The sequence below is a fragment of the Oligoflexus sp. genome, assembly GCF_035638955.1.
Classification (GTDB): Bacteria; Bdellovibrionota_B; Oligoflexia; order Oligoflexales; family Oligoflexaceae; genus Oligoflexus.
In genome coordinates this window covers 1-57,671 of the sequence record NZ_DASQYZ010000056.1, presented here as the reverse complement: position 1 = coordinate 57,671, position 57,671 = coordinate 1, and the positions used below count along the sequence as shown (strand labels likewise).

General features: G+C 53.1%; 43 protein-coding genes, 1 tRNA gene and 1 other RNA gene (1 of these 45 running past the window's edge). 13 read left to right on the top strand and 32 right to left on the bottom strand.

Features of this window, described 5'->3' with window-relative positions:
* Window positions 1-2,315: the 3' portion of an ATP-binding protein gene (locus VE954_RS05675; RefSeq protein WP_324950557.1), read on the top strand. The gene continues 430 nt to the left of window position 1, outside the view; the window shows 2,315 of its 2,745 coding nt (coding positions 431-2,745); the start codon falls outside the window, past its left edge; the stop codon is at window positions 2,313-2,315.
* Here the strand turns inward: VE954_RS05675 and VE954_RS05670 are convergent.
* The 12 genes from VE954_RS05670 to VE954_RS05615 all read right to left on the bottom strand — a co-directional run bounded on the left by VE954_RS05670 (window position 2,312) and on the right by VE954_RS05615 (window position 15,238).
* Window positions 2,312-3,130 (bottom strand): hypothetical protein, encoded by an 819-nt coding sequence (locus tag VE954_RS05670; RefSeq protein ID WP_324950554.1) that lies wholly within the window; start codon window positions 3,128-3,130, stop codon window positions 2,312-2,314. The genes VE954_RS05675 and VE954_RS05670 overlap by 4 nt on opposite strands.
* Before the next feature lie 40 nt (window positions 3,131-3,170).
* Entirely contained in the window at window positions 3,171-3,656 is a 486-nt protein-coding gene (locus VE954_RS05665; RefSeq protein ID WP_324950552.1) for a hypothetical protein, read from the bottom strand.
* A gap of 8 nt (window positions 3,657-3,664) precedes the next feature.
* Window positions 3,665-4,240, bottom strand: coding sequence for a GTPase domain-containing protein (locus VE954_RS05660; protein ID WP_324950550.1), 576 nt, complete (start codon window positions 4,238-4,240; stop codon window positions 3,665-3,667).
* A 23-nt stretch (window positions 4,241-4,263) separates the two neighbouring features.
* A complete protein-coding gene (gene dnaX / locus VE954_RS05655; RefSeq protein ID WP_324950547.1) occupies window positions 4,264-7,233 on the bottom strand; it encodes a DNA polymerase III subunit gamma/tau in 2,970 nt (989 codons plus the stop codon).
* 86 nt (window positions 7,234-7,319) lie between these two features.
* Window positions 7,320-7,416, bottom strand: an RNA gene (gene ffs / locus VE954_RS05650) — signal recognition particle sRNA small type.
* 22 nt (window positions 7,417-7,438) lie between these two features.
* A tRNA-Ser gene (locus VE954_RS05645) sits at window positions 7,439-7,528 on the bottom strand.
* A gap of 152 nt (window positions 7,529-7,680) precedes the next feature.
* Window positions 7,681-10,479 carry a 2-oxoglutarate dehydrogenase E1 component gene (locus VE954_RS05640; RefSeq protein WP_324950545.1) on the bottom strand — a complete coding sequence of 933 codons (2,799 nt, stop codon included), beginning with the start codon at window positions 10,477-10,479 and terminating at the stop codon, window positions 7,681-7,683.
* A gap of 30 nt (window positions 10,480-10,509) precedes the next feature.
* On the bottom strand, window positions 10,510-11,913 hold the full coding sequence (lpdA, locus tag VE954_RS05635) for a dihydrolipoyl dehydrogenase (protein WP_324950543.1): 1,404 nt from the start codon (window positions 11,911-11,913) through the stop codon (window positions 10,510-10,512).
* Window positions 11,914-11,918: 5 nt separating this feature from the next.
* Window positions 11,919-13,160 (bottom strand): 2-oxoglutarate dehydrogenase complex dihydrolipoyllysine-residue succinyltransferase, encoded by a 1,242-nt coding sequence (gene odhB / locus VE954_RS05630; RefSeq protein WP_324950541.1) that lies wholly within the window; start codon window positions 13,158-13,160, stop codon window positions 11,919-11,921.
* A 241-nt stretch (window positions 13,161-13,401) separates the two neighbouring features.
* A complete protein-coding gene (locus VE954_RS05625) occupies window positions 13,402-14,232 on the bottom strand; it encodes a hypothetical protein (RefSeq protein ID WP_324950539.1) in 831 nt (276 codons plus the stop codon).
* 9 nt (window positions 14,233-14,241) lie between these two features.
* Entirely contained in the window at window positions 14,242-14,586 is a 345-nt protein-coding gene (locus VE954_RS05620; RefSeq protein WP_324950537.1) for a hypothetical protein, read from the bottom strand.
* Between the two features lie 139 nt (window positions 14,587-14,725).
* Window positions 14,726-15,238: a polymer-forming cytoskeletal protein gene (locus VE954_RS05615; protein ID WP_324950535.1), complete on the bottom strand. Its 513-nt coding sequence runs from the start codon at window positions 15,236-15,238 to the stop codon at window positions 14,726-14,728.
* A gap of 77 nt (window positions 15,239-15,315) precedes the next feature.
* Here VE954_RS05615 and VE954_RS05610 point away from each other — a divergent pair, with 77 nt between their 5' ends.
* Window positions 15,316-16,023 carry a hypothetical protein gene (locus VE954_RS05610; protein WP_324950533.1) on the top strand — a complete coding sequence of 236 codons (708 nt, stop codon included), beginning with the start codon at window positions 15,316-15,318 and terminating at the stop codon, window positions 16,021-16,023.
* A 78-nt stretch (window positions 16,024-16,101) separates the two neighbouring features.
* Here VE954_RS05610 and VE954_RS05605 read toward each other — a convergent pair whose 3' ends face one another.
* From VE954_RS05605 to VE954_RS05575, 7 genes are all read right to left on the bottom strand, one after another.
* The gene (locus VE954_RS05605; RefSeq protein WP_324950532.1) at window positions 16,102-16,422 is read right to left on the bottom strand and encodes a hypothetical protein; all 321 of its coding nucleotides are present in this window, start codon (window positions 16,420-16,422) and stop codon (window positions 16,102-16,104) included.
* A gap of 86 nt (window positions 16,423-16,508) precedes the next feature.
* Window positions 16,509-16,901 (bottom strand): 30S ribosomal protein S9, encoded by a 393-nt coding sequence (rpsI, locus tag VE954_RS05600; RefSeq protein ID WP_324950530.1) that lies wholly within the window; start codon window positions 16,899-16,901, stop codon window positions 16,509-16,511.
* 13 nt (window positions 16,902-16,914) lie between these two features.
* Entirely contained in the window at window positions 16,915-17,355 is a 441-nt protein-coding gene (gene rplM, locus VE954_RS05595) for a 50S ribosomal protein L13 (protein WP_324950528.1), read from the bottom strand.
* A gap of 190 nt (window positions 17,356-17,545) precedes the next feature.
* Entirely contained in the window at window positions 17,546-18,931 is a 1,386-nt protein-coding gene (asnS, locus tag VE954_RS05590) for an asparagine--tRNA ligase (protein ID WP_324950526.1), read from the bottom strand.
* Window positions 18,932-18,966: 35 nt separating this feature from the next.
* Window positions 18,967-20,247 carry a glycosyltransferase family 1 protein gene (locus VE954_RS05585; RefSeq protein WP_324950524.1) on the bottom strand — a complete coding sequence of 427 codons (1,281 nt, stop codon included), beginning with the start codon at window positions 20,245-20,247 and terminating at the stop codon, window positions 18,967-18,969.
* Between the two features lie 2 nt (window positions 20,248-20,249).
* Entirely contained in the window at window positions 20,250-21,431 is a 1,182-nt protein-coding gene (locus tag VE954_RS05580) for a glycosyltransferase family 1 protein (protein WP_324950522.1), read from the bottom strand.
* 164 nt (window positions 21,432-21,595) lie between these two features.
* Window positions 21,596-22,255 carry a hypothetical protein gene (locus VE954_RS05575; protein ID WP_324950520.1) on the bottom strand — a complete coding sequence of 220 codons (660 nt, stop codon included), beginning with the start codon at window positions 22,253-22,255 and terminating at the stop codon, window positions 21,596-21,598.
* Between the two features lie 155 nt (window positions 22,256-22,410).
* On the opposite strand from VE954_RS05575, the gene VE954_RS05570 reads away from it, so the two are divergent.
* Both VE954_RS05570 and VE954_RS05565 read left to right on the top strand, forming a co-directional pair.
* On the top strand, window positions 22,411-23,193 hold the full coding sequence (locus tag VE954_RS05570; protein ID WP_324950518.1) for a glycerophosphodiester phosphodiesterase: 783 nt from the start codon (window positions 22,411-22,413) through the stop codon (window positions 23,191-23,193).
* Window positions 23,141-24,064, top strand: coding sequence for an alpha/beta hydrolase (locus tag VE954_RS05565; RefSeq protein WP_324950515.1), 924 nt, complete (start codon window positions 23,141-23,143; stop codon window positions 24,062-24,064). The genes VE954_RS05570 and VE954_RS05565 overlap by 53 nt, the downstream gene beginning before the upstream one ends.
* Here VE954_RS05565 and VE954_RS05560 read toward each other — a convergent pair.
* The 5 genes from VE954_RS05560 to VE954_RS05540 form a co-directional block, all read right to left on the bottom strand.
* Window positions 24,018-25,010 carry a nitronate monooxygenase gene (locus VE954_RS05560; protein ID WP_324950513.1) on the bottom strand — a complete coding sequence of 331 codons (993 nt, stop codon included), beginning with the start codon at window positions 25,008-25,010 and terminating at the stop codon, window positions 24,018-24,020. The two genes, VE954_RS05565 and VE954_RS05560, sit on opposite strands and share 47 nt — an antisense overlap.
* 85 nt (window positions 25,011-25,095) lie before the next feature.
* On the bottom strand, window positions 25,096-26,475 hold the full coding sequence (locus VE954_RS05555; RefSeq protein WP_324950511.1) for an L-serine ammonia-lyase: 1,380 nt from the start codon (window positions 26,473-26,475) through the stop codon (window positions 25,096-25,098).
* Window positions 26,476-26,563: 88 nt separating this feature from the next.
* A complete protein-coding gene (locus VE954_RS05550; RefSeq protein WP_324950509.1) occupies window positions 26,564-27,661 on the bottom strand; it encodes a 50S ribosomal protein L11 methyltransferase in 1,098 nt (365 codons plus the stop codon).
* Between the two features lie 145 nt (window positions 27,662-27,806).
* Complete coding sequence (locus tag VE954_RS05545; RefSeq protein WP_324950507.1) at window positions 27,807-29,579, bottom strand: glycoside hydrolase family 5 protein; 1,773 nt, start codon at window positions 29,577-29,579, stop codon at window positions 27,807-27,809.
* Window positions 29,580-29,716: 137 nt separating this feature from the next.
* Window positions 29,717-30,751 carry an aldo/keto reductase gene (locus VE954_RS05540; protein WP_324950505.1) on the bottom strand — a complete coding sequence of 345 codons (1,035 nt, stop codon included), beginning with the start codon at window positions 30,749-30,751 and terminating at the stop codon, window positions 29,717-29,719.
* Between the two features lie 162 nt (window positions 30,752-30,913).
* Here VE954_RS05540 and VE954_RS43720 point away from each other — a divergent pair, with 162 nt between their 5' ends.
* Window positions 30,914-31,348: a DUF4172 domain-containing protein gene (locus tag VE954_RS43720; protein ID WP_349263799.1), complete on the top strand. Its 435-nt coding sequence runs from the start codon at window positions 30,914-30,916 to the stop codon at window positions 31,346-31,348.
* Window positions 31,291-31,524 (top strand): Fic family protein, encoded by a 234-nt coding sequence (locus tag VE954_RS43715; RefSeq protein ID WP_349263798.1) that lies wholly within the window; start codon window positions 31,291-31,293, stop codon window positions 31,522-31,524. Before VE954_RS43720 ends, VE954_RS43715 begins: the two co-directional genes overlap by 58 nt.
* A gap of 336 nt (window positions 31,525-31,860) precedes the next feature.
* Here VE954_RS43715 and VE954_RS05535 read toward each other — a convergent pair whose 3' ends face one another.
* Together VE954_RS05535 and VE954_RS05530 are read right to left on the bottom strand one after the other, a co-directional pair.
* On the bottom strand, window positions 31,861-33,792 hold the full coding sequence (locus VE954_RS05535) for a glycoside hydrolase family 9 protein (RefSeq protein ID WP_324950503.1): 1,932 nt from the start codon (window positions 33,790-33,792) through the stop codon (window positions 31,861-31,863).
* Window positions 33,793-33,969: 177 nt separating this feature from the next.
* Window positions 33,970-35,433 (bottom strand): MEDS domain-containing protein, encoded by a 1,464-nt coding sequence (locus tag VE954_RS05530; RefSeq protein WP_324950501.1) that lies wholly within the window; start codon window positions 35,431-35,433, stop codon window positions 33,970-33,972.
* A 202-nt stretch (window positions 35,434-35,635) separates the two neighbouring features.
* On the opposite strand from VE954_RS05530, the gene VE954_RS05525 reads away from it, so the two are divergent.
* From VE954_RS05525 to VE954_RS05515, 3 genes are all read left to right on the top strand, one after another.
* Window positions 35,636-38,389 carry a PAS domain S-box protein gene (locus VE954_RS05525; protein WP_324950500.1) on the top strand — a complete coding sequence of 918 codons (2,754 nt, stop codon included), beginning with the start codon at window positions 35,636-35,638 and terminating at the stop codon, window positions 38,387-38,389.
* Window positions 38,390-38,631: 242 nt separating this feature from the next.
* Window positions 38,632-39,000 carry a DUF2493 domain-containing protein gene (locus VE954_RS05520; protein WP_324950498.1) on the top strand — a complete coding sequence of 123 codons (369 nt, stop codon included), beginning with the start codon at window positions 38,632-38,634 and terminating at the stop codon, window positions 38,998-39,000.
* A gap of 211 nt (window positions 39,001-39,211) precedes the next feature.
* Window positions 39,212-39,343 carry a hypothetical protein gene (locus VE954_RS05515; RefSeq protein WP_324950497.1) on the top strand — a complete coding sequence of 44 codons (132 nt, stop codon included), beginning with the start codon at window positions 39,212-39,214 and terminating at the stop codon, window positions 39,341-39,343.
* A gap of 76 nt (window positions 39,344-39,419) precedes the next feature.
* On the opposite strand, the gene VE954_RS05510 is transcribed toward VE954_RS05515, so the two are convergent.
* Complete coding sequence (locus tag VE954_RS05510; RefSeq protein WP_324950496.1) at window positions 39,420-39,851, bottom strand: HNH endonuclease; 432 nt, start codon at window positions 39,849-39,851, stop codon at window positions 39,420-39,422.
* 139 nt (window positions 39,852-39,990) lie between these two features.
* Here VE954_RS05510 and VE954_RS05505 point away from each other — a divergent pair, with 139 nt between their 5' ends.
* Window positions 39,991-42,456, top strand: a complete 2,466-nt coding sequence (locus tag VE954_RS05505) for an ATP-binding protein (protein WP_324950495.1) — start codon at window positions 39,991-39,993, stop codon at window positions 42,454-42,456.
* A gap of 80 nt (window positions 42,457-42,536) precedes the next feature.
* Here VE954_RS05505 and VE954_RS05500 read toward each other — a convergent pair whose 3' ends face one another.
* Window positions 42,537-42,797, bottom strand: coding sequence for a hypothetical protein (locus VE954_RS05500; protein WP_324950494.1), 261 nt, complete (start codon window positions 42,795-42,797; stop codon window positions 42,537-42,539).
* Window positions 42,798-43,336: 539 nt separating this feature from the next.
* Between VE954_RS05500 and VE954_RS05495 the strand changes: the two genes are divergently transcribed.
* Window positions 43,337-44,098, top strand: a complete 762-nt coding sequence (locus VE954_RS05495; protein WP_324950493.1) for a serine protease — start codon at window positions 43,337-43,339, stop codon at window positions 44,096-44,098.
* Here the strand turns inward: VE954_RS05495 and VE954_RS05490 are convergent, their stop codons facing one another.
* On the bottom strand, window positions 44,099-50,101 hold the full coding sequence (locus tag VE954_RS05490) for an AAA family ATPase (protein WP_324950492.1): 6,003 nt from the start codon (window positions 50,099-50,101) through the stop codon (window positions 44,099-44,101).
* 204 nt (window positions 50,102-50,305) lie between these two features.
* Between VE954_RS05490 and VE954_RS05485 the strand changes: the two genes are divergently transcribed.
* Window positions 50,306-50,707: a DUF1761 domain-containing protein gene (locus VE954_RS05485; protein WP_324950491.1), complete on the top strand. Its 402-nt coding sequence runs from the start codon at window positions 50,306-50,308 to the stop codon at window positions 50,705-50,707.
* Here the strand turns inward: VE954_RS05485 and VE954_RS05480 are convergent.
* A complete protein-coding gene (locus VE954_RS05480; protein ID WP_324950490.1) occupies window positions 50,670-51,452 on the bottom strand; it encodes a DUF2071 domain-containing protein in 783 nt (260 codons plus the stop codon). The two genes, VE954_RS05485 and VE954_RS05480, sit on opposite strands and share 38 nt — an antisense overlap.
* Before the next feature lie 139 nt (window positions 51,453-51,591).
* Between VE954_RS05480 and VE954_RS05475 the strand changes: the two genes are divergently transcribed.
* On the top strand, window positions 51,592-54,213 hold the full coding sequence (locus tag VE954_RS05475) for an ATP-binding protein (protein WP_324950489.1): 2,622 nt from the start codon (window positions 51,592-51,594) through the stop codon (window positions 54,211-54,213).
* On the opposite strand, the gene VE954_RS05470 is transcribed toward VE954_RS05475, so the two are convergent.
* Both VE954_RS05470 and VE954_RS05465 read right to left on the bottom strand, forming a co-directional pair.
* Window positions 54,158-55,015, bottom strand: a complete 858-nt coding sequence (locus VE954_RS05470) for a metallophosphoesterase (RefSeq protein ID WP_324950487.1) — start codon at window positions 55,013-55,015, stop codon at window positions 54,158-54,160. The two genes, VE954_RS05475 and VE954_RS05470, sit on opposite strands and share 56 nt — an antisense overlap.
* Before the next feature lie 166 nt (window positions 55,016-55,181).
* Complete coding sequence (locus VE954_RS05465) at window positions 55,182-57,503, bottom strand: hypothetical protein (protein ID WP_324950486.1); 2,322 nt, start codon at window positions 57,501-57,503, stop codon at window positions 55,182-55,184.
* Between the last annotated feature and the right edge of the window lie 168 nt (window positions 57,504-57,671).

Here is a 57,671-nt window from a genome sequence, read left to right as displayed (position 1 = left end):
AGATCCCTGCCGCTCAGGTTAAGACGCGTATGGACTTGGCCTACAACCAGCGCGAACGCGGTGAAACCAAAAACGCGCTCATTCTGCTGAATGAAATGAACGATATTGTCAAAGCCCATCCTGACATTGATTTGGTGGACCGGTTGATCGTGCAGAATCAGTCGGCCATTTCCTTTTTGAAACAAGGACAGCACGAACAGGCTACAGCGATTCATGAAGCGATCGCCACCATCTGCCGACGCGAGGGTCTCAGCTATCTGGGATCGATCATGGAAAATCATCTCGGCGATTTTTATGTCGCCAAGGACGATCGCTCGTCCCGCGAGCAGGCGGAGATGCATTATCGCAGTGCTCTGCAGATCACCCGCAAACAGGGCAATGGATGGCTGGAAGCCACTGTTTCACTGAATCTGGCTCAGCTCTATCTGAACCAAGGGGATCTATATAAGAGCAAGCCCTTGGCTGAACAGGCGGAACGGCTGTTTCGCGAAAATGATGACAGTCCTGGGGTCGCCGATGCGGCTCACGTGCTCGGACTGTGGGCGATTGAAGGCCGACAATGGAGGGAAGCGCTCGCATCCCTGGACCGGGCCGAAAAAATTTATGCCGAGAATGATTACAAGGAAAACATTCGGAACATTTTGGAAGCACGGTCCCGCATGTATGAAGGCATGGGGGAAACGAGGCGGGCCCTGGATCTCCTCAAGGCATTCGTGAACGAATTCAAAAAAGTGGTGAATGAACGCAATCAAAAGAGCATCGCCGAACTTATGGTGAACACAGGACTCAAGGTTGAGGCCGAACGCAATAAGGCGCTGCAAAAAGAAAATGAACTCCAGGCACAGGAGATCTCGACCTCGCGCAAAATTCGGGTGGCCCTGATCGTGGTCGCCGTTCTCGCTATTGGAATCTTCCTGCTCCTGATCCGAGTGCATCAGGGATCCCAGCAAATCCAGGCCAGCAAGCTCAAGATGCAGCGGATCATGGATCACATTGAAGAGGGCATTTTCACCATCAATGCCCAATTGCATATTGAGGGAGAATCCTCGGCTTACCTGCAGCAGATTTTTGAACTGCATGAGCCGCCCACAGGCCATGACGCTTTGGATATTCTGTTAGGACAATGTCACCTGAATGCCGAAGAACGCAGCATGGTACGCGAGGTCCTTCGCGCCTGTATTCATGAAGACGCCGTGGCTTTTGAATTGAACGCCGCGCATTTGCCTCAGGAATTGCAGATTCATGGACGGATCACGCGCATTGTGCTGGTGCATTGGACACCGCTTTACGACAAGGACATGAAAATTCATGGCTTCCTTGTGAACCTGCATGATGCCACCGAGGAACGGCGACTGGCAGCAGCGGTGGAGGCTGAAAAGAGCAAGAGCCAGGAGCGCGAGCATAGGATCCTGGAAATCGTGCGCGCCGACCGCACCGCGTTACGCAAAGCGTTTGCGGATGCGCACCGGGTGATCGATAATCTGGGTCGCGTGTCACTCACCGAGGAACAAATTCAGGACGCTTTCCGCGACCTGCATACAATCAAAGGTGTGGCCCGTGCGCTCGGCATGCGAGCCATGAGTCTTGGCAGTCATGATCTGGAAGGCAAGCTGCTGGACCTGAGGGAAGAGGAAAATCAGGATATTGCCCTTTGGGAGCAGCACCTGGGACAATTTCGCTCCATTGTTAAAGACTATGAGTCCCTGGTGCAACAGCTTGAACAGGGCAGCACCATCAGCCAGGCGGAAGATGGGAATCTGGCCCGTGAACTCGGTCGGCACCAGAATATGGTCGTGAAACTGCTGAGAAGGCAAAAAGTGGATTGCGAAAGTTTCGAGGTCGTCGATGAGCTCGTGCACTGGCCCGAAGATCTGCTTCAGGCCACCGGTGAAGTCCTGGTGCACAGCCTGACGAACAGCGTGGATCACGGCTTTAATCTTCCGAAACTGCGTGGTCTGCCAGTGGCGGCCGCCCGCTTTAAGGTTTTGGCACGTGAGGAATCCGCCGACACGGTTCGACTGGAAGTTCAGGACAACGGTCAGGGTCTGGATCTGGATCTTTTGAAAGCACTGGCCAAACAGCGGGCATGGTCAGGGCAGACGTTTGAAGAATTAACGCCGATGCTGTTTTTGGATGGGCTTTCCACGGCCGAAAAAGCCACCGCCACCAGCGGCCGCGGTGTGGGGCTGGCAGCGATTCGAGCCATTGCTGAAAAGTGGCAGGGAACAGCTGAAATTATGCCGAATCCTGGCGGCAAGGGCTGCCGCCTGACCGTTCGCTTGAAAGTCGGAAGAGCTTTGGCCGCGTCCGCTTAATCGATGGGTGCCGAGACACCCACAAATAAACCTGGACTATTCGCGGCATGCAGACGGAGGAAACTGAAACCAACTTCCGGCTGCAGTCCATCCCGGCGCCAGATGGCAGCCACACCAAAACGCAGATAGAGGCCGACACCATCATCAATACGATTGTTCAGAACGTCGCCTTCATCCAGGCCGGCTGGAAGAGTGACGGTTGCGTTGCTGAGACCGATTTCCCCGTCCATGCGCAAGGCCACCATTTCATAGGGAGCGATCAGCTCACTAATGCCCACGCTCAGTCCCGCGCTCGTCACCGAAACGCTGGCCGCAGCCACGCCGGCGCCGAGGTTATCCGAGGCTTTGCCTTCGCCCGTAATGTAATGCAAGCGACCGGTCAGGAACATATCCCGCCACAGAAGCCAGTAAACGCCACCATCAAGGCTGGTGCCGACAAAACTGTCTCCAATACCGAGATTGACCCCGCCCAGGCCAACGCCCCAGGACAGTTCCGGCAGCGGGGTGATGATGCGAAAATATTTTTCGGGATTTTTGGCTTTCTCGTCCTCGATCACTTCCATTTCATAGGAACGAAATAGGCTCGCCCATTTCTGTGTGATCTTGATCATGCGGCTTTTGTTGCGGATTTCCACCACTTCACCGATGGCAGCGAGCTGGCCGTCGCTGGAAAAGACGCCCACCTTGTCACCGACGGTGAGACGCTTGGTCTGGACTTCGCAAAGCATCTGCTGCTTATCACATTTAAAGGGCATGGCGAACGCGGGTGCGGCCAGCAAGAGGCTTATGAGACTGCTGATCCATGGCATGCGCATGAGGGAAGACTCCTCCACAGTCGGTTTGGGGTCCAGGAGTCTATTTTAGCAGATCCGGACCGTTTTCCGCCATGAGCTGTGTCAGGCGCCTCCGCACCTCCTCGTCCATTTCCAGAATCGTAAACTCGTCATGGAGCGTGCCGGCGAAGACCTGCATGGCTTTGTTATAAGCCACGCGCACCGAACCCTGGGGCAGAGCCCTTAAAATATCCACGATGCGAAGCCAATCCTCCTGGCCCTGGGCCAGCTTCGGATCCATTTTCATGAGATAAAGCAAGGAGGGTTCCTGCCCTTCGGCTTTGAGCGGCGGTTCGACGGCGATAATGGGTTCAATACGATCCGCGAGATCCAGGCAGCCTATGGCTTTGGCCGCTATATTTTGCGCCTGTTTGGAAACCGCCAGCGTCGGTTCCACGAAGCGGGTCAAGCCGAAGAAGCCCTGGGGATCAGAAGGAAAGCGCATGACGCCTTTGGCGTCGAAGGTTTGAACCAGAACTGTGATGCGGGCTGCTGTCAAGGGCTGCATGCCGGATCCTATTTTCCAAGCTCATCCAGAATGAGCCCGGAGATTTTTTGAATGGTTTCAAGAGTGCCAATATGTTGCGTGGCAATAGCTTCAATATCAGCCAGGCCGTTGGGGTTCAACTCCTGTTTCAAGACATCGAGCGCAATGGCTTCTTCGTGATCGCGTTTGTTATATTGAATCACCCGCGGCAGGGCCGAGAAATTAAGCCCCTCCTGGGTCAGGAGCTCTTTGGTGTGCTGCCAGGAATCCAGATTTTCCTGCAAGGCGCTGAGGCAGCTATCAACGACAAAGACCAGCCCATCGATACCCTTCAGCAGGACCATGTTAAACGTTGGGTAAAGCCCATGTTCTGGCATGGTATAAACATGGAGTTTCACGTGGAAATCCTTGAGCTGACCCAGGGACAACGGAATGAATTCATAGGGAGCGAAGTTATCCGCGATAAATTCTGCGGGTTCCCGGGTCAGACGGATGGAGCTGCGCCGATAGATGGATCGAAGATTGGCGGTTTTGCCCGCTCCGGGAGCGCCGAGATAAAGGACTTTGCAATGAATTTCGCGTGTTTCGAAGTTTGCATAGGCCATCGGCGCTCTTCCCATGTCAGTGTCTATTGAAGCTCGATTTGTTCAATTGTACCACCAAAACGGGAAATTACCTCACGGGTCATCGGGTGCTCTTCCAATCGATGGCGGAGCTGTTCCCGGGCGACTTCCCGCTCGCGGTTTTTCACATCGAGCAATGTTTCGCCCAGATCAGGGGACGGGGATTGATTTCCTCCTCCTTGAGCGGGATGAGCATCAGCCTTGGGAACCGCTTCGAGAACCCCGTTGAAACCAAAGAGCTGCGTGAACTGCTCCATCAGACGGCGCCTGACGTCCTGCTGCAGGAGCTTGCCACCGGCCATGCTTGTGGGTTCCACCGCCAAACGTATGCGCTGTTGACTATATTCCAGAAGATAAGCTTCCTCGAGAACACGGCCCTGCAGTGGTTTCTGTTTTTTCCATTCATCGACGAACGCACGCCAGTTGTCAGGCCAGACCGGTTCGTGAACCGCCGCTGGTGGTGCCACCGGAATTTCAACCTTAGGTGCTTCAACGGGCGGCGTGGCTGGAGCCCGTCGCGCCATCTGCTGCAGAAAGCTTTCGTTTTTGGGCGGCTCGGGGATTACGGGTTCGTCGAGTGGTGCAAGGGTGCCGACGTGACGAGCGGCTTCTTCCTGCAAGACCCAGGGTGGCATTTCATCATCGGCTGGATCGAAAGGCGGTAAGGGGTCAGGCGGCGTCGATGGCCCTTGAGCCCCTTTTCTCGGCAGCGCTCCACTTTTCATCTGGTTTCCAGCCGGTGGCTGGGGTTTGGCCAGACGTTGCGCTTGCGCCGCGAACGGCGCTGCGGCCGGCTCACCTGGGCGACCAGGCGAAGAATTCATCGGTGATTTTTGAATGTCATGTGACCGCTCAGCTGGCTGCGGAGCTGCTGGCTGCGCGCTTGATAACGATTTGTTATCCACTGCGCTGCGGGTGTCAGCAGGCGCGGTGTCCCGCGGACGGAGGTCAACTGGAGGCCTTGATGCAGCCTGAGCCAGCGGCGATGGTTGAGGTACTGATAGCGCTGCAGCTTGAGTGGCTGCCTGCGCGGCCTGAACGCGTGCCAACCTCTGAGCCAGTGAGGACATGCCGGATGGTAGAGGTGCAGCAGACGCAGCAATATCTGCTGCCGACTGTGGAGCTACGGACTTTTTAGGCTGTTCCATTCCAACCGGTTGAGCTTTGGAAACTGTTGGGCCTGGACTGAAGCCTGACTGTGGAGATGCGGATTTTTCAGATGGCTGCTGGGGCACAGGTACCGTGGGACTCGCGACACCTGATCCTGGCTGTGGCGCCGTGGATTTTTCAGACGGCTGCGTCGTCGACCTTGGTTCGTCGCCAGATGGTGCGACCACGGATGGTGGCGCCTTCGGTGTCGGCTGGGGCACAGCTGCCGCATGATTCACGGCACCTGATGCCGGTGGTGGAGCCAGCAATTTTTCACCTGGCTCCAGCCTGGACATCGGTTGTGCCAAAGCAGTTGCCTGGCTGACAGCGGCTAATCCCTGAGGCGGAGCTATCGGTATTTCAGAGGGTCGGGCCATCGACATGGGTTGAGTGACTGCAGCCGCCTGGCTGCCGGCGCCTGGTCCCGGCTGTGGTGTCAGGGATTTTTCATAATGCGCCTGAGGCGACGTTGCTTTTCCGGGCGGCGCAGGGATGGGTTTCGATGCCGGTGGCGCCACTGCAGCTGGGCCTGGTCCTGCTGGTGTATTGTTAGGAGTCGATGCAGGACGCGCCGCTGGAGCCGCCGGTGACGAGGTTTTCCAACGTTCACGAAGATTGACAGCGGAACCTTCAGCCGGTGCCGCTTGCGGCGCAGGCCGGGCCGTGACCTGAGGCAAAGGCTGGCCACTTGAAATAAGGTTCATGAGGCTCTGCAAATCAGGCAAACCAGGATCAAAACACCATTCGAGACAATAATTTTCCAGCACAAATCGATCCAGATCCGAGTGACGAAGGTCATCCAGACATTTGGCCAGCTGGCGGAAGAGGCGATTCAAATCCATCGGCGCAGCTTTTTCGCCAAGCTCCAGCAGCATCTGCTGCTCGCGGTCTTCCAGCTCCAGCAGCTGCAGATCGATGGCCTGACCCTTCAAATCTCTTAAAATAAAGGCATTCCGGCAAGCCTTGGCCGTTTCCTCGGCGAGCGTACTCATGGCCAGGCCTTCCTGGTCCCAACGGGCAATGACTTCCAGAATCTGCCCAGCGTCCTTGCGCAAAAGGCCATCCATAAGCTCCAGCACCGGCAGCGCCTGACTGCTGCTGCCGACCATATTCCGCAGAGCATCCACGCTCACCTGCCCGCCACCGACCGCAATCGCCTGATCGAGCATGGTCAGGGCATCACGCATGGACCCACGGCCTTCACGCGCGACAATACCCAGCGCGGCCTCATCGAAGGGAATCCCCTCGGAAGTCAGAATGGAACGCACCCGTTCGATGATCACGGGGCGGCTGATCTTTTGCAAATGGAACGTCTGGCAACGGCTTTGGATCGTTTCCGGCACCTTATGCAATTCCGTGGTCGCAAAGATAAAGACCACGTGCTGCGGCGGCTCCTCAAGTGTCTTCAGCAGCGCATTGAACGCGCTGATCGACAGCATATGAACTTCATCGATGATATAGATTTTATAGGTGGAGCGCTGGGGTACATAGCTCAGCGTTTCCTGAAGGGCACGCACATCATCCACACCGGTATTGGACGCGCCGTCGATTTCCAGCACATCCTCGTGATTGCCGGCAACAATCGCCATGCAGCTCGCGCAGACGTCGCACGGATCCGCTGTGGGTCCATTTTCACAGTTCAAGGCTTTGGCATAGATGCGGGCACTGGTGGTCTTGCCGACCCCACGGACACCGGTGAAAATTACACTATGAGGTTCACGGCGGAGACGGATGGCGTTGGTCAACGCAAGGGTTGTGGATTCCTGTCCCACCATATCAATAAATCGACGCGGGCGATATTTACGGGCCAAAGAAACGTAGGACACGGGACACTCCCTCGGCAGAAAAAATTCTGGATGATCGTTTTTCGCCGATCGGGAGCTGAAGAACAAGATGCAAAAAAGCGCACCGTGATAGCTGGATGGCCCGAACACCTACTGACACCCGCTACCGTTGCTACCTTCCGGTCCTGGCGGGGTTCACGGAGCAGTACCATCCGGAATCCAGCTATCACGCTGCGCTTTAAAAGCGTGGCGGAGAGAGAGGGATTTGAACCCTCGAGGCGGTTACCCACCTACACGCTTTCCAGGCGTGCGCCTTCAACCACTCGGCCACCTCTCCAAAACTGCGAACCTCGCATCAGCGAAGTGGAAAAGACGCTAATGATTTTGGCAAATGAAGTCAAGACGTATTTGGACGAGGCGTTCAAGGCGAAAGTGAAAAATGAATCTCCGGCACAGATCACTCGGGACCAGGGCCGGAGACGAAATCATTTACTTGGTCTTTTTGGCCTTTTTATCAGCCTTTTCTGACAGCGTCAGAGCTTCCTGGAGTATGCGTTTCTGCTCTTTCTCATGCACCTTGGTATAGCCTTCTGCGGTCGTACCCGCATCACGACGACCGCAGTACAGCAGTTCCTGATTTTCGTTACAGAGCGCTTCCAGGCGATGGCGGATGAAGGTCCAGGCGCCCATGTTGGAAGGCTCCTCCTGCACCCACAGCACTTCAGTGGCTTCGGGATAGCTGGCCATGATCTTCTTCAGCAGCTCTTCCGGGAAAGGATAAAGCTGCTCAATGCGAACCAGAGCCACCTGCTCGTTCACGCCGAGTTCGGTGCGTTCCTTGTCGAGTTCAAAGAAAACCTTGCCCGTACAGAAGACCACGCGGCGAACTTTGTTTTTGGCCTTCTGTGTCAGGTCATCGATGGCCTCCACAAAACGGCCTTCGACAAATTCCTTGGTCTTGGAAACCACCGCTGGATGACGGAGCAAACTCTTCGGTGTCATGATCACCAGAGGTTTGCGGAAAGGACGACAGAGCTGACGGCGCAGGATATGAAACAACTGGGCCGGCGTCGTCAGGTTCGCCACCTGAATATTGAAATCACCGCAAAGCTGCAGAAAGCGTTCAGGACGAGCGCTGGAGTGTTCCGGACCCATACCCTCATAACCATGAGGCAGGAGCAGAACAAGACCGCAGGCCTGCTTCCACTTCGCTTCCGAAGCGGCCAGGAACTGATCGATGATAATCTGGGCGCCGTTACCGAAATCACCAAACTGCGCTTCCCACAGAACGAGGGCATCACGGTCAGCCACCGAGTAACCAAATTCAAAGCCCATCACGCCCTGTTCCGAGAGGGGGCTGTTGATTACTTCCACTTCCGCCTGACCTTTGCCCAGTTGATTCAAAAGGGCAAGAGGAGCGCCGGTTTCAAAGTCACGAATCACAGCATGGCGGTGGGAGAACGTGCCGCGTTTGCAGTCCTGCCCTGACAGACGAACATGCTTGCCTTCGAGGGCCAGACTTCCGTAAGCCAGGAACTCAGCCAGACCCCAATCGATATTGCCTTCGCCTTCCACCATTTCCTGGCGGGATTTCAAAAGACGCTCGATCTTGGGATTGGGTTTAAAGCCGGCGGGAACCTTGGTGGCATTGGCCACGATTTCCTTCACCAGATTGGCTTTAATGCCAGTTTCAGCAGGACGGAAGAGATCCTCTTCGGTCGCCTTCACATGCTTGGTGCTGTTTTCCAGTTCGCGCGGAACGGTTGGCAGAATCTTCACCTGGCCCGCACGTACCTTTTCCATTCCAGTCTGCAGCATGTCGCGGAAGTTTTTCATTTCCGCGGCGACCGCGTCCTGAGTCATCACGCCTTCCTTCACCAGCTTCTCACCGAATTGAGTCAGCACGGTGGGATGATTGCGGATGGTCTGGTACATGATCGGCTGGGTAAAGCTCGGTTCATCCGTTTCGTTGTGACCATGACGGCGGTAACCAATCAGATCGATCACGATATCTTTTTTGAATTTCTGACGATAGGCGGTGGCGAGGCGTCCAGCCCAGACCACAGCTTCAGGGTCATCGGCGTTCACATGGAACACAGGCGCACGCACGATTTTGGCGATATCTGAAGAATATCGGCAGGAGCGACCATCTTCCGGATCGGTGGTAAAACCAACCTGGTTGTTCGAGATGATATGCACCGTACCGCCAGTGCGATACGAAGTCAGTTCGGAAAGGTTGAGCGTTTCCGCCACCAGGCCTTGACCGATAAACGACGCGTCACCGTGGATCAAAATGGGCAAAACCTTGGTGCAGTTGACATCGCCCAGCATGCGTTGACGCGCGCGAGCGAAGCCTTCCACGACAGGGTTGACCGCTTCCAGGTGCGAGGGGTTCGGTGACAGGTAAGCCCGCACCTTGCTACCAGCCATGGTTTCGATCACCGACGAATAACCCTTGTGATACTTGACGTCACCGTCAATACCATAAGTTTCAATCTCGCTGCCTTCAAATTCCTTGATCATGAGCTCGTAGGGTTTGCCCATGAAATTGCAGAGCACGTTGAGACGACCGCGGTGGGCCATACCCATTTCGATCTCTTCCACCTGGGATTTGGAGGCTTCATCGGCCACCACATCCAGAAGGACGAGCATGGTATCCAGACCTTCGATCGAGAAACGTTTCTGGCCGAGGTAACGATCCTGCAAAAACTTCTCAAAGCCTTCGGCCTGAGTGAGTTTTTTCAGAATGCGGACCTTGGTTTCACTATCAATGGCAGGACGATTGCGGCAGTTTTCCATCTGCTGCTGCAACCATTCCACGGCTTCATTATCCGGCGTATCGCGGAAGTCAGCACCGATGGTGCGGGTGTAAGTATCCTGAAGGAGCGAATGCACTTCACCGAAGCTGATCGGACCTTTGACGGGCAGGGTTGCCGGGTGAAAGGTCTGACTATCGCTGATATTGCTGAGACCTGCTTTGGCAGGCTGCAAATCATTGGCCAGAGCTGGTTTCGGAGCCAACGGGTTCAAGTGAGCGGAAAGGTGGCCCAGACGTCGGAAGAGGTTGATGAAATGCTCAACCTGGGCTTCTGAATCATCCTGCGCGCCGCCGCCCGTCGACATTCCTTTGGAACTCGAAGAGGCGAATTCATATCCTTCAAAAAACAGCTTCCACGAAGGATCCACAGCATCCGGATTGTTCTTGTATTCCTTATAAAGGTTCTCCAGGAAGGCTACGTTTGCACCATTCGCATAGGTGAACTTCCCACCGTCGATGACACCTTTCATCTCTTGAATCCTTCTTCAGTGAATGACCCGTTAACTATGTAATGATCTCTTATCCACAGCCAGAGCTGCTTCTTTAATAACTTCAGCCAGGGTCGGGTGGGCGTGAACCGAACGGGCCACGTCTTCCGCGCTGGCAGAATATTCAAAGGCCATCGCCAGCTCAGCAATCAATTCGGAGGCAAAAGGGCCCACGATGTGCGCTCCGAGCAAGCGATCGGTCTTCTTATCCGCAATCAACTTCACAAACCCTTCTGTTTCACCAAAGGCCATGGCGCGGCCGTTGGGAGCAAAAGGAAATTTACCGATGTTCACTTCAATGCCTTTGGCCTGGGCTTCCTGCTCATTGATGCCAATGGCAGCCACTTCAGGCCAGGTATAAACAACATTCGGAATGGCTTCGTAATTCATGTGGCCTGGCTTGCCGGCAATGATTTCCGCGCAGGCTGCGCCTTCCTCTTCGGCTTTGTGGGCCAGCATGGGGCCATCAATCACATCACCGATCGCATAGATGCCGGCGACGCCGGTTCCGTAGTGCCCATCGGTTTTGATCTTGCCATTCTTCTCGGGTGTGATGCCGACTTTGTCGAGACCCAGGTTCTTGGTAAAGGCGCGACGGCCTACAGCCACCAGAACCTTGTCGCAGTCGATATTGACCGTGTCACCACCCTTGTCGGCCACGACCGTAAGTTTCTTGCCGCTCTTCTTCAACTCCGTGAAGCGGGCTTTTTCATGGAATTCCATGCCTTCCGCGCCCAGAGTTTTTTTCATGACGCGCACCACATCCTTGTCCATCGTGGACAGAATGCTGTCAGCCGCTTCAATGACGGTGACTTTGGCACCCAGGCGAGCCCAAACGCTACCCAGCTCCAGACCGATCACACCGCCACCGATCACCACCAGATGTTCGGGCACAGCTTCAAGGGCCAGCGCCCCGGTGGAACTCAGGACCTGCTTTTCATCAAAAGGCGCGATAGGAATTTCAATCGGCTCCGAGCCGGTTGCAATAATGGTATTTTTCGTCTGCAGGGTTTGCTCGGTCCCATCGCTCATCGCCACCTTAATGGTGTTTTTGTCGATAAAGGAACCGAAGCCCTTCAGATAGGTGATCTTGTTTTTCTTCATGAGGAATTCAACGCCGGTCGTCAGTTTTTTAACAATGGCGTCCTTGCGTTTCATCATGACGTCAAGATTCAAGCTGACCTTATCAACCATGACACCATGATCTTTCAGCTTGTGCTTCGCGTGTGAATAATTTTCGCTCGACTGCAACAGCGCTTTGCTGGGAATACAGCCGACGTTCAAACAGGTACCGCCCAGAGTGCCCCGGCCCTCGATCACAGCCGATTTCAATCCGAGCTGGGAGGCGCGAATGGCTGCCACATAACCTGCGACACCGCCGCCTATCACCACCACATCAAAATTAGTTTCCGCCATATCCCTTACACTCCAAGCAGCAGACGGGCTGGGTCTTCAATGTTTTCTTTGATCTTCACGAGGAAGCCAACCGCTTCCTTGCCATCCACAATGCGATGATCGTAGGACATGGCCAGATACATCATCGGCCGAATCACGATCTGACCGTTCACCACCACAGGGCGGTCTTCGATCTTGTGCATGCCGAGGATAGCGCTTTGCGGTGGATTCAGGATCGGTGTCGACAGAAGACTGCCGAACGTTCCACCGTTCGAAATGGTGAACGTTCCGCCCGCGAGGTCATCGAGCGAAATTTTACCGTCACGGCCTTTTTTCGCAAAATCCATGATCGAACCTTCGATCTGGGCAAAACTCAATTTATCGACATCGCGTACCACGGGCACCATGAGACCACGCTCGGTCGAGACCGCAACGCCGATATCGTAGTAATCATGATAAACAATATCAGTCCCATCCACGTAGCCGTTGATGGCTGGAAAATTTTTCAAAGCCTGGACAGCGGCTTTGACAAAAAAGCTCATGAAGCCCAGGCCAACGCCGTGAGTTTCCTTGAAAGGATCTTTATAGCGCTTGCGCAGCTCCATAACCGCGCTCATATCCACTTCGTTAAAGGTGGTGAGCATCGCAGCGTTGTGCTGAGCTTCCACCAGACGCTCGGCAATGCGCTGGCGCAGGCGGCTCATCTTCTCGCGACGTTCGGTGCGAGCCCCGCTTGGCGCCGCGGCTGCTGGAGCTGGAACTTTGGGAGCCGGAGCTGGAGTTGCCGCAGGCACAGCCGGCTTGGGGCTCTCCATATGCGCAACCATATCATCCTTGGTAACACGACCGCCGCGGCCACTTCCCGCGATGGCTGATGTATCGACTTGATGCTCAGCCGCCATGCGCGCGACGGCTGGACTTTGAGGACGAGGATCACTGCCCGCAGCTGCTTTGGCAGCAGGCGGCGGGGGCACAGCAGGGGCCGCAGTTTTGGGTGCAGCAGCAGCAGGAGCTTCTGCAGCAGGAGCTTTGGCAGCGGTATCGATCGAGGCGAGGATTTCACCAACAGCAATCGTTTCGCCTTCGTTCTTTTGAATGGTCAAAGTCCCTTCAGCTTCGGCAACGATTTCGACAGTGGCCTTATCGGTTTCGATTTCCACCAAAACCTCGTCACGCTTGACGAATTCGCCGGTCTTTTTGCGCCATTTATAGACCTGTCCTTCTTGGACGGATTCTCCTACGACCGGAAAACGGACCTCAAATGCCATATCGTCTCCCTACATGCTTGGGTATTGGGCGGCAGATGTTCGCCATGATTCTAAAAGTTGGCTTCAGCAGACCCTGCCAGCAGAATGAAATAGCAACTATAGGCCAAACAAAAAAGCCAAAACAGACAGAGGCACCCGGTTTCTATATTACCGTGCCGCAGCCCTCCGTGAATCGGCAGTTCCTGCCCAAAAAGCGCGACATCCACCTTTGGGATGCCAGTTATGCATAAGATCAGCTGTTCTACTCAGGCTTCTGATAATTTTCCAGAATCTTGCCAAGAACGCCGCGATGATAATCCGGACGAAGGTCCTGGTTATCCTCTTCCAGAATATACAATTCGACCTTGTGCTCGCTAGCGGCCAGAGAGTTTCTAAACTGCGTGGCTTGATGGGGGCTGACCTGCGAGTTTTTGCCGCCATGATAGAGATAGATCAATTTGGGTAGGCCGCTTAAATCCCATGCGGCGGAACGCTTTTCCGCGAAGTTCGGGTCATCGCTGCCCGGCATGGCTTTCACGCGGTCGAGCAAACTCTTGTCAGCGCTGTCTTTCGCTGTTATTTCCCAATCATAAATCCCATTGCCAATGATCAGAACCTTCCAAGGATACTGCCTGGCCAAACGCAGAGCCAACACACTGCCCTCGCCCATCGACCAGAGGCCTTCCAGTCGCCTATTATCTTTGGCCAAAGAATCCACGGTGGTCTTGACCTGACTGAGGGCGGTGTCGTCGCCCAGGGTTTCCTTTTCAGGCCGATTGATGGCCATTACATTCAGACCACGATTCATAAAAGCCAAGGCTGGAGCCGCTTTGCAGACTTCATCCTGGGTCCAGCCTTGAGGTCCTGGATTGATCAAAACCATGAACCCCGCGGCCGGGCTTTGCGTGCAGGTAAACCATGTGACCTTGCCGCCACCACTCACGGGCTGCTGGCCCTGGGCGGCAACGTATTTGGGAGGTCCACCCCGATCCGTGATGGGATCCACAGTGACTTTATCTGAAAACACCGACTCGTTGCTGGTACAGGCCGTGAGCTGCAAGAAACCAAGGAGCGCGAGATGGAGGGGTCGCATGCAGAATCCTTAATTCGGGTTCTCATAAAACACATAGTTCGTCGCGAAATCACTGATCTCGAAATAGACTTTCTTTTCGTCTTCATCGGCGACCAGATTGAAGTTCTTATCCATAACGCCATAGCCAAAGCGATAGGCGCGGGATTCGCCGCTCATGCCCTGGCCTGTCGCCGTTGCTGTTGTTAATTTATCAATATTTATAAAGCGGTACATCAACTTCCCATCACTGATGATATCCAAAACGCCGTTGGTACCGGTCCAGTTTTGAACACTTCGGGAAATCTTGTTCTGAAATTCCTGAGTACATCCACTGAAACTGAGAGCAAGCAAGGAAAACGTTACAAGCCTTTTCATGGCGTCCTTCCACGGCAAAACAAATGATGAGACCTGAAATGGGTCTATCACGATAATGCCGAGGGGATGGAGGCGCGGCAAGAAAATACCGAAATCCAGGTTTCCAAAGGAAACCTGGAACGATAATAGCCGTGTGACTTCAAAGATTGGCGCTAATTTCAGGACCGTTCATGGCAAGGTCCACTTTGGTCAGCTCGTCAGGACGGATCGCGCCGCCTAAATAAGGTGGCGTGTAGGTCTTGCTGTTTTCATGGGTGCCCTGACGATCCATAATGCGATTCGGGTCCATGGTGGTGCGGCCGTTAAACTGCGCACCTTCCTGCACCACGAGCACGGGCGTGATGATATCGCCTTCAAAGACACAGGTGGGACTCAGTTCCACCTTGCCGTGAGCTTCCACAGTGCCGCGCAGATGACCCTGAATCACGATATCCTCAGCTTTGACTTCAGCCGAAATCATCGCTTCCTCTTCAATGATCAAAAGGCCTTCCGAAACGATCTCGCCATCGACCTTGCCGCCGATGCGGGTCGAACCCTTGCAATAGAGTTTGCCCGAAAAATGACAGCCGCTGGTGATAATCGTCACCGCATAGTCCTTCGGATGATCCTTTTTCCCAGGGCCCGCGCCCCCTTTTTTCTGCGGATTAAACACGGCTGAGTCTCCTATTCAGTTTCCATTGAGACTTGTTCATAATAGCAAATAAGATTTGCCAGCGATGAGAGAAAAAAATGCCGAGTTTCCTGCACCAACCGAGCTATGAAGATTTCCCGCTGCGCCTCTCTCAAGGCCTTTGGCAGCACAGCAGTCGCTGGGAGCCCACAGATTTTGAGTATTTCGCCCGGGAGCGACAGTCCTACCCTCAGCAAATATTCGCACGACCCAAACTCTACCGCCACAGGCGTCGCAAGACCCCTACTCTGGATGCTTACTGGATCTATAAGGACGAGGAAACGGGTCCCGCCAAAGGCTGGGCCGAACTGCAATCATTCCCCAATAAGCACTTTGGCAAAGGCTTTGTCTTTTTCGCGTTGAGTGGAGTCGCCGATGATATCGCCCAGGAAGCCCTGGTGGCCTTGACAAGCCTGATCTTCACCTTAAGCCGGAATGATCATCTGCATATCATGTCGGCCGACCAAAGCCGCACGATGATCGATAAGCTCTCGCTTTACACGGGGACGATCGAAACCCTCACCAGCCTGCCCGTGCACGCCTGGCATCCAGCCTCGGGCCCCATGCAGACCTTCCCAAGCCTTGAGGTGGATCGCAGCAGCTGGCGCAATTGCACCGATCTGCAGCAAACCCTGCGTTCGATGAAGCATATTGAAATGCGCCTGGAGCGGCTGGATCGCCTGGAGAAGGGAAAGCCCAAAAAGCGCAAGAAAAGGCCATTCCTGGTGCGGCTCTTCAAACCTAAAGTTGATGATTCACTGTTCTGAGGTTGGGAAAAAAGGTCAGTAAAAAGCCAGCGCAGACCCGAAAGTCCCGCTGGCTTTAATGGATTGCTGGATTCTCAATCAGGCCTGGGCTTCCGGTACAACGAAAGCTGTGCCATCCTTTGGGTACCACTTAAGCAGGGTTTCAATCATTTCATGAGCCTGTTTTGCGCTCGAAATATTGAATTTACTCTGCTGACGATAAACCCCGTTACGCTTCTGGTAACGACGAATCGAAACTTTAGGCGGGCCGTAAGCATCCGTATTTTTATCCAGCTCCTGGTAGAGGAACATGATCGTGGTCCAGCTACCGCGGGTCAGGATATTTTTATCCAGCTGCTTGACGACAACCTTATCGTCTTCTGTGTACTCGATATCTATAGCATCAATGGTTTCAGCCATAAGAGCACGGTCCTTCGCGCAAGAGCAACGGCGCTAAGCAATGCTTGAGCGCCGAAACGAAACCCAAAAATCTCGAACAGCCAAAATCAGCGCTTCGAGAACTGGAAGCGAGCGCGTGCGGATTTAAGACCGTACATTTTACGCTCTTTCTTCCGCGAGTCGCGGGTGATGAGGCCTTGAGCCTTCAGCACTTTGCGGTACTCAGGATCCAGCTCGGACAGGGCCCGGCTGAGAGCGTGACGGATCGCACCGGCTTGACCGGAAAGGCCGCCACCCATTACGTTCACGAGAATATCGTACTTATCGACGTTGCCGGTCAGTTCCAGAGGTTGACGAACAACCATCTTGGACGTGGCGCGCAGGTAATACTCTTCAATATCGCGCTTGTTGATCGTGATCTTGCCTTTACCTGGCTTCAGGTAAACGCGAGCGATCGATGTCTTACGCTTGCCAACAGCATGAATAGCTTTGGTTGCCATGATCGGTCCTTCCTTACTTCACGAGTCGAGCGGGAGCAGCAACGGGCTTCTGAGCGTCGTGGGGATGCTCATTGCCTGCATAGATTTTCACGTTATGGAAAACCTTGCGACCGAGTTTATTATGGGGCAGCATGCCGCGCACAGCGTGTTCAAGAACGCGCTCTGGCTTGTTTGCGAGCAAATCCTTGGCCACAACAGCCTTAATACCGCCGATGTAACCGGAGTGGTGGTAATAGAATTTGTTTTCAAGTTTACGGCCTGTGAACACGGCTTTGGAGGCATTCACCACCACGACATTGTCACCGTTGTCCAAGTGAGGGACGAAGCTTACCTTGTGCTTTCCACGCAGAATGTATGCGATTTGGGAAGCCAATCGGCCGACTGACTGACCGGTAGCGTCGATCAGAACCCACTGCTTTTTGATATCAGAGGGTTTAATGCTCGTGGTCTTCATGGAATAATACTCTCCAGTTTGTCCAGCAATCTAAAATACTCGTATCGATCAGCTGCCAACGTGGAAACTGCGTATCCTTTGGCAGCTCTTGCTCATGAGCCATCGCCCCACAAGGCGATCCTTATAGAGGCACGGACTATATCTGATAAACTCAATCCAGGTCAAGATCTTGTTCTTCACCCATTCCAGGTCAAAACGCAACACCCTGCGGGTAACGCGGGAAGGGAATTACATCCCTGATGTTGGCCATACCTGTGACATACTGCACAAGGCGTTCAAAGCCAAGACCAAATCCTGCGTGAGGACAACCGCCGTAGCGACGCAAGTCCGTATACCAAGCCAAATCGTCTGGATTGATATGCACTTCGCGCATCCGCTGTTCCAAAACGTCGATGCGATCTTCACGCTGTGACCCGCCAATGATCTCACCAATGCGCGGCACCAGAACGTCCATGGCCGCCACAGTCTTATTGTCGCGGTTCAGGCGCATGTAGAACGCTTTGAAATCCTTGGGATAATCCGTCACGATCACAGGCTTTTGAAAGACAGTGTCCGTCAGATAACGTTCATGCTCGGTTTGTAGGTCAATGCCCCACGAAACCGGGAACTCAAATTTGACCTTGGCCGACGTCAATTCCTTCACAGCATCGGTATAGCTGATGCGACCAAAGGAATGCTCACCGAGATCCGCAATCTGTTCCGGTGTCATATTTTTATAATGCTGACCCAGGAAGCTGAGCTCCTCGGGGCAACGACGCACGATTTCGCGGAAGAGAAAGCGCAGGAATTCCTCAGCCAGGACCATGTCATCCTGAAGGTCGGCAAAAGCCATCTCAGGCTCGACCATCCAGAACTCGGCAAGGTGGCGCGTGGTGTTGGAATTCTCGGCTCGGAAGGTGGGTCCAAAAGTATAAATGTCACCCAAGCCCAGAGCCATGGCCTCGCCGTTCAGCTGACCGGAAACCGTCAGGTTGGCCCTTCTCCCAAAGAAGTCCTGCTTGAAATCAATGCCACCCTTCTCATCGCGAGGCAGCTTGGTCAGCTCCATCGTCGTGACCTGAAACATCTCGCCCGCGCCTTCGGCATCGGACGCGGTGATAATAGGCGTATGGGCCCACTGAAAGCCGTGACTTTGAAAGAATTCATGGACCAGGACAGCCAGCTGGTTACGCACGCGATAGACCGCACCAAAGGTGTTGGTACGACCGCGCAGATGAGCGATGTCGCGCAGAAATTCCAGCGTGTGACCCTTTTTCTGCAAGGGATAATCTTCCGTGCAGCCGCCCAGGACTTCCAGCTTGTCGACGTGAACTTCCCAGTCCTGGCCTTTGCCTTCAGACTTCTTCAAAACACCATCGACTCGGATGGCGGCACCTGTGCTGACTTCTTCGAGCTTCGCATAGCTCGGATTATTGGCATCAATCACAAGCTGCAAATCACGCTGGCAGGAACCATCATTCACCACAACAAAGGCGACATTCTTGGACGTCCGCTTGGAACGAACCCAGGCGCGAACTGTAACGGATTTTCCGTCCCGACCCTCTTGCAGAATATGTTTGACTCGTTCACGTAGCACGGTCTTATCCCTTCCCTCTGATGGCAAAGCTTGAGTCATAGTTGGGCAGTTCCTCGTGGCTGTAGGACGGCTGGGGTCAGAGTCGGGGCCTGACTTCGCAGTCGTGGGCGTTCGGTCTGACCTTCGGCCGTTTGCTGAATATAGCGCTCTTCCCTTTTGATCATCTGCTGCCACTTTTCAAAAGGTATGCAGGCATCCCCACGACCTTCGCCCGTTTCGCAGTAAACTTCGTAATATACCGCCAGCACATTTCTGGCAACTCTGTACCAGTTGAACTTCTTCACCTGCTCGAATCCACGGCGGCGCATTTCCTCACGCAGGCGTCGGTCACGAATCACTCGCGCCAGAGTTCCAGCCAGTTGAGCGCAGTCATAAGGACTAACCATCAGCGCCGCATCACCGACCACTTCAGGCAGAGAACTCGTATTGGAGGTGATCACAGGCGCACCACTCGCCATGGCTTCCAAAGGCGGTAAACCAAAGCCTTCATAGAGGCTTGGATAGGCCACGACCAGCGCGTTGCGATAATGCTGTTTCAATTCCTCGTCACTGACGAAGCCTTTGAAAATGACGTCATTATGAAAATGTTTGATCTGCAGGCGCACCGCGGCAAACAGCGGACTTTCCCCACCGATCAAAATCAGCTTGGTTTTCAGGTCCGGATTATCCGTCCTCATTTGCTCATAGGCTTCAATGAGCGTCGCAATATTCTTCCTCGGCTCCAGCGAACCGACGTTAAGAATATAATCGCCTTCCTCTTCCACCCGTCGATCGCGAACAGGCTCCGCGCCAAAGGTTTGATCCACTGCCCAATAGATCAGCCGCACTTTGCTGGCATCAACCTGATAGAACTGCAAAAGGTCATTGCGGGAATTGTTGCTGTTGGTGATGATCCGGGTCGCGCGTTTGGCCAGCCGCGGGATCGCCACATTGTAAGCCGTATGGAAGAGGTAGCTGTACCACTGCGGATTCACCACAAAACACAGATCGTGAATGTGGACGATGGACGCGCCTCGATAGAACAGCGGAGCCATGTTTGCCGGCGAATGCAGGATATCCACTTTGTGCTTGCGGGCCAGACGGGGCAGCACAAACTGTTCCCACAGATGATTGCGCAGGTTTTCACCCGTCTTGAGTCGGCTGGTCACCAGCTTGACGTTGGGATAATTCCATTCCTTGGCCTGCTCTTCGCCGGTGAAGAGAATGTATTCGTTTTCCCGATCGATCTCGAAAAGGGTTTTAATTAAATTATAAGCAGCCCGTTGAACGCCTGTTCGCTTGGCCACCAAAAAACGCCCGTTAATACCTATGCGCACTCTTAACCTCGCTCGCATCCAGATTCATTCCGCAGGGGGGCCGTCGATGCCAGCGCAGCTGTGGCTGGATCCGAGCTATCAGACAGTGGCTGCTGTTCGCAGAGTTCGTACACCTTCAAAGTTTTTTCGATCATCTGATCCCAGGAAAAACGTCGGGAGTGAATCAGACCTTTGTGATGCAGGATATCGCGCAGACCGCGATCATAAACACCCTGCTCCAGGGCCGAGGCAATCGCCTTGTAATCGAAGGGATTGGCAAAGATGGCATTGTCACCCACCACCTCAGGCAGACTCGAAGATCGAGCCACAACCACCGGCGTCCCACAGGCCAGAGCTTCCAGCGGCGGCAGACCAAAGCCTTCATAAGTGGAAGGATACACGAACAAATCCGTCAGAGAATACACGGCTGGCAGATGGCATTCCTCGATGAATTTGGAAAAATAGATCAGATGTTTTTTGCCATAATTTTCGGCAATTTTAATCAAATTGGCGTCGGTTGGGCTGGCCAAAACCAGAGGCACATCGACATTGGAATAGCAGTAGGCCCGCACCAATTGATGGACGTTTTTATGCGGTTTATTGTTGGACACGCACAGAATGAATCGCTCCGGCAACCCATAGATATCGCGAACATATTCCAGGTATTCGCGATCCAATATCGGCCGGTAATCTTCCGACACGCCGTTATAAGTCACAAATATTTTTGAAGGATCCAGATTCAACGTCCGGACGATTTCCTTTTTGCTGAACTTGCTGACCGTCAGGATAAAACGCGAGCGTTTGATGCTGCGACGGACCACAAGCTGGTAATACATCTGGTGAAACAGGGTATAAAACTGCGGCAGGACCATATGGTTCAGGTCGTGAATGGTCATCACCATCGAGCAGGGCACGAAGATCGGCGCTACGAACGATGGCGCATGAAACAGGTCGATATGCAGCTGGCTCAGCAGTTTCGGGAGTTCCCGCTGCTCGCTCAAACTGATCCAGTGCGCCTGTGCAGTCACCAGTTGAATGTGATCGGGCCAGGCTTCATTGCAAAGCGGTGAACCACGATTTACAAAAATAAAAAATTGATGCCGTGAGGGACCAGTCTTTAATCCATTCAACAGCTGAAAAACATAGCGCGCGATGCCATGCATGCTGCCCTGCTTGATCATCCGGGCATCGATTGCAATCCGCACGTTTTCCTCCTCAACGCTTACTCGAACGCCTCATTCTCAGCCAATGGCAAAAGTCTAGCGAGGCGCCGTACTAAAGACCAGCAACAAATGAAAAGCGCAGGGGGACCGCGACGAATCACGGTCCCCCTGGGAGGTTTCTAGTCCAGATTGGCAGTGATGAATTCTTAGAAAGCCAAGCCGAGTTCAATACCGGGCTCTAAATGACTCATCATGCGGCGCTGCAGCGAGGTCAGGTCCTCGGCAGTCGTGGTCACGGTGCCGCTGGCCTCGGCATCCTTCATCGTGCTTTGGAAATGGCGAAGCCCGATATAAGCACCCACCGACAAGGGGATGGACTCAGCCACGTAACGATATCCCGTCCGCACCTGGGCCGTGGGGCCGGCGCCGCTCAGGGAGTGGCGGACTTTGCCATCGGCATTCAAGCTGGCGCCCTGGATGTCCTGGTTGGCTGTCGGCGTTTGATCCCAGTAGCCCTTCACCTGACGATAGCCAAGGCCGATCGTCCAGTAGCCACCGGACAAGGACTTGGGCTTGCTGTACTGGGAATACAAAAGAGCCACCTGCGAACCCTTCATCATGAGGGAATCGCCGTTTTTCTCTTCGATTTCTTTATCTGAATACATTTCGCTTTCACCCATCATGTTCAGCTCAAGGCCCAGCGAACCATGGCCGCGCAGGTTCCATTCCGCCTTGGTCACCGACTCACCGCCGAATGCAATTAAAGGCAGCGTCAGGTTCATCGATTTATTATTATCAGCAGCATGGGCTGCTGATGAAACCATAAAAATGGCCAAACATAGTTTCCAGCCAGCGTGATTGCGCATGGGAGACTCCTTGAAGAACATGAGAGGGATCGTCACTCTGCTATTGTACAGCTCTGTTTGGCAAACGAAAAGACACCCGGCAAACAGCGTTGAGTTTGGGGCCAAATCACGTTAGGCTTGGAACATTGATAAAGTTCAGGAGGAGCATCGTTCCGATGAAAGTCATAGCTCACCGCGGCGCCTGCACAGAAGCTCTGGAAAACAGCTGGGATGCTTTTCGCAAAGCCGTGGAAGCCCAGGCGTTTCGCATTGAATTGGATGTTCACCTGACCCGGGATGGGCAGCTGGCTGTGGTGCATGATGAAAGTCTCGAGCGCACCGCTGGCGTCAAAAAATTGATAGCCGACATGACCCGATCGGAAGTGGAACGCACGGTGAAATTAACCAATGGCGAACCTCTACCCTTTCTGGATGATGTGTTGACGGAACTCCTGCCCCAGATTGAATTCAACGTCGAAGTGAAAAGTCCCGGGCATGCCACGGTCGAAGCCCTGGCGGCGCTGATTCATAAACAGTCCCAGGCCCAAAGAATCATCGTCTCGGCCTTTATGGAACCCACAGTATCGGCTTTTTCCCGCGAGTATCCCGAACTTCGAAATGCCTATCTCTGGGATAAAAGTCTTTGGTGGCCGCTGGCCTTTCAACTGGGCCCGAAAAGTTTCATGACCAAAAACGCGGTTCGCATCTTTCATCCCGATGCGGCGCTCGTCACACCAAGCATGGTGAGGCAAATCAAGCTCGAAGGCTGGGAAATCTATCCTTATATCAGCCTGCGCCGGGAAACGAATCGCGAACAGCTCTGGTCCTATCTGATGACCGTCGGTGTTGACGGTCTATGCACGAACTATCCGCGTGAAATGCAGCTGTGGCTGCAGGAGGCTCTGGATGACTCCAACCGTTTCAGCAGCAATAGCCAACTGGCACAAATCAAGCCTTGATTCACCCGTTGATGGTATTCCGATTCGCTTCGCGTATCTTAAGCCGCATCGTCCGGCAACTCAGGCCGTGCTGATTTTAAATGGCCGCAGTGAATGGATCGAAAAATATACCGACCTTCCCGATTGGATGGACCTCGGTGATGATACGCTTTGGGTCACGATGGATCATCGCGGTCAGGGAGAATCCGGCGGTCCACGCGCTTACGTGTCCAGCTACGAGGATTATGCGTTGGACGCGGCGGCTGTGTTGGATGCCGTCGCCGAGAACCTGCCCTATGCGATCGTGAGCCATTCGATGGGTGGTCTCGTGGCTCTTTATGGAACCCTGCACGGACACCTTCAGCCGCGAGCTCTGGCTTTAAGTTCTCCGCTTCTGGCTTTACCCAACTCACCCTTGCCCCGCACCTGGGCCAAACCCATTGCGCGTGTCATGGCCAAAACACGTTACACGCATCAGCCCACAGGCGCCGGCGGACAGAAACGACTCAGGTTCAGCGGCAATCCGTTGACGCGCTCCTTGGCAGGATTCAATGTCGTCTGCCAATCCCCATTTCCCTTTATTTCCCCGACTTTCGGCTGGGTGGAAGCCACGTTTGCAGCCTGTGATTCCATTTTGCAAGCGGACAGAATTAAGACTCTGACAACTCCGGTTCGCATCATTGGCGGCAGCCACGAAAACGTGATTGATGCCTCAGGGTGGTCGACCTGGTGCATGACCGCCGCTCGCGAAACCCGGACACCCATCGAATTCTTTCGGGTGAATGGCGGGCGCCACGAACTGCTCAATGAAATACCGAGGATTCGCCAGCAGGCGGTGGGACTGCTCAGGTCCTGGCTCCAGCAGCACCTTCTGCGACCAGATTCTCAATGATCTGGGCAACGGCCTGGATTTCATGAATCCCGCTCACGCTTTTGCCAGCCTGGAAGAATTCCTTATAACCTGCTCCCTGCTGCAAACTCTGTTTGAGCTGCCACACCGAACGCAGGCTGTAGAACATGCGGGCATAATGCTTGGTGCGCGCGTGGTTAAGCAGGAAATTTTCCAGGCCACTGACCTGTGAACCACGATTTTTCATATAATCCGTGTTAATCACCGCAACCGGCACACCGCTTATCTTTTTGGTCAGGATAATATCCTCTTCCTTGGCCGACAGGATCGCCTGCTTATAATCAGCATGCGCCGTGCATTCCTTGGACGCAATAAACCGCGTCCCAAGCTGCACGCCCTGATAGCCCTGGCTCAACGCCTTACGATACTGCCCGCCATCACCGATGCCACCGGCACAGATCAAGGGCACACCAAATTCCTTGAGATCCTGAAAAAGTTTGTCAGGTGGGTGATTGCCAGCATGACCCCCGGCGCGATTGTTCACGCAGATCAAACCATGCACGCCGGCATCCATGGCTTTCTGCGCCCAGGATTTCGCCGTCACATCATGAAAGATTTTGGCGCCGGTGCCTTCCACGCGTTTGACCACCCACGACGGATTGCCAAGCGCGGTGATGAAAAACCGCACGCCCTCTTCCAAAGCGATATCAAGCCACTGCTGATTTTTTTCGAGATACTTCTGGGAGGATTTTTCGATCAGAAGGTTCAAACCAATGGGATTGGGAGTCAGCGTGCGAATATAGCGCAAACCCTCGCGAAAACCATGTTTGTGAACGTATGTAAGCGAAATGGGCTGCACCACACCGATGCCACCCGCGGCGGAAACCGCGGCCACCAGCTCGGGATTGCTGCATGGATACATGGCCCCGCCGATGATCGGGTGTTTGATGCCAAGCATTTCGGTAAACAGTTGTTGAGCAGAGGACATGAAGCCTTCCTTTCCCTATAAACTTTGCGAGCAGCTCCAATTTTTGTACCGGAGGGTCTCGCAAAGGTACAGAAGGAAAAGCAGGCTAGCACTCGATCACATTCACGGCGAGGCCGCCTCTTGAGGTTTCCTTGTATTTGTCCTTCATGTCAGCGCCGGTGGCCCGCATGGTTTTGATCACGGAATCCAGCGAGACGTGGTGAGTTCCCTCACGCTTTAGAGCAATACGACTGGCATTAATCGCTTTGATGGCGCCCATGGCATTGCGTTCAATACAGGGAATCTGCACGAGACCCCCGATCGGATCACAGGTCAAACCGAGGTTATGCTCCATGCCGATCTCGGCGGCTTCCTCGATTTGCGACGAACTCCCTTCCTGGGCCGCCACCAGCCCACCAGCCGCCATGCTGCAGGCGACGCCCACTTCCCCCTGACAACCGACTTCGGCTCCGGAAATTGAGGCATTTTCGGCATAAAGAATGCCGATGGCCGATGCTGTCAGCAGGAAACGATAAACGCCTTCCTGATCCGCACCCGGATAAAATTCCTCGTAGTACTTTAAAACTGCTGGAATGATCCCGGCCGCACCATTGGTCGGCGCCGTCACCACACGGGATCCCGCCGCATTCTCTTCATTCACAGCCAACGCATAAAGATTGACCCAATCCAGAATCGACAGAGGATCCTTGAGCGCCTTCTGCGGATTTTGCGTCAGATCCTTGAAGAAATCCGGAGCCCGCCGCTTGACCTTCAGACTGCCGGGCAGAATGCCACTATTGCGACAGCCGCGATCGATGCAGTCCTTCATGGTGAGCCAGATCTTATCCAGGCCCGCACGAATTTCGGCGTCCGTGCGCCAGGCTTTTTCATTTTCAAACATGATGTTGGCGATCGTAATATTATCGGTGCGACTGAATTCCAGAAGTTGCGCCGCGGAATGGAAAGGATACTTGAGCTGGGTGGTATCCTTCTTCAGGCGGTCTTCCTTGGCCGTATCCTCGTTCACCACGAAGCCGCCACCGATCGAATAGTAGACGCGGCTATGCAGCTCTTTATAGTTGGCATCAAAGGCAAGAAAGCGCATGCCATTGGAATGCAGCGGCAGAACTTTTTTGCGGAAAAAGATGATATGTTTTTTGGGATCGAATTCGATGGGGCGCAGCCCCTTCAAATAAAGGCGCAATTCGCCTCGAATCTTGTCCAGCTTGCCGTCGATGGTTTCAGGATCCACCTGATCCGGCTGTTCACCGGAAAGTCCGAGCATGATGGCCTTGTCGGTGCCATGCCCGATACCGGTCAAAGCCAATGAGCCGTAGAGTTCACAGGTCACCGACGCCACCTGGTCGAAGACGCCTTTTTCTTCAAGGCCCATCAGAAAGCGATGGCCTGCGCGCATGGGACCGACAGTATGCGAACTTGACGGACCTATGCCGATTTTAAATAAATCAAAGGTACTGATTGCCATGGATTCCCTCACGCGACACCCGATAGTTCGAGTGTACCTGACACCTACAGAATTGTAAGGTGGGCAGCAAGGAATAAGCAGGCAGGCCTCAGTCCACGCCGAATTCCTGCTTATGCTCAAGGCCTGATGAGGCCAGTCGCGTATGCAGCTGCACCCGCAAGAGCCGCGCATAGTCTTCGCGTCGGAACACGGCATATCGAATGGACACGCTCTCCTGGACCTGGGGCTGCAGAGGCGGCTGAATCATGAAAACAGTCTGGCCCCAGTGCGTCGCGCCCTGAGCATCGGGTGCTGTATCCAGTTCAATGGGGTTATCCGCAGGATTTTCGGGCGAACCGCGGAAGGACACATCAAACCAACCACAGATGGCCTCGATCGGCTGCTGACTGTGAAGAGCGACAATTCCTTCTCCCGACACGCCGGCTTTGAGTTCATCGATCGTAATCTGATGCATATCAAGGCTGACGGAAGCCACGGGTGCACTCAGCAGTTGATCCGGATGCACTTCGGCCCACTCGCCCCCACCCAGATATTTCTGCTTTTGTTCCACCATGTAAGGCTGCGATAGCACATCCATATCGATGTTATAAAGGTTTTTCATATCGAGCAGGAACCATTCCCAGTGTTCCATCACGCGATCGTAATCTTCCTTCCGTAGCGCGCTTTCTTCCGTTTTGATCGGCGCCCAGAACAGTCGGGCGTGCGACGGATACATGGCGCCACCCGGCTTGAGGAAGCGATCGCGGGCGACCAAAACTGAATCCAGCATCGTCTCCCGCAGCAGAAGATAGCCCATCCATTCACTGACAATAATGTCGACTTTTTCAGGGAGTTCGACGGTTTCCATCGTCCCCTGAATCACCGTGACAATATTCTGCAGCTGGTTCACTTCAACGAGTTTACGGGCATGCTCAGCCATCGACGTGGCTTCAACCGCATAGACTTTACGCGCTCCCGCTCGGGCGGCAAACATTGCCAAAATTCCCGATCCGGTTCCAACATCCAACACAACCTTGCCTTCAAACTGGCGACGGTTCTTAACGATGGCGTGATAGTAAGCGGTCGTCCGCTTGTGATCCTCAAGCATCGACCTTTGATGGGAAATAAAAGAATAGGATCGGAAATAACGTAGATAGTCCTGCTCATCCGGACTCTGGCCTTGCAAATGTTTTTCGGAACCGCTCATTGACTTTAATCCAAGGTATAGTGACACAGCGACAGACCGGGAATCCTATATGAGTTGAGTTGAGGCTTTTTTTCAAGGACAAAAAAAAGAAGCACGTCTGGAACATGCTCCCTTGTGTCCGCTCAACGAGCGTCGGAAATTTTAATCACAGGGTGCAGCAGAGCAGGGCCTGAACCCTGCCACCCTTATGGGCGTAGCCAGCCACGTAGTCCTGATCCCCACATTGGCCTTTGTATGAAGAGGCAGCCCAATCCCCACCGCGCGGGCTGAGGCGTTGATCACCTTGGCTGAAATCCACCGTACGGCAGCTTGTGCTCAAAGGGCGATGAGATCGGGCGCACAGCAGTCCCACGGCACGACCCTTGTCCTGGGCATACCCCACCGCCATCATATCCAGGGGACATTCATATTTCGTTGAACCGGGCGCCCAGTCAGCAATCTTATGGGGTCGCGCGGACGTTTCCACCCAGGCTTCGGTATGGAAATCGGCAGCGGTGGCCCAAGGATTGGTCTCGGTCAAATGCCCACACAGCAGCCGATGGTCCTGGCTTAAACCCATGATGCGGCCGCCTTCCGCACAGGAACCTTTGCGCGTATAAGGCAGCCAGTCACCAGCACGAGAGCTTAAATTTTCATCACGGTCACTCACAGCCAACCGACTCCAATGATCCCCAGGAAAAGGACCTGCCGCGGATGGCGCTTGCACAAGACGCGAGAGATCCTCATAACGCCAATCGTTATCCAGGTTGCGCGAATAATCCTCACTGACGAGGCCATAACCTTCGTAGTTGAAGGGCCAGTAGGCAAAATCCAGATCCTTGTCGATCAAATACCGCACGAGATAGGAAAACCAGGCACGCGACGCAGGATCGCTTTCGTTGGCAGCCGCTCCAAACTCACTGACCCAAACCGGGGCCGTAAAATACTGATCATGATTCACGACGTAACCAAACTCACGCTCCATCGTGGACCGCAGGGTCGCTTCATCCATCTGCCCGTAACGCGTTTGGCCCGGCGACGTCTTATCATCACCGGTATGATTCGGACCTGTAAATGAATAATTATGAGCGGCATAAACCAGTCTATTGGGAACGTTTAGATTGACCGGACGATCGCTGACAGGTTGCAAATGCGGGCGTTCCCCAGAACCGATCAAAGGAATTAAACCCGTCCAGTTGATGCCTTCGACGATAATCAGGAGATCCGGATTGATAGCCAGGATGCGATTGCCAGCATCCGTGGCCGCCTTGTGCCAATCATTGGAGTCCCCTTTGCCCCAGTTCGGCAATGCTGGCAGAAAGGTATTGCGATACTTACCGGTGCGAACCTCATTGCGAAGATCAGCACCCACCACCAGCTTATTATTTCTATAGCGTTGGGCGAGCATCAACCAATCCTGCACCCATTGTTCCGTCGACTGCGCATAAGTGCTGGCGCCTTCGTTATGCCAAAGACCATTGCTATCGAAGTTGCAGCACCATTCGGAACTGGTCGTGTGATTGTTAAGCACCACGGTGATACCGCGATCAGTCAGTCGTTCAATCACGCGATCAAAAGCCTGGAGCGGGGTCAGGCCCAGAAACTCAGGATTGGCGGCGACAGCCGCATCAGGCACGGGGTTCGTGGCATGAAGCATCTGATTGGAAAATGGCAGACGAACAGAATTGAAGCCCCAGGCTTGTAAAAGGCTAATGATATGATCGAGCGGCTGCCGATCCAGACCTTTGAGAACCTGCTGGTCATGATGAAAGCCATACCAGTTGGCCGAACGCAATTTGTAGCGCTCGCCTTCACTATCCACGACATAGCGTCCGGCCGTCCGCAGTGGAAAACGGGTCGCTTCCGCGACCTGAATGCCACTGATCCACATGACTAAAACAATCCCAAGTCGCGCCATTGGACTACATGCTGCTCGCATCGTTGAACCCCTCGTGTCCTGCTTGATTTTTCTTAGGTTTAGCAGGCCGGCCGCACGAGAGCAAGTTGAGGAATGGCGAATTTCAAACGGCAGACGGCGCTCAGACGCCGCCTTAAACTATCCACGTCAGGCTTGTGCTACTCCTTGACTGGGGCTTGCGCCCGATACTGACCTTGAAAGGCAATCATCCAGCCCGGATATTCAGGGGGCAGCTGACTGACTTCCTGCAGAATAGCCAAATCCTCATCGGCCAGACGCACGCGCGTGGCGGCAAGATTATCCTCAAGTTGCTCCATGGTCCTTGCTCCAACGATCACAGTGCTGACCACCGGTTGATGCAAAAGCCAGGCAATCGCGACCTGAGCGACCGACGCATGATGACGTTCGGCGATCGGGCGCATAGCCTCCACACAGCGGAACGCTCGCGCTTTATCAACGATAGGAAAATCAAATGAGGTTCGGCGCGCTCCTTCCGGCCCCTGGCCATCAGGCTTATATTTGCCGCTTAAAAGTCCGCCTGCCAAAGGACTCCAAACCATCACGCCCAGCTTTTGATCCTGGGCCAAAGGAATAACCTCGCGTTCAAGATCCCTTCCGGCGATGGTGTAATAGGCCTGCACCGATTCAAAGCGAGCCCATCCTCTTTTATCCGATAAAGCGAGCGCCTTCATGATTTGCCAGGCTGCCATATTTGAAAGACCAATGTAACGAACCTTGCCCGAGCGAACGAGATCATTCAACGTCGCCAGAGATTCCTCCATGGGTGTCAAGGGATCAAAACCATGGAGCTGATAGAGATCAATGTGGTCGAGCTGCAGCCGCTGGAGACTGGCATCGATTTCATTCATCAGGTGATAGCGTGATTGCCCACGACCGTTGGGTAATTCATTCATGATGCCTGTGGCCTTGGTGGCAATCACCAGTTGATCGCGTGGCAGTCCCAAATTTTTGATGGCCTGTCCCGTCATGGTCTCGCTGGTCCCAAGGGAATAGACGTTGGCGGTATCGATAAAATTGATACCGACATCAAAAGCTTTTTTGATTTGCGCCGTCACGTCATCAATCTGCAGGCGCCCCATGCGAGCCCAATGTCCGGTGCCACCAAAGGTCATGGTGCCCAGGCAGAGTTCGGAAACATAAAGTCCAGTCTGACCCAGTAGGTTATAACGCATACACACTCCTTCCAGTAAGACGCGGATATCCCGAGGTAAGGTACACTCCACCCCAGTAGGAAGGGCAGCGAAAGATCGAGCTCCACCGTGACCATCTCTGTACTTCGTGATGCATATCACATAAATTTATAACTCATGATGGGCCGATTTAATGCGTCATAAATGGAGCGTATACGCCTCATGTCTTCCACGCACCACTGGAACTGCCAACACCCTGATTGGCCAAATTTCGTTTATGACCCTGAAGTTTTTGCTGCTCTCGAACAGTCCTTCATGGAATCAGCAGGACGCCTGCCAGGTTTGAGCGCTCATGTCGATGAAGAAAGCCACATTCAACTCATGATCGAAAGCTTAAGCCAGGAGGCAATCACAACTTCAGAAATTGAGGGCGAGTTCCTTAGCCGGGATAGCGTGGACGCGTCACTAAGACGACGATTTGGATTATCCAGCGATCCTGGGCGAATGCTGATTGTTTCGGGACGCGTCGATGAGCCTGGCATACATTTGAGGCCCCACCGTCTCGCCAAGTCAAAAATGAAATGGATCGATTTTTGTCCTGGAATGCAAGCACAGGACCGCGTGGAACAATTCGGATGAATAAATTGGTCCGCGCTTCACTCGTGCATTTGTACTTTGTTTGCATCCATCCCTTTGAAGATGGCAATGGAAGAATAGCACGAGCTTTGGTGACTCGATCCATAGCGGAATCATTAGGTCGCTTCAGCCTCCTCGCACTCTCCGAGACAATACTGGCCGACCGCAAGCGATATTAAGAGATGCTTGAAAATAACAACAAAACTATGGAAGTTCAGGAGTGGATCGCTTATTTCACGGCCTCCTTGGGGGCTGCCCAGCATCAGTCTTACCAAAGCATCGAGGGCGACGGCGACTCGCGATCTGACCGATCTCGTCACTTTGGGAATTCTTCAGAAAACGGGTATTGGTAAAGGCACCCGATATCTTTTGCTTTTGAAGTGACATGACTTGGAAAACAATGGGGTCCTAGCAGAGCTTAAACATGAACGCCAGCGAATTTCAGGCAAAAAAGAACGAAGTGGCCATGGTAAAGCCACGTCGTCATGATTCAAAAAGGTGGGTAGGGTTGAATCTTACTCCAGAATGGGCAGGTTGGAATTAAGAGCCCAATCGTTGCCGGTGTGGGCAAAGGATGGATCATTTTTTTCATTCCAATAGGGGATCCAGCTGGACGGATAGCTGAAGCGGAATTGAACTTCGCGACGGGACTCCGATTGTCCCGCTGGAATAATTTTTTGACCGGTAAAATCGACTTCGATGTAATACAACCCCCGTGCCGGGTCCAGTGTCAACAATGACGAAACCGATGTCGCCTGATTATAGGCCGTACTGATCTTCACCTGACTGGGATCACGCAGGTCAGCTGGAATTTCTGAAAGGTCCACCATGTAACGGTACCGCAACTTCGCAGGCTGGCGAGGGGGATAGGCGGTTTGATTGACAATACGCGAGGCAATCTCGAGGTAGCCCTGACCTTTGGAATTCACCTTGGTCTCAATCTCATATTCCCGGAGGACTTTTTTATCCGGTGGAAATTGCGCATCAATCGCCCCACCATGATCCCGCACCAGGAGAGCGATCGCACCGGTAAAAGCAGCGTTATAGTCGGTCGCCACTTCCGTGAACACATACTGATCGCGGCTGTCGGCATACTGATCGTCCCTTCCTGGTCCGCCGACCAAAGCCCCGTAAAGTGTATGCCTCGTCGAGGACGGTGACTGCAGACTGTTGGTCCACGAGCCATGCGCCGCACGATGGTGAGGGTTTTGCGGTGGATTCACGCCGTAACCCACGACGTAGCTCCGGCCGTTGGGGTTGTCACCTAAAGCGTAGTCGATTTGCTTTTTCCCAAAGCGCCGATAGACGTTGGCTTTCTCGGGTTTGCGCTGATTGTCCTGCAAATAATCCGCATAAATCAGAGCGAGAAAGGCTGTATTCGAGGCGTAACGCAAGGATCCCCAGCTATCGAGCCACGCCAGGCCACCTGGACTGTAGGTGATCCGTCGCCCCTGATAACCCGCCGTCCAGTAATCGAGCCAGCGTTCGGCATCCTGTTCATAGCTGGGATTTTTCGTCAGCTTGGACAGGAGCACATAACTTGCGTAAACCTTATCATCCCACGACATAGTCCAGGTGAAGGGCTTGCCGCTTCCATCAGCCTCCTTGATTTCAACATAAGCGGTCTCCGCCTTCTTCAAATAGCTGGCCTCACCTGTCGCCTGATAGAGCCACAGTCCACCCCAGACCAGTTCATCCTGATAACCGCTCCATGACCGATAATAAGTTCCGGCATCCTGAATACAGTCGCTGTAACGACCGCGATAGGTATCTGCAAATTCGTAAAGTTCGCGCGCCTCTTTCAAAGCCTGGCTCGCATAAGCTGGATCCTCTTGGGCAAAAACCATCGACGTCGCCGCCAGAGCCGCTGCGGCTTCACCCGCCAGATCACTGCCAGGGCAGGATCGATCGATTTTGTACGCAGGACGCGACATCTGCATGACTTCAGGCGGTCCCCAATAGCCATGGTCCAGTCCACCGTTGCCGACCTGACCCCAGAATTCAAATGGCGCGGTATGCGCTTTCATGATCCAATCCGCGACATAGCGCAGATTGCGTTTGGCATAAAAACTTTGATCCATCGCGTCGTAACTGGATTCGGAGAGCAAAAGACTCCAGGCTAAAATGGAAGCTGTATAGGTCATGGGCAGACCAAACTTCACATGGTCGCCGGCATCAAAAAAGCCGCCGGTGAGGTCCACACCTTCCGCGAATCCATCTTTCATGGCTGCTGGTCCGCGCCACGGAACCCGATGACCTTCTGGTAAGGGACCAGCCATCTGCGCTTCATAAAAATAGAGAGATTTCTGTAGAACTTCGCCGTAATTCGGCGCTGAAACTGCGGCCAACGCCGCAGGGCTCATGATACTGGACATGTTCAGCAAAACGATAGTTGCCATGGTGTACATGGAAGCTGTCGGGTTTTTTCGACAGTATGGTCTAAGCATTCGGCTCATCCTTTCTACTTTGTTCAGATTCTTAACAATGTTTTTCCAATTTTTTGGTCTTTGAGCAAACAAAGGATTTTCAATGGACAAGACGCATTTTTTTGGAATGCCTTGAGCAGAGCAAAAAAAAACCTGAATCTCTCAATTCAGGCCCAATGAATTTTTATCGAATGACTGCTATCCCATTTTGAATTGATGAAGTTCTTCCCGATGCTGAGCTTTGCTCTCACAGCTGGGAATCGGTGTAAAGCTGGCCACAGATTCTCCACGCAGCTCCTGCGCTTCGATGCCAATGGTCGCGACAAATGACGACCCCTTTCCCAGCTCGGTATGTTCGAGGACAACATCGCCTGCCAGCGCTTGAGCCAGGCGTCGCGACAAATAAAGACCAAGGCCCGTGCCTCCAAACTTGCGCGTCATGGACCCGTCCGCCTGATTAAAAGGCTGGAATAGGTCTTGCTGATGGACCTTGTCGATCCCAATACCGCTATCGCTAACCCGGAACAGGATTCCTGGTGGCGGTCCACGCAAGACTTCCACCTGGACAGAAATTTCACCGGAACTGGTGAATTTAACGGCATTACCGATGAGATTGACCAGAATCTGCCGGAGTCGAGTCGGATCCGAAGTGATAGTGGCTGGCAGGTTGGATGGATATGCGGCTTGGATCGTGATCGATTTCGCCCGCGTCGCAGGTGTAAAGATGGCAATCATCTCGTCCACCAGTTCCATGGGCGAAAAGGCCAACTTTTCAATCTGCAGCCTATCCGCTTCCACCTTGGAGATGTCGAGGATGTCATCCACCAAACGGGTCAGCGCGGTTCCGTTTCTTTGAATCACTGCAATGAATTCTTTCTTGTCATGCTCAGGCAGATCATCCTCGGCCAGAAGATCGGTAAAGCCGAGGATGGCGGCCAAGGGCGTGCGTATTTCATGCGACATGTTCGCCAGAAATTCGGTTTTGAGTCGGCTGGCTGATTCCGCAGCCAGTGTGGCTTCTTTAAGGCTCGACCTCAGTTCGCGGTTGAGCTTCTGCATATTACCGTTCACGGTGCGGGATGATACGGACTCGACCAGCTCCCATTCTCCACCCTGACGGAGCAGAGCGAAGTCATGATTGCGAATGACATCAAAAACTTCCCTCGATCCGGCTCGACCCATGCAGTAACTGCAAAGCCCGATGATGCGATGCTGGAAAAAGGTTTCGTTCACCTTCGCTTCGTATTCGGTAAAAGCCGACCAATCATCTTTCTCGAGCCAGTAGGTATTCCCGGTCAGACGCAGCCCATTATAACCTTGTTCCAAGGCCTGATAATGCCGATGAACCCACTGCTGAAGGGTTTGCTGGACATCGTTCTTGCCAGCTCGCAAATACCAATCGCTGTGATTGATGATTTCAATCTGGCCGCGCTCCTCAAGCTCCGGCAGATTGGGAACAGCCTTACGCAGCATGATCCGAGCATCCTGAGCCAGGAGAGGTTCAGACGTCACCCAAAGGCAGCGCTCATGATTGTCCAGTCCCGCCTTGAAAAATGGGACCAGTGTCTCAATGAGATCCATTTGATCTTGGTAGAAATTACAGAAATGTGAGCCCCATGCAATATCACCTAGTGCACGGATGCCGCTTTCCACGAGTTCCATTGGAACGGACTCCTTAACAAGCGATCCTGATCGGCTGTCGCTTTACGATGGGCAGGTGCGAGAACTATAGCAGACATAAACGTCGTAGGGTATTCATTCCTGCCCTTCAGCCAGGTCAGCACCCTTTGGCAGGGACCGGTGTGATTTTTGCTAGAGATCCAGCAGGGTCAATCACAGAATTACGGCACGGAGTGACATGGCAATGCAGTTTATTCAACAGAAAGGCTTTGCTTATCTCTTTGCTGTTCTCAGCGCGGTATTTTTTGTGTTCGTGCGCTTTCTCCTCGGGCCTTATCTGGGAACAGAGGCGCCGCTGATCGTCCTGGTTCTGGGCATTTTTATCAGCGCCTGGCATGGGGGATGGGGACCTGGACTGCTGGCCACTGCGGTTTCCCTGGTCCTTGGAGTCCATCTGTTTATTGAGCCCTTTGGCTCCTTACGGACAATTGAACTTGCTGATCGCATAAGAGTGGCCGTGTTTACCATGGAAGGGGTTACCATCAGTTACTTTTGCCAGCAGCTGATCCATGCCCGAACGGTCGCCGAGGATCGGAGACAGCAGCTCCAGTCCGCTCTGATAAGCATGGAACAACAAAAAGAAGAACTGAGGCGAAGTGAGGAATGCTTTCAAGTTTTGATTAACAGCGCGGTCGATTATGCCATTTTCATGTTGGATCCTGCCGGGCGGATTATCAGTTGGAATAAGGGGGGTGAGCGCATCCAGGGTTATGAGCGGGACCAGATTCTAGGCCAGCATATCTCAATTTTTTATCCCGAAGACGCAAGGCAAGCCGGATTTCCCGACCAGCTTCTCAAGCGGGCTCTTGCATCGGGGCGGGTTGAGGAAGAAGGTCTCCGGGTTCGGCAAGATGGGTCCACGTTCTTCGCCAATACCATCATTACCCCGATTTATGACAGCCAGAAACAGCATATTGGTTTTGCCAAAGTGACTCGCGACATCAGCGATCGCAGGGCCAGCGAGGAAGGTTTGCGGCAGAGCGAAATGAAATTCCGCCTGCTGGTCGATGGCGTCAAACATTATGGAATCTGCCTGATCGATACCCAGGCGCGCTTTGCCAGCTGGAACAGTGGCGTTGAAAATGTCCTGGGCTATAAGGAAGAGGAATGGGTGGGACTGTCTTTTTCCGAAATCTTTACACCCGAAGACAGGGTCAATCGCATTCCGGAATGGGAACTCGACTGGGCGGAAAAGGAGGGCATGGCCCCTGACTACCGCTGGCACATAAAGAAAGATGGGTCCTATTTTTGGGCGGTTGGAACCGTTCATCCGCTGCGTGATGCCAGTGGCCAACTGATTGGTTTTGCCAAAGTGATCGGGGACAATACAGCTCAAAAGCAGGCCGAAATCGCCCTTCGCGGTGCTGAAGAAAAGTTGCGATCGATCATCGACACCATTGTGGATGCCGTGATTTCCATCGATGACAAAGGCCTGATTGAAACCGTTAACCCCGCGGCGGCCCGCATATTTGGTTACGCAGCCGAGGAAATGCAGGGACAAAATGTAAAAATGCTGATGCCCGAGCCCTATCAGGGTGAGCATGATCAGTACCTCGCCCGCTATCACATCACGCGCCAGCCTCGTATCATCGGTCAAGGTCGCGAGATGGTCGGCCGACGCAAGGATGGGAGTATCTTTCCGATCCACCTGGCTGTGGGCGAGTATGCCCAGGACGGGCTTCGCAAGTTTACTGGAATTGTTCACGATATTACCGCTCGCAAGGAGGTTGAAGCGCAACTCACCCTGGCGAAGGAAGCGGCTGAAGATGCGAATCGAGCCAAGAGCAGTTTCCTGGCCAATATGAGCCACGAAATTCGCACGCCGCTTGGTGTCATCCTGGGCTTTACCGATCTGCTGCTCGACCCTGATGCCACGGCGGCCGACCGGGGCAAGTTCATTGCCACCATCAAAAGAAACGGCAAGGTCCTGGCGCGCATCATCGATGATGTTCTCGATCTGTCCAAAGTCGAGGCGGGTAAGCTTGAGGTGGAGAGGGTCGAGGTGTCCCTGCCTCACCTGGTGTCCGATGTCGTGGACCTCCTGGAGCACAGCGCCCAGGAAAAAGGACTGCTGCTTGAGGTCCAGTCCGACGGACCCATTCCTCAAAATATTATCTCGGACCCGACCCGGCTGCGGCAGATTCTGATCAATATCATGGGTAACGCCATCAAGTTCACCGACCAGGGATACATTCGTTTGACCCTAAAACTGCTGCGGAAAAGTGAAGGCTTGCAGGAAAATACCCTGGCCTTCAACATCAAGGATACCGGCAAGGGCATTGCCACCAACCATCAGGGGCTCCTCTTCCAACCCTTTTCTCAGGGCGATCATTCGACCACGCGAAAATTTGGGGGCACCGGTCTTGGCCTCGTTCTCTCGCAGCGCCTGGCCAGGTTGCTAGGCGGCGATGTGCTCCTGTCCCACAGTATTCTGGGAGTAGGTTCCACGTTTACCGTGATCGTTTCAGCCGGTCCTCTGATGGGGGTGAATTACATTGCCGATTTCGCTCTCCGCAGTATCGATGTTACGGCCACGCGCCCTCTCCCTCCGCACAAGGATGCCCTGTGTGGCATCCACGTCCTGCTGGTCGAGGACATGCGGGATAATCAGATTCTGATCAAACGGTTTTTAAGCCACAGCGGCGTCGCGGTCGAAACTGCCAGCGATGGCTTTGAAGGATTGGAAAAAGCCCTTCAAGGCGAGTACGACGTTATTCTTATGGACATGCAGATGCCCAGACTCGACGGCTACGAAGCGGCCTCGATTTTACGGCGGAAGGGCTTCAAGAAACCCATCATCGCTTTGACGGCTCACGCGATGAAAGAAGAACGCGAACGTTCTCTCCAAGCGGGTTGTGATGATCATCTCACCAAACCCATTTCGCCGACGATGCTGGTCGAAACCATTGCCCGTTATACCGATCGCAACCTGCCTTGAGTTGTTGTCGCATCGGGCAAATAGGCGTCTGTAAACGATCCCTAAGGGTTTGATTCGGACCATTTGAGACATGCCGACGAACCTGGATAAAAGCGAAGCCTATCATGCCTTTACACCCGGTGATCGGCTACTTTCTTAGGCATTATCGAGAAAAATGCGAATCAAAGGTTGCCATTTTAGTCTAATCCTGCTATTGTCTATGGATTCCTTTCGAGGAGAAATTTCCGTATAACTGGAGCCGAATGAAGATTATTGTATGTGGATCACAAGATTATCAAGACCAGCACCTACTCACCAAAACACTTCGCGAATACACCAGACGACATAAAGTATCGGTCATAGTCCTGGGTCAAGCCATTGGTGCAGAAACCATGGCAGCTGAATGGGCGATGCAGAACAATATTCGTTTGTCGATCGTGCCAACGAATCGCAAGATTCAAGGCGCCGAAGGATCGGTTGAACGCAACACACGCATCATCGACTCCAATCGTGATGCAGCCGCAGTCCTTCATTTCATGGGATGCGCGAATTCGGAAGATCTCTGCCAAAGAGCTCTTCTTAGCAATATCGTAGTCGACGATGTTGTTGGATATCAGAACTCCGCGAGCTAAACCAAGATAGCCATCGGACGAGCAAAGCGATCAGTTCCTGACGGAATCAGTCGCTTTTTGCGTTGATAAGCCCTCCATTCCGGCAAAAATTAGACTTTTCTAAGAAAAGTTTTTCGGCTGAAATGCTCGAAGCGTTTGCCTTTCTCGCCTACAGTCAGTAATCTCAAAACTGTGTTTAGGAATAATAATCCTTAAAGCCGTGGGTAAGATTATGGGTGACAAGAGTCCTAAGGACAAAGCCAAAGCTCAGCAGAAAAAAACTGATGACAAGGACAAAGCTCAGCAGAAAGCTCAGGCCGATCGCGACGCCAAGAGCAAGGCGCCTCCTACAAAAGCCAAGTAATGTCAGTCCAGCATAGCAGACCAGACTGCCAGCCCTGCGTGTCTGGCAGCGTCTGTGCCCCCAGCATCCCTACCCCCTACGATTTCAGATGTTTCTTTTTCACCTTCTCCGGTGTTGAGTTGGCCTTTTTCCTATTGCAGTCGATGCAGAGAGTTTGAAAGTTGTTCAAACGATCCCGTCCTCCCTTGGTCAAGGGCACGATATGATCCTTGGTCATCAGAACCTCCTGCCCATTCTTCATGGCATAAAGGTTCAGGTGAAAATAGGGTTCAGCGGCATATTTTTCCTTCGCGAAATAGGTCCCCTTGCAACCACAGATGTTGCAGCGAATGCCATTCTCCTTGAAAGTCTGCAGTTTCAAAGACGTCATGTTGATAAGATCACCACCGATGTTCACCAGGGCCTCGGGGTGACTCGTTGCGCTGAGTTCCTTCGGCGTGAAAATAACACGAGGCAGAATCTCAGTAATCGGCACGGTTTCCTTCCGAATCAGGTTGGGATCCTTCACGCGTCATCTCCCCAGCGATCGGCTGCTGCAAAATTATATGGCACACAAAATAACTGCGGTAGGTCACAGTCATAGATTATATAATAGGGGCACATTCAGAATTCCTAGTACTTTCCCCACAATCGAGGCGGGTATGGCCATGAACCGGTCTGTGACGCAGCAGCTTCAGCAACTCTCAGAACTCTTCCTTGTTGATGAGACGAGATACCCTGATGCCTTTGAATTGCTAAGGGCCCGACTGGTGCTTGGCTTTCTCTTGTTCTATGCCGTCGCCTGGAGCAGCTATGTTGTGCTGTATTTCAGCCTCGGCAACGTGCTCTCCGGCCTGAGTTGTGCGCTCTTCGGTTTGCCGAGTTCACTGGGGGGCCTCTGGAGTTTGCGCCAACGGCATCGCCCGCAGCAGGCGGCCCTGATCGCCAATTTTGGTGGCGCCATGGTGCTGCTCGGCATCATTGCCAGTACCGGAGCTGCTGCTTCGCCGATCTATGCCTGGTTTTTCTTTGTCACCATCACGGCCTTCCTTCTGAACGGGAAAAAAGCCGGCTATGCGATGGCCATGACCACGGCCACCGCCACAGGCGTCGTGATACTTTTTGATATGCTCGGCTATCGGCTACCCACGGGCTTTTCATTTGACGTCAATTCCAACCTCTATAAGTTCTTCATTGCCTATACTTACGCCTGCGCCATCCTCTTTCTCGCCGTTGTTTCCCATATCTATGACGCGCTGGTGGTGAAGGGCCTCAGGGATGTCACCGAAGCCCGCGATCGCGCTCGTTCTCAGTTCAACATGGTCTCCAACCTCCTCAACAACATGGGCCAAGCGGTTTTCGTCATGGGTGATGACGGCCGTATCAAGCCTCCGGTCTCGCTCTTCAGTGAAACCATTTTTGGCCGAAAAATAGACAACGCCACGGTTCGTGAAACTCTCTACAAGGATATCCCGCGGCACAGCGAAGTCAGCTCGCGCATTGAAACGTGCCTGGCTCTGGCCATTGGCGGCGATAGTCTGCAGTGGTCCAACGTCGACAACCTTCTGCCTGCTGAAGTCGAGTACACTCTGGGTTCGACTCAAAAAACGCTCCGCTGTGTCTATCGTCCGCTCATCAATGAGCGGGACGAGATCTATGGCATCATGTGTGTCATCGAAGATGTGACCGAACTTCTGCGGGCCCAGAAGGAACTGCAGAAAGCCCGCGAGGAAAACCAAAAAAACACCATGATCCTGGAACATATTGTGCGGATTGGCGTTGAATCCTTTGACGGCTTTTTGCGGCATACGGCCAATCATATCGAGATTTTCCATGATGCCATCATGCTTGTTGAGAAAGATCGCCGCATCGTCGTCGACACCTGCCTTCGCTCCATCCATACCATCAAAGGCAATGCCCGCCAGATAGGGCTTTGCGAGCTGGCCAGCGAAATTCACGACATTGAACATACTGTGGTCGAATACCTGCGCGAGCAGAATAAAATGGATCGAAGTCCGCTTCAGGTTATTGGCGGACTGATGCAACATACCAAACGACTCGTCGTCGAGCTCAAGGACTACGATCGTGTTCTCAACATGTTCTTTAAAGCGCCTTCGGCCTTCCGCAATGTCTTTCATACCATGCTGCAGCAGGGGCTGGAGCATTGCCATGAAGCCGCCATCAAGCATAAGGACGGCCACTGGAAATTCCATAGTTCGTTTGTTGTGGAGTGCCTGCGCTTCTTCGAGGTCAACGATTTGATTCGGGATTGGGAACAGTTTGCAAAAGCCAGTTCCCGTCAGCTTGCACAAGGGCAGGACGAACAGTGGTCAAAAAGCTGGGAAGAGATGTCCCGGCGTATCCGGCAGCATGAAGGCATCCGGTCTCAAAGCAACTCGCGCAGCTTGAGCGGAACCCTGCAGATTTCCACCCGCAATGTGGAGCGCATTCGCGAACGCATTCAGGGCATTGAGAATGAAACGAATGAGCACATTCTGCGCCGAAGCCTGACCGACTTGCGCCAACTTCTGGAACGCCTCGATGAAGTGCAGCTCGATACCGTTCTCAAGAACTTTCTGCCCATGATCGACGAACTATCCGCGCGCTTTGACAAACGGGTCCATCTGCTGGTGGACACCGGGATGACTTCCTTGCAAAGGGAGTCGGTTGACGTGCTCAATGACGCGCTGATGCACATCGTGCGCAATATGCTGGATCATGGCCTGGAAAAGCCGGAAACGCGCAGGAATCTGGGCAAAGAGCCCAGCGGAACGATTCAGGTCTGGGCCCGGGAGCAGCATGGCAAGCTTGAGATCAAAATCAGTGATGACGGAGCCGGGATCGATATCGAGCGTCTTGTGACCAAAGCCAAACAGCGAGGCCTTGTGCCAGCTGACTTGCAGCTGTCCCATACAGAGGCTATCCAGTTGATCTTTCTGCCAAGTCTTTCCACCAAGGACGTTGAAACGGAAATATCCGGACGTGGCTTCGGCATGGAAGCTGCCAAGGCTGCCGTCGAGGAATTGGGCGGTCAGATTCAAGTGGAAAGCGAAAAGGAACGCGGCACCACCTTTATCATCAGCCTGCCGGTCGATAGCAATGACTCTGATCGTGGCCTTCGCAGCGTTTCATAACGTGGCTTTCGCCGCTCCTTCCCAAAAAGACGAAGAGGACGAAGGCTGGCTTCGTCCTCTTTGTGCGACTCCTCCAGAGATTACAAAGCTGGGGCTGGGGCTGGAGCTGGGGCCGGAGCCGGTGCAGCCTTATTATTCTGTCTCACCGTTCCCGATACAGCTGCGCCGTGACCTTTGGCGCTAGCCGATACACCGCCGGCACCTTTCACGCGAGCTGGATCCTTAGCGGCAGCACTCACAGCTGCGCCATGACCTTTTGCTACGGCCGAAGCTCCACCAGGAGCGGCATGAGCGCTGATGCTAACGAAGGCGATGAGAAGAGCCAGAGTTAAATTCTTCATGTTCGATCTCCAGAAGTTTGATTCGCATTGAGTCCAGATATTTTTTTATCGTCATTTCGCAAACAAAGTTGAAAGAGATTTATAAGCTGCCTCGATTGCGAGAAATTAGACGCGACAATTAAAATTTTGGGGCGCGCGAAGTGGATGCAGATCTCTTGTTATGAACATCATTTTAATGTGGATGGGCTCGCATTCAAAACAGACGCCATTTCAGGATTTTTTGTGCACATATAGGGGCAATTTAACTTATTGACATCATTCAATTAATAAGGATTATGTCAAGTTTTTCCACAGAATGTCGATAAGAAAACTGTATATGCACTTTGGAGTGAAATTTTGCATGTTGAGAGGCGGAGAATCTGCATCGTGCACGCTATTTCATTCAAGAGCAGACCGATCCGCAATCACAGACATATGAAGAACTCATAGACGCCGATTACCCGATCAATCAGATCCATGCTTTTGACTTATAGTAAGGCAGTGGTTGCCATGATGGTGACATGTTGAAGCTGATCCTACTATTTGAGATGAGGTAAAAGATGAAACTGATGATCCCTGTTGCGGCCCTCATATTCTTGATTTCCTGCGGCGAGGCAAAAAAAGTCGAAGAAGAATCCGGCTTAAGCGTAGTGGGCGGTGAGCGAGTTAGCTCAGGCCTTTATGACAAGTACTTCACCTCCATAGTATCCATGCAATTCGGCGGTCGACATTTCTGCGGTGGTACTCTGATTGCCAGCAATAAAGTCCTTAGTGCCGCTCACTGCCTGGCTGATCAAAACCGTCAGCAGGTCCTCAACAATCTCCAAATTACCATTGGCACAGAAGATCTCGGCAACCTGCAGGGAGCTCAACGTTTTGGTATCGTCGATTATCAATTCGGTGCTTACAATGCTCGCACGATGAAAAATGATATTGTTCTGATCACTCTAAACGGCAATACCAGCTTTAAGCCAGCTCCTGTGAATAGATCCGCAAGTTATCCATCTGCTGGTGCAACACTTTATGTTGCAGGCTGGGGCGCCACCGCTGAAGGTGGCTATACCACCCGCAACCTGAAGTATGCGGGCTTAAGGAATGTTTCCAATCAGGAATGTGAACAGGCTCTGGGCACCACCATCCATGACTCCAATATCTGCGCCTATGAACGTGGCACAGACTCGTGTCAGGGTGATTCCGGAGGCCCGCTCTATGCCTTGGAAAACGATCAATTGAAACTGGTAGGGATTGTTAGCTGGGGATATGGCTGTGCACGCCCGGGAGCTCCTGGCGTCTATACGCGTGTTTCCTCGTTTAATCTTTAATTAAGCGGCTGAGGGCTGCCGGTCGTCGCCTGCGAGGCAGGAGGCCGGCAGAGTCATAAGGAAGCAGAAAGGCCTATGGCGTTCCGTGGTCGCAGGACCAAGGAATTCGATTTCAATCGAACCGCCCAGGCTTTCGACAGCAACTTTGACAGCATCCATGCCGATCCCACGTCCTGAAATAGCGGTGACACCTTTTTTGGTGGACACCCCTTCCACGAATACCATTTGGGCGATCATGCGATCGTCGGCTCCAGAGGCCAGGTGCTTCAAGGCCCGGCCTTTTTCTTCCAAAGCCTGCAGATGAATCCCACGACCATCATCATGGACCCGAATCGTGAGCCAACCCCTATCGTTCTGTATCGAACAATCCACTGTAATGCAGCCGCGTCCGTCCTTGCCATGGCTCTGCCGCTCCTCAGCATATTCAATGCCGTGGTCCAGGGAATTGCGAATGCAGTGCATCATCACGTCACCGATAATATCCGCAGCTTTCGGCAGGAATCGGACCGGGCAAGGCGTGACCTTGAGCTCGGGAGTGACTTTTTGCAGCTCCTGAGCCAAGCCTGGCAGGGAATCCCGAATGCTGCCTAAAATGGATTCGAGCGATTGCGATTGAGCATCGATACGATACCGCTCATGGGTCTGAGCCAATTGATCCCGCAAGGATGTCGATTCAGGTCGACTCAAAAGACGGCCAACTTCATCATAGAAGGCCCGATAGGATTCCTGACCGCTCGATGGCGACTGCAACCCTTTCAGCGTTTTGTGATAGACCCCCTCATAGAGGGCGACGCTGTCGAGGCAACGCTGAAGGCCATCCAAAAGCTCGTGGCCTTTTTGCATCAGGCCGCCGTCCGTCAGAGCCTTGGCGTAAATTTCCTCTTCGTGATGCACAGCATCCGCCACTTCATCGAAGCCCAGAGTCCGTGCATTGCCTTTGATCGTGTGGAGATTGCGGAAGATCAACTTAAGGTCTTCGATCGATACCTGACCCTGCGCTTGCAGAATGGTAAGATTCGCAGTGAACTTCTCCTGGGTATTACTGAAGAAGCGTTCGGTCTGCTGGGGCCCCGTGTTGATCAGTCTCGACAGAATATGCAATTCCCGGCGCTGTTGCTCCGCTTCATGCCGCAACTCACGAATTTCCGTCATATCGCGCACGACGACCATGATTTTATCCACGGCGCCGTCATCGTCTTCGATGGCCTGCCAGTCGAGTTCCAGAAACTGATCATGTCCATCGGCTTTTTTACGGACGATCTCGCTCAAGAGGAGATGGCCATTGGCCGCGAATTCCAAGCCATTTCCGCCTTCCCGCAGGCATATTTCGACCACGGTTTGCATCTGCATACGCTTGTCAGCGCTGACGTCGGCCCGATCCATGAGAAGTTCCAGGGCATTATGATCAGCGAGGTCGCGCTTTTCAAATATCTTTTCGAGGTAGGCCGAGTATTCGTTGTGAATGTTGAGATCGGCTTTAATTGTGAATATCCCCTGCATCATATTCTGCAGCATGGATTGGATGTCCTTGGTCTTGGTGGCCAGCTCACGGGTCCGATGGGCGACCTTCTCTTCCAGACTGGCATAAAGCCGGGCGTTGCTGATAAAGATCGCCGCCTGGGAGGCAATGACACTCAGAACCTTGACGCGATCCAAGGTGAATGCGCCTTGGACGGACATGTGCTCGACATAAATCACGCCGCAGATCTGGGCTCGATTGACAATAGGCACACAAAGCAGTGATTGAGGTCGATACTGGGCAATGTAAGGATCATTCTGGAGCTCATTGCGTGTGCTCACGTCATCGACAACCACAGGTTCGTTGCTGCGCAGGGCGAATTGAATCAAGGACTTCGGAATGTGCTCTGATTTCTCGAAGGGAATATCGAGCAGCCCGGATTCCTTGCCGTCCCGAATTTCAGCACAGACGTGGAATTGCGAGTCTTCCTTCAGAACCAGGGTCCCGTTTTGGGCTCCAGTACTTTGAATCGCCGTGCGCATCAGCTTGATCAGGAGAGATTCCAAAACCACTTCACTGGCCAATATCTCAGAAGCCTTGACCACGGCCATCAGGTCAAGTTCGGAGCCCGCGTTGTCATTGCGCGTCCCCATCATCGTAGTGGTTTGCATCGTGGTCCGAGGACCCCGAGTCCGTGGCGCATCGCGCTTGATGACGCGTTCGCCCAGAAGATCTTCATAGCGGTCCTTGAGGTCGCGCAGTTTTTCCTTGGCGCCCCAAACATCGTAGTGGAAATAAGCCTCTTTGAAATAGAGACTCGCAATCCGGGGTTTCCCCGTTTCGAGATAAAAGCGAGCGGCGATATCGTTGAAGAGAGCGACCAATGCTGTGTAAGACGCCTGCGTTGCACCCTGGATCGCTTGATCAAACCGGGTAGCAGCCAGCTCGCGTTCGCCTTGGATACGAGCCAATTCCGCTTCCATGATCCACTGAACCATCTGCAGGTTCTTTGGCAGTTTCTTAGCCATGCGCGCGATGCGGCTATACATGCGGCGCATGCCTCGCATGGCCGTGCTCCGACGTCCTGCATCCAAACTGTTAAAACTCTGGCTCAGTGCCAGGAAGTGATAAGGGGTCATGATCTGCTCGGTCAGGCCAGACACGGCCTTCAGGACGGGCAAAGCTTTGGTTCCATGCTCATAGCCCAGCTCTTTGTCGTCAAAAACCACGGCAACCATCGATTTAAACAGATGATAGGCTATGACCGAGATGGGATTGCTTGCATTCTTTTCATAAAGAGTGGCTTCCGTGAAATACGTACAATCGAAGCGAGTCGACTCCTGGGTTAAACCGACGAAACAGAGAGCTGGAACGCACCAGAGATAATAAATCCAGTACCGGTCTCCCTCGGCAGGGTTGTTCGCGATTTTCTCCAAAGACGCCAGATCAGGATCAATATGGTATATAAAGTTTTGGACGGTTATCGACGCATTACGGTTATAAATCTGATGCGTGATATCACCAATCTGCAAGGCCCACTTTTCACCGTCCAGGCTCGCCTTCAGACAATCGTCATAGGATCCATAGAGGTTGTAGGTGAAGGCGGAGGCGACGAATTTCACATAGGGACGTTCATCAAAACTGTTGAAGTGTTGATCCAAAGCTTCGGCGAGCGCACATAACTTGGGAGGCAAAACGAATTCACGGAAAATATTGATCATAAGGACTGAGTAATTGACAAAGACGCCAGCCGATTCCTTGGTAAATCCATAGCGGCAAGAATAGTAGGTGGCCAGCTCCACACAGGTGGCCAGCAGATTATCCAGTTTCAGCTGATACGTAATGACAACCAGCGATCTTATGATTTGCATTTGCAGGCGGATGGATTCATCAACCGGCTTGAGTTGTGCCTTATAATCCGTAAAGAATTCGGGGGTCATATAGCGTTTGATTTTCAAGTAAAGAAAAACAATGCCAAGGGGATTCGGGTTTCTCTTGAGACCCACACCCAGGATCCGCATAGCGGTTAAGCTTTCGCTGAGGGCTTCTTCCAGTTGGCCCTGCAGGTTGAGCTGAAGCGCGCGCATCAGATGCAGCTGAGCCCGATCCATAGCCGTACGGGCCTTGCCTTTCATGGTCTGGAAAACAGCATGTGCATCATCAAATCGGCCGGCATTGTAGAGGGCTTCGCAGAGTTTCAGATGGACCTGGTAGATCAAATCATAATTGTCTTTCCAACCTTGATCCCCAGTCAGATCACGGGCCAGATGAAGGTAGTTGCTGGCAGATTCGTAAGCTGTGGCCTGCAAAGCCTTAAGGCCAGCGTGGTGGTTCCAGCGGGCCAACTGCAGTTTTTGATCCTCGGCATGGATGCGACTGATAGCCAGATTCAAATGCCGGATCACATCGCTTATGACATCATCGATATTCGCGTCTGTGACAGCACGGGCTAAAAACCGACCAATCATCAAATGAAGGTCCACCCGCTCGGATTCCGGAATCAGGACAAAGAGAGCCTGCTGAATACGATCGTGCTGAAACCGATACTCCGACTTCTCGGCTTTTTCCGTTCGATCAGGAATGATAAATCCTTCCCGCGCGCCCACGAGCAAGGACTGTCGAATTTGGTCCTCACTGAGCGAACCCTTGATCGCGAAAAGCATGTCTTCATTGAATTTGGTACCAATGCAGGCGCTGATTTTCAGGGTCTGCTGGGCTTCCGGTGACAGGCGGGCCAGCTTTTTTAGAATCACGTCAATGACGTTGTCACTGATATCCATCTGCGCAATGGCTTCAACGTGCCAGCTCCAGGCGCCCTGTTCCTGATCAAAGACTATGCTTCCATCTTCATAAAGGTGCTTGAGCAGCGACTTCAGGAAGTAGGGATTGCCGTTGGTTTTTTCCATCATAAGGCCAGCGAGCGAAGCCACGCGATCCTCGGAACTCAGGAGTGTTTCCGCGAGGAATAGGCCTACAGCAGGCAGAGGCAAGGGTTCCAGGCGAAGGACCTGGACATGCGACAGATCCTTGAGATCATGCACGAGCCGAAGCAGAGGATCCTCAGCAGCCAATCCATGATCACGTGCTGCAGAAATCGTCATGATGAACTGAACATCCTGCTGGCCGGAAAGTTGCCGCAAGAGCTGCAGTGAGGGGTTATCGGCCCACTGCATGCTGTCCAGGAAAAGGACCACGGGTCGACCCTTGCGAGCCACCGTTTTAAAGAACTGAATCAAAAGATAGATGCAGCGATTGCGCGCCACCTCACCGTCCAGATTTTCACTGGGTTTTTGCGGGCCAATGATCCATTCCAGCTGCGGGGCCATGGTCAGAAGACTGCCGGCCTGACCTTCGAGGCCCACAGTGAGCTGTTTGCGAAGGCGCTGGAGTTCGTCTTCATTCTCCAGCAGCAGGGCTTTCGCCAGGGTTTGCAGAGCAGATCGAAACGCATAGAAAGGAACATCCTTCGAATTCTGCTCAAAGGTGCCTTCAATAAAGTAGGCCTGCTGATCCAAAGTGAGCCTGAACAGGTCTTTCACCAGCGCCGATTTACCAACACCTTCCGGACCCAGAACAAAGCACTGCCGCTGCCCGCCTCTGGTGACGCTTGCATAGTCCTCGGTCAGTGCACTCAGTTCAGATTCACGTCCCTGCAGTTTCTGAGGAAACGCGAACCGTTCTGAAACATCACGGCTGCCCACTTGAAACGAAGCGGGGCCGGCGGCATTTTTCTGCCAGGCCTCACGGCAGGCACGCAGATCATGCAAGAGTCCAAATGTACTTTGATAACGTTCATCAGCGTTCTTACGCATCAATTTACTGATAATATCGGATACAGCCCGGGGAATGTCCGGCCGCAATTCCACGACGGGTATGGCTTCACGAGTCAAATGCTGATGAATCCAGTCGAGCGTATCTTCCGCCTGGAACGGCAGCTTGCCGGTCAGAACCTCATAAAATGTGATACCCAGCGAATAATAGTCACTCCGATAGTCAACCTTGCGATTCATCCGTCCTGACTGTTCAGGGGCCAGATAAGGCAACGATCCTTCGAGCCCAACGTCTGTGGCCTGATCCGCGGTTTCAAATTCCGTGGCTATGCCGAAGTCAATCAGTTTAAGTTCACCGCTGGATTGATTCCAGCAAATATTGCTCGGGTTGATATCCTTGTGAATGATGCGAACGGAATGGACCGAACGCAAGGCTTCGCCCAAGGCCAGGGCGAGTTCGAAAAATTCCGATAGTTCAAAGGGTTTCCCGTCAAGCCGCGTTCGAAGATCAGGGCCGTTATCTTCCAGAACCATGGCCAGCGTATGATCCCAGGGGTACAGGCCAATCGCCTTTTCCACCCTTGGGCCATTCAATTTTGTGACGATCTCAAATTCCGCACGAAACCTCGCGATATCCTGAACTTGAGGATATTCCTGTCCTAACACCTTGACGATGACCGAGCGCCCTTCAGCATCCCGTGCGCGATAGACAATATTCCGCGACGAGACAAGCGGCTCGGCATCAAGAGTTATTCCTGGAATTTGAGACTTCAATTTGCGCTCCTTTGCACTCACCCCCTATCGGATAACGCTAAGGAATATTTAAAGGACCGGTTTGAGAAAACGCTTCATAAAGCGAAAAAGTGGCCCCCCCCCGCTACGGAATTTCGGATCTGGGCACCATTCATCCTAAAAAGTACACATGTCGCGGAGAGCCTGATTACGTATAATGAATAAAAACAGTTAGGGAGATGAATCATGACCGATGTGAATCTTTTGGCGGTCGGCGTCGCGGCCTTGTCCAGTTTCTTACTGGGAGGCCTGTGGTATTCACCTGTCATGTTTCTGGAATCATGGGCCAAGGAATCAGGACTTGATCCACGAACCAATGAAAAAGGTCGGCATCCAGCCCTGGTGTTCGGCCTGGCTTTTGTGCTCGCAGTCATCGCCGCCTACCTTCTTTCGGTCCTATTGGGTCCCAATCCCGGTCTCTCGAAAGCACTCTGTTATGGACTAACAGTCGGGCTGGGGTTTGTCGGAGGTTCATTTGGCATCAATTATGTGTTTGGTGGCAACAGCCTCAAGCTGTGGCTGATCAACGCCGGATATCATACCGTCCAGTTCATTCTTTATGGACTGGTGTTTGGACTGTGGCCGTAACAAGAGGTTCGTGTTTCCAGGCCAGGATGGGGACACCGGCTGAGTAGTGCACAAGGTCGGGCCCTGCATGGAAATAAACCGATTCTGAGAATCGATAGCGGCATTGGAAGGACAGCAGCTCCATCGTCTGGAGGGGCCATGGTTCGTGATGGACTTCAGCGCGTAGTTGCTGCTCCCGCCTATCGACATAAAGGCAGTAGCGTTCCGTCAGCCAGAGATCGAGCGGCGTCTTATGGGGAAGGGTTGCGCCCACCTGATAGTGCAGGTGAAGGTAACCATCCTGCGCTGGGTGTCCGGCTTCAAAGATTTCCCCCCCATTCTGCCGGCTGCGCTGCATCTTTTTAAATCGGTAAGGCAAGGGCGAGGCGACCCGTGCCAGCCAAGCGGCCAGCGGATTCGCGGCCTCTATACTGAGAAAATACACCCCAGGTTTGCCGTCGTGCACCACATAGGTGCGAATATTGAGTTCTGCAAAAGTCGAGAGTCCCGGCATGGGCCAAAGCCCCTGAGGATGCACGCCATGCATGGTGAACGCCACGATTGATATCCAGGCTCGACCTTCCCATAGATCCAAAGTCATCCCGCGCGGCAGCAGTTCTTGAACCTCCTCCGGCGTAAACGACCAATGCAGGAAGGCAGCATCCAGCCACTTTTGCGACCAGATCCAGCGCGCCCGTGGAATAGGCCATGGCCTGTGATCGGTCTTAAGAAGCAGGGAACGGGCAGGCGTTTGGGGTCGGACCATACGAATTCCTCTGGGTGCGGGACAACTTCTTTCCCAATCGTAAGAGAGAATACACCTGGGATGCCGAAAACTTCACTGAAAAACTCCGTGAGGATTTCGTGGTATTGATGCGATTCATTCTGGCCTTGCTTGTCCTTCTTTGGTTTGTGTCGCTCCAGGCTCAACCCCAGGGGCCGCGTCGTTTCATGAGATAAAGAACTGGGAATATCATTGGGGTGACTTTCCACTATCCGCGCCTGGTCACTATGAGATCGGCAGGAATTCCACCCTCTGGACCCCCTTCGAAAATGACCTTTTACGTCCACCCGAACGCGGTGACAATACCGTGGGCTGGCTGCGGGCTCGTCTTCCCGACACCTGGGACTACAGCAATCCTGCCATTTTTTTTCCAGGATTTGACCTGGCCGTCCACATCTTTATCGAAGATCAATTGTTGTTTCAATTTGGTGGCCTGGAATTCCAGGGCTTTCGACACGCGCTGCTGCATCTTCCGCAGGCTTCGGCCGGGACCTACCTCTACATACGGATCTTTTCAGATCACACCAATCTAGGGCTTTTTCACGGCGTTCGTCTGGGCAACTACGAAGATCTCATTTTCGATATCATCAACAAAAATGCTGAAATATTCGGAGCCGGTCTCTTTTTTGTTCTGGCTGCTTTGGTGATGGGACTCATCGCCAGTCTCAATTGGCAAAGAAAGGAAATCTTGGCTCTGGCGCTGGTTTCTGCCTGCGCGGGTTGCGTGATTCTCTTCGTGCCTACCAACACGCTGTCGCAGTTTTTCTTCACCAACTACCTCATGAACCATCTCCTGTTTCAATTTTCGATGTATGCCGTGGCTGCCCCCTTTGCTCTCTTTGTGGAAAAGATGTTTCCAGCCCGTCCTACAAGAATTCTGCCCCTCCTTCGCTTTGTCATGCTGGGCTATGCAGGCGGTGCCCTGACGCTCTCCGTTGCCGGCTGGATTCGACCCATGTCAGCGCTCCTTCCCGGGGAAATCCTGCTCTTGGTGGCCTGTGCCGTAATCATCACGCGGGTGTTCCTGGCCCTTTGGCGTCGCGAGCCGCATAGCGTGATTTTTGGTCTTGGGACATTGTTCCTGTTTCTCGGCACTGTCCGTGATATCTGCGTGGAAATGGACCTGCTTTCGACTCATGCCGTGCCGGTGTCTTTACATTACTGGGTCCTCGCGTTCTTCGGCTGCATGATTACAGCGCTGATCCGTTCGATCACCACGGCGTATGCCATGGTCGATCAGAACGCGCGCACCATTCAGGATAACAACAGGCAGCTTGCGCGACTGAATCAGGAAAAAGATGGGTATTTGGAAGAAGTCAAACAATTGAATCTCCATCTGGAAAAGAAAGTGGAAGAACAGACACTCGAAATCAAAATGATTCTTCAGACCATTGAGCAGGGTATTTTGATAGTCGATCCTGAGGGACGCATTTCTCAGGACCATTCCCGATATTCCCTGCGATTGCTGGGTGAACACCAGTTAGCCATGCAAACCCTTGATCAGGCGGTCCTGACCAAGACTGATCTTGGAGCAGACGAGCGCCAGCAAATCACCCACACGCTGCAGGCTCTGATTCATGAAGATATCCTGGTATGGGAGCTGAATGCGCCGGCTTTCCCCCGTTTTTTCTATCTCAAGGATAAGGCTGGCGAGCGGGCCATCGAAGCCGAATGGACACCATTTCTCGATGAAAACGCGCGCATCAGTCGCGTTCTCCTGACTCTTCGGGATGTCACAGAAATCCTTCAATACCGTCGCGATGCTCAGGCTCGTGAAGAGGAATGGCAGGACCTCATGCAGCTGGTCCGCGTCCCGTCCCGCAAATTTCGCATTTTCATGGAACACAGCCTGCACCTTTTGGAATTCTGGGAAACCAGCCTGAAGCAGGAAACTTCGGCTGAAGCCTTCAAGGTGTGTCTGCGGCATCTGCATACGCTGAAAGGCAACGCTCGCACTCTAGGACTAAGACGGCTGTCGGGTGCCTTGCATAAGAGTGAGGAGCAACTTCTCCAAGCCCAACCAACATCGAAGCCGGATGACCTTCAACAAAACCTGATGGAGCAACTTCGAAAGCTTAAGTCTCTTTTAGATGAGTATCAGCGGCTCAACGATCAGGTTCTGGACCGTGGCCCCATCGAGACGCTGCCGAAGAATGAGGAAAATGCCATGACTTTGCAGGCTCTGATTACAATCTTTCAACCGGCGATGGAAGAGCTGGCTCAAACTCTTGGCAAACGTCCGCCTTACCTGGCGGTGTCCGGCTCGCCCCTTATCATTCCACCTCAACTTTATTTTGTTTTGAAAAACATCTGCATGCACCTCTTTCACAACGCACTCGATCATGGCCTGGAGGTTCCTGCCATGCGTCTAGCCTCTGGCAAGCCACCCGCCGGCAGCATTGCCATCCATGCTGCGCTGCATGATGAAAAGATGGTTCTACACGTCAGTGACGATGGACGCGGCCTGAATCTTCAGGAGTTCCGGGGCAGGATGAAGGTGCCTTCACCAAAAGATGAGGACGCAGCCGCTTTGATTTTTCAGGATCAGGTTACGACCAGGAAAGAAGTCACGGAAATATCAGGGCGTGGCCTGGGTCTCGCCGCCGTGCGTCACCTGCTGGAATCTCATGGTGGCAGCATCGACATCGTCCTGTTGAATCCAGCAGGCTCCGAGGACTTCCGGCCTTTTAAATTTGTTGTGAAGCTTCCCCTACGGACGCCAAAGGCTTCAGTCTCTGCTTAACCTGCTTCCAAATTTCCTGCCCATGCCGATCAATCAGTACTAAACAGGCCTGCGCCTCATCCAAAGTCAGTTCGGCAAAACCAATCTCGTTGGTCCGAAAAAGACATTCCTGGTCGCTCGGCATCACATGCTCCCGAATCTCGGAACCATTGCCGACGATTGCGAAGTGCGTGCCTCTCCAGGGAGCAAAAACTTCAGCATGATGCTCATGACCCGCAAAAACGAAATCCACCTGGTATCGTTCCAAAAGTGGCAGAAAAACCGCTTTCATCTCTTCATGATCACCGCGGAGGCCCGTGGACCAAAGATGATAGTGGAAGCATAGTATTTTCCAGTCCGCGCTGTCTTCGGCCAACTCAGCTTCGGCGAATTCCAGAGCTTCACGCTGATCAGGAAAGTCGCTACCGGGAGCGGTGACATTCAGAACAATGATTTTGACATGTTTATCCCGGATCACGTAATGGGGAGCTGGCAGCACCCAACCGCCTTTCCCTTCACTGAGAGCATTGATCCGGCGGCTATAGTGCAGCTGCTCTTCAATGCGGCCTTCATCCATATCATGATTGCCTGGGGTTTGAAAAAAAGGAACCCCGGCGTTGATCAAGTCCACAAACGGCTCTTCGAAAATTTTTCTCATGAGATCGGGTGTGGTGGAATCGTACTGATTATCGCCAGTGGATAGCGCTAAACGAAAAGGCTTCACTGCGTGTCTTTTAGCCATGATGGCTCCGAGTTCAAACTGCTCGGCATTGCCCCGTCCGGCATCGCCATAGATGGCGATATGAGTCACAGGTTTCTGCATGCGAAACGTCCTTGTCGCGAGAAGTGAACCCTTCATTTTTTTTGAGTGTTAAAACTTTACTGCGCAAAGGGGCTTCGTGCAACGTTCCATTGATCTGTTTGGAATAAAGACAATATGACGCATATTAAAAACCCTCGGATCTTTCGACCCGAGGGTTCCTCCTGGATTACTTCGCTAACGCATCCTTCTCGACCACGGGAACCGGCTGACCTGAGCAGTTCGCGCTCAGCAGAATTTCCAGATTCTGTTTTGAGGATCCCCAAGGCAATTGGATCGTGGTGACCACAGATTCAAGCTTGCCATTCGGCAGACTCAGCGGCTGACTTTTCAGGATGATATTATCCTTGCGAGCCACAACCCGACCGCTCGACAGCTTGTTGGCCGTGACCCGGAAAATACAGCCTGTCAGGCCCTGGCTTGCTTCGTTGACCAGATTGAGTTTGATCCTGGCACTTCCACCCAGCCAATTAAATTGCATCCCGTCGATGAAACCGCTCGTCACCCAGGTGATCGACGCGTTTTCAGGCTGGGGCTTAGGCTCAGGGTTCGGCTGAGACTCTGGATTCGGGGTTGGAGTGGGCGTCGGCGACGGAGTGGTGGATGGCTCCTCCATTCCATTACACTTGGACGAACGCTTCGCCAAGCCGTGTCTTGCAAATGCGTCCGTAATCAGACAGAAGTTTTTACCCTCGGACGGATCTCCACCATCAGCGTCCAAAGCCAGGATCGCTTCATAGGAATCTTCATACTGGTTGGTTGTGTAAAGGCTTTTCAGGAACAATTTTTTCGCCAAGGATCGACCCTGAGTCGAGTAACGCTTCTCAAAATTTTGGATCAGATGATACCACGTTGAGCCAATTACAAGGCCTTCAGTATGCACTTCTGTGCTCTTGGGCGGATAGGAATGGTTGGCGTCCAGGAAGCGAATGGCGCCCGTGCCACTGCCTGTTTTTTGGAAGCCCGGGGCCATATCGGGTGATTTGGTGATAAAGGTGGCAATGATATCGCCGATGCCTTCGGAGTACGCTCCGTCTGTAATACCGCCAATGTTGGCATCAAGACCATGTCCCCACTCATGATACACAACGTCGGCGAGTTCGCCTGTGTTGCGACAGGTGGAACCTTCACTCATAAAGTTCAGGGTCCGTCCGTCCCAGTAAGCGTTACATGTTTCAGAAAGATTGACGTTTGCTGTCACTTTGGTTGTAAACCATTTGGGATTGATCACTTCTTTCGCCCATTGCTGCACGAGCTGCAGATGGTAATAGACGTTTCGTTCTGCGAGGGTTGAATTGCTATCATTGAAACGCAGGTCAGCCGTACCCGAAGCCTGGGCTTTCGTCCCCTCGGCATTCACCACGCGGAAGCTGCCGGATTCAAGGAGCGCAACAGCCTGGGAACCTGTCAGGGAAATCTGGCCCAAGGCATCGGCGAATCCACTGGCATTATCGGTCTGAACCGACACGAAAGGCAAGGCAGCCTCGATGGTGGGGCCGCCGGGCATCCTTTGATAGACCTGACCGAAAACCTCGCCTTCATAATTGAATTTAAGGTTCTGCCATTCCAAGACTTCATTCTCTGTGAGACTGCGAACCAGAGCATAGGGTTCACCGTCCTTATCGCTGGCCTTAAAGGCAATACTGGATTTGAACTCGTATTCCTGTCCCTCACCATGGGTGATGACCCTTGGATAGATGACCTTGATAATGCTGCCGCTCTCAACGCTCGATCCTTCACCGAGCACAAGCTCGGCCGTGGATTGAGCGAGAGTCACAGCATCAACCTCGGGTGCGCTTTCAATCTGGTCTTCGCTGATACCAAAGGTTCGCGACAGAACCTGCACGAGTTGGCCTTTGCTGAAGCGGAAGCCGATGTGCCCACCCATCAATTGAGAGTCGCCCAGGTGATAATCAAAACCCAGAAGAACGGAGTCGGCATCAATATGGAATTGTTCCATGTTGAGTTTGAGGTTTTCCGCCTGGAACGCAAACGTTCCGGCCTGTTCTTTGACGAAGGCCTTGACCAGTGACTCCAGCTGGGTAGCCAGGGCAGTTTGAGATTCCGGGCTGGCACCGGCCAGTCGATGAAGGTCAGCAGAATCTTTGAGACCTGGAATCTTATCGATCAGGTTAAGTTCCAGGCGACCTGATAACAAAAGGGGTGAGCCGCTGATAGGGTCGGCCGTAACCCGGGCACTGGATCCATTGCCATCGGCCACGCCGGAAATCGTAATGGTTCCCGATTCCGACGACCTGGCGGAACCTGAAGGTTCAAGAAATTCCTGGCCTGAGCTGCCTGAGCGGATCAGGTTTTGACCTTTTTCAGGAATTTTCAAGCCCTGGGTCGAATGAGATAATGTTCCCTTGGAAACATCAGGAGAACTTCCACAGGATTGCGCCAAAGTTATAATCAGAGGCAGCAGGACAAGGGCTGACGATTGTAGGATCAAGGCAGGGAATCGCAAGGAACGGGAGCCACGTGGTTTCATGATTGACCTCAGCATGGGAAAAGAAAGGAGCACAGCAACAGCGGTCAAGTCTTCGGCGGCCATAAGCTCAGCCGATGCCCCATTATTATTCGAGTTGATGGATTCCAATCGTTTGGTATTGCGCTGAGGAAAAGAAAGGATGGGAAAGGAAAGGGGAAGGTGAAGTCA

What these genes read in the sequence shown, in the direction of transcription:
- VE954_RS05670 (WP_324950554.1), bottom strand. Translation starts at nt 3,130, where the DNA reads ATGCGCATGCCATGGATCAGCAGTCTCATAAGCCTCTTGCTGGCCGCA.
- VE954_RS05665 (WP_324950552.1), bottom strand. Translation starts at nt 3,656, where the DNA reads ATGCAGCCCTTGACAGCAGCCCGCATCACAGTTCTGGTTCAAACCTTC.
- VE954_RS05660 (WP_324950550.1), bottom strand. Translation starts at nt 4,240, where the DNA reads ATGGCCTATGCAAACTTCGAAACACGCGAAATTCATTGCAAAGTCCTT.
- VE954_RS05640 (WP_324950545.1), bottom strand. Translation starts at nt 10,479, where the DNA reads ATGAAAGGTGTCATCGACGGTGGGAAGTTCACCTATGCGAATGGTGCA.
- lpdA (WP_324950543.1), bottom strand. Translation starts at nt 11,913, where the DNA reads ATGGCGGAAACTAATTTTGATGTGGTGGTGATAGGCGGCGGTGTCGCA.
- odhB (WP_324950541.1), bottom strand. Translation starts at nt 13,160, where the DNA reads ATGGCATTTGAGGTCCGTTTTCCGGTCGTAGGAGAATCCGTCCAAGAA.
- VE954_RS05625 (WP_324950539.1), bottom strand. Translation starts at nt 14,232, where the DNA reads ATGCGACCCCTCCATCTCGCGCTCCTTGGTTTCTTGCAGCTCACGGCC.
- VE954_RS05620 (WP_324950537.1), bottom strand. Translation starts at nt 14,586, where the DNA reads ATGAAAAGGCTTGTAACGTTTTCCTTGCTTGCTCTCAGTTTCAGTGGA.
- VE954_RS05610 (WP_324950533.1), top strand. Translation starts at nt 15,316, where the DNA reads ATGCCGAGTTTCCTGCACCAACCGAGCTATGAAGATTTCCCGCTGCGC.
- VE954_RS05605 (WP_324950532.1), bottom strand. Translation starts at nt 16,422, where the DNA reads ATGGCTGAAACCATTGATGCTATAGATATCGAGTACACAGAAGACGAT.
- rpsI (WP_324950530.1), bottom strand. Translation starts at nt 16,901, where the DNA reads ATGGCAACCAAAGCTATTCATGCTGTTGGCAAGCGTAAGACATCGATC.
- rplM (WP_324950528.1), bottom strand. Translation starts at nt 17,355, where the DNA reads ATGAAGACCACGAGCATTAAACCCTCTGATATCAAAAAGCAGTGGGTT.
- VE954_RS05575 (WP_324950520.1), bottom strand. Translation starts at nt 22,255, where the DNA reads ATGCGCAATCACGCTGGCTGGAAACTATGTTTGGCCATTTTTATGGTT.
- VE954_RS05570 (WP_324950518.1), top strand. Translation starts at nt 22,411, where the DNA reads ATGAAAGTCATAGCTCACCGCGGCGCCTGCACAGAAGCTCTGGAAAAC.
- VE954_RS05565 (WP_324950515.1), top strand. Translation starts at nt 23,141, where the DNA reads ATGACTCCAACCGTTTCAGCAGCAATAGCCAACTGGCACAAATCAAGC.
- VE954_RS05560 (WP_324950513.1), bottom strand. Translation starts at nt 25,010, where the DNA reads ATGTCCTCTGCTCAACAACTGTTTACCGAAATGCTTGGCATCAAACAC.
- VE954_RS05555 (WP_324950511.1), bottom strand. Translation starts at nt 26,475, where the DNA reads ATGGCAATCAGTACCTTTGATTTATTTAAAATCGGCATAGGTCCGTCA.
- VE954_RS05550 (WP_324950509.1), bottom strand. Translation starts at nt 27,661, where the DNA reads ATGAGCGGTTCCGAAAAACATTTGCAAGGCCAGAGTCCGGATGAGCAG.
- VE954_RS05545 (WP_324950507.1), bottom strand. Translation starts at nt 29,579, where the DNA reads ATGCGAGCAGCATGTAGTCCAATGGCGCGACTTGGGATTGTTTTAGTC.
- VE954_RS05540 (WP_324950505.1), bottom strand. Translation starts at nt 30,751, where the DNA reads ATGCGTTATAACCTACTGGGTCAGACTGGACTTTATGTTTCCGAACTC.
- VE954_RS43720 (WP_349263799.1), top strand. Translation starts at nt 30,914, where the DNA reads ATGGAGCGTATACGCCTCATGTCTTCCACGCACCACTGGAACTGCCAA.
- VE954_RS43715 (WP_349263798.1), top strand. Translation starts at nt 31,291, where the DNA reads ATGGATCGATTTTTGTCCTGGAATGCAAGCACAGGACCGCGTGGAACA.
- VE954_RS05535 (WP_324950503.1), bottom strand. Translation starts at nt 33,792, where the DNA reads ATGCTTAGACCATACTGTCGAAAAAACCCGACAGCTTCCATGTACACC.
- VE954_RS05530 (WP_324950501.1), bottom strand. Translation starts at nt 35,433, where the DNA reads ATGGAACTCGTGGAAAGCGGCATCCGTGCACTAGGTGATATTGCATGG.
- VE954_RS05525 (WP_324950500.1), top strand. Translation starts at nt 35,636, where the DNA reads ATGCAGTTTATTCAACAGAAAGGCTTTGCTTATCTCTTTGCTGTTCTC.
- VE954_RS05520 (WP_324950498.1), top strand. Translation starts at nt 38,632, where the DNA reads ATGAAGATTATTGTATGTGGATCACAAGATTATCAAGACCAGCACCTA.
- VE954_RS05515 (WP_324950497.1), top strand. Translation starts at nt 39,212, where the DNA reads ATGGGTGACAAGAGTCCTAAGGACAAAGCCAAAGCTCAGCAGAAAAAA.
- VE954_RS05505 (WP_324950495.1), top strand. Translation starts at nt 39,991, where the DNA reads ATGAACCGGTCTGTGACGCAGCAGCTTCAGCAACTCTCAGAACTCTTC.
- VE954_RS05500 (WP_324950494.1), bottom strand. Translation starts at nt 42,797, where the DNA reads ATGAAGAATTTAACTCTGGCTCTTCTCATCGCCTTCGTTAGCATCAGC.
- VE954_RS05495 (WP_324950493.1), top strand. Translation starts at nt 43,337, where the DNA reads ATGAAACTGATGATCCCTGTTGCGGCCCTCATATTCTTGATTTCCTGC.
- VE954_RS05485 (WP_324950491.1), top strand. Translation starts at nt 50,306, where the DNA reads ATGACCGATGTGAATCTTTTGGCGGTCGGCGTCGCGGCCTTGTCCAGT.
- VE954_RS05480 (WP_324950490.1), bottom strand. Translation starts at nt 51,452, where the DNA reads ATGGTCCGACCCCAAACGCCTGCCCGTTCCCTGCTTCTTAAGACCGAT.
- VE954_RS05470 (WP_324950487.1), bottom strand. Translation starts at nt 55,015, where the DNA reads ATGCAGAAACCTGTGACTCATATCGCCATCTATGGCGATGCCGGACGG.
- VE954_RS05465 (WP_324950486.1), bottom strand. Translation starts at nt 57,503, where the DNA reads ATGAAACCACGTGGCTCCCGTTCCTTGCGATTCCCTGCCTTGATCCTA.